The organism is Micromonospora sp. NPDC005205 (genome assembly GCF_040608275.1).
GTDB lineage: Bacteria > Actinomycetota > Actinomycetes > Mycobacteriales > Micromonosporaceae > Micromonospora.
Window position 1 is genome coordinate 355,747 of sequence record NZ_JBEXHV010000001.1, and the last position, 55,715, is coordinate 411,461.

The 55,715-nt window shown below is 71.2% G+C and carries 50 protein-coding genes (1 of these 50 running past the window's edge); 27 read left to right on the forward strand and 23 right to left on the reverse strand.

All coding sequences use genetic code 11. The features are described from left to right. The 10 genes from ABZU43_RS01695 to ABZU43_RS01740 all read left to right on the forward strand — a co-directional run. A protein-coding gene (locus ABZU43_RS01695) for a DUF4247 domain-containing protein (RefSeq protein WP_355004671.1) crosses the window boundary here: on the forward strand, nt 1-329 show its 3' portion. Its footprint begins 97 nt before the window's first position; the window shows 329 of its 426 coding nt (coding positions 98-426); its start codon lies off the left edge, out of view; its stop codon occupies nt 327-329. Between the two features lie 33 nt (nt 330-362). Further along, entirely contained in the window at nt 363-1,934 is a 1,572-nt protein-coding gene (locus ABZU43_RS01700) for a polyamine aminopropyltransferase (protein WP_355004672.1), read from the forward strand. 100 nt (nt 1,935-2,034) lie between these two features. Next, nucleotides 2,035-2,415 carry a hypothetical protein gene (locus ABZU43_RS01705; RefSeq protein WP_355004673.1) on the forward strand — a complete coding sequence of 127 codons (381 nt, stop codon included), beginning with the start codon at nt 2,035-2,037 and terminating at the stop codon, nt 2,413-2,415. Between the two features lie 69 nt (nt 2,416-2,484). Further along, the gene (locus ABZU43_RS01710) at nt 2,485-3,339 is read left to right on the forward strand and encodes a hypothetical protein (protein ID WP_355004674.1); all 855 of its coding nucleotides are present in this window, start codon (nt 2,485-2,487) and stop codon (nt 3,337-3,339) included. Between the two features lie 82 nt (nt 3,340-3,421). Beyond that, entirely contained in the window at nt 3,422-4,003 is a 582-nt protein-coding gene (locus ABZU43_RS01715; RefSeq protein WP_355004675.1) for a DUF4178 domain-containing protein, read from the forward strand. A gap of 101 nt (nt 4,004-4,104) precedes the next feature. Continuing rightward, nucleotides 4,105-4,899, forward strand: coding sequence for a hypothetical protein (locus tag ABZU43_RS01720; protein WP_355004676.1), 795 nt, complete (start codon nt 4,105-4,107; stop codon nt 4,897-4,899). Nucleotides 4,900-4,971: 72 nt separating this feature from the next. Then, a complete protein-coding gene (locus ABZU43_RS01725; RefSeq protein ID WP_355004677.1) occupies nt 4,972-5,628 on the forward strand; it encodes a hypothetical protein in 657 nt (218 codons plus the stop codon). Nucleotides 5,629-5,638: 10 nt separating this feature from the next. Further along, nucleotides 5,639-6,448 (forward strand): SDR family oxidoreductase, encoded by an 810-nt coding sequence (locus tag ABZU43_RS01730; protein ID WP_355004678.1) that lies wholly within the window; start codon nt 5,639-5,641, stop codon nt 6,446-6,448. Between the two features lie 169 nt (nt 6,449-6,617). Then, nucleotides 6,618-7,157: an orotate phosphoribosyltransferase gene (pyrE, locus tag ABZU43_RS01735; protein WP_355004679.1), complete on the forward strand. Its 540-nt coding sequence runs from the start codon at nt 6,618-6,620 to the stop codon at nt 7,155-7,157. A 57-nt stretch (nt 7,158-7,214) separates the two neighbouring features. Next, entirely contained in the window at nt 7,215-7,592 is a 378-nt protein-coding gene (locus tag ABZU43_RS01740) for a metalloregulator ArsR/SmtB family transcription factor (RefSeq protein WP_030332125.1), read from the forward strand. 164 nt (nt 7,593-7,756) lie between these two features. Here the strand turns inward: ABZU43_RS01740 and ABZU43_RS01745 are convergent, their stop codons facing one another. Further along, nucleotides 7,757-8,578: a DedA family protein gene (locus ABZU43_RS01745; protein ID WP_355004680.1), complete on the reverse strand. Its 822-nt coding sequence runs from the start codon at nt 8,576-8,578 to the stop codon at nt 7,757-7,759. A gap of 130 nt (nt 8,579-8,708) precedes the next feature. After that, complete coding sequence (locus ABZU43_RS01750) at nt 8,709-10,280, reverse strand: LPXTG cell wall anchor domain-containing protein (RefSeq protein ID WP_355004681.1); 1,572 nt, start codon at nt 10,278-10,280, stop codon at nt 8,709-8,711. Nucleotides 10,281-10,461: 181 nt separating this feature from the next. Here ABZU43_RS01750 and ABZU43_RS01755 point away from each other — a divergent pair, with 181 nt between their 5' ends. Then, entirely contained in the window at nt 10,462-10,941 is a 480-nt protein-coding gene (locus tag ABZU43_RS01755; RefSeq protein WP_196920494.1) for a SigE family RNA polymerase sigma factor, read from the forward strand. A gap of 2 nt (nt 10,942-10,943) precedes the next feature. Then, nucleotides 10,944-12,005, forward strand: a complete 1,062-nt coding sequence (locus ABZU43_RS01760) for an LCP family protein (protein WP_355004682.1) — start codon at nt 10,944-10,946, stop codon at nt 12,003-12,005. 73 nt (nt 12,006-12,078) lie between these two features. On the opposite strand, the gene ABZU43_RS01765 is transcribed toward ABZU43_RS01760, so the two are convergent. Then, the gene (locus tag ABZU43_RS01765; RefSeq protein WP_355004683.1) at nt 12,079-13,647 is read right to left on the reverse strand and encodes an LPXTG cell wall anchor domain-containing protein; all 1,569 of its coding nucleotides are present in this window, start codon (nt 13,645-13,647) and stop codon (nt 12,079-12,081) included. 145 nt (nt 13,648-13,792) lie between these two features. Further along, the gene (locus tag ABZU43_RS01770; RefSeq protein WP_355004684.1) at nt 13,793-14,005 is read right to left on the reverse strand and encodes a hypothetical protein; all 213 of its coding nucleotides are present in this window, start codon (nt 14,003-14,005) and stop codon (nt 13,793-13,795) included. Nucleotides 14,006-14,129: 124 nt separating this feature from the next. Between ABZU43_RS01770 and ABZU43_RS01775 the strand changes: the two genes are divergently transcribed. Next, nucleotides 14,130-14,513: a phage holin family protein gene (locus ABZU43_RS01775; protein ID WP_238677616.1), complete on the forward strand. Its 384-nt coding sequence runs from the start codon at nt 14,130-14,132 to the stop codon at nt 14,511-14,513. Nucleotides 14,514-14,648: 135 nt separating this feature from the next. Then, on the forward strand, nt 14,649-15,674 hold the full coding sequence (fbaA, locus tag ABZU43_RS01780) for a class II fructose-bisphosphate aldolase (RefSeq protein WP_355004685.1): 1,026 nt from the start codon (nt 14,649-14,651) through the stop codon (nt 15,672-15,674). A 51-nt stretch (nt 15,675-15,725) separates the two neighbouring features. Here the strand turns inward: fbaA and ABZU43_RS01785 are convergent, their stop codons facing one another. Continuing rightward, entirely contained in the window at nt 15,726-16,919 is a 1,194-nt protein-coding gene (locus ABZU43_RS01785; protein WP_355004686.1) for a hypothetical protein, read from the reverse strand. A gap of 249 nt (nt 16,920-17,168) precedes the next feature. On the opposite strand from ABZU43_RS01785, the gene ABZU43_RS01790 reads away from it, so the two are divergent. Further along, nucleotides 17,169-17,597: a DUF3151 domain-containing protein gene (locus ABZU43_RS01790; protein ID WP_355004687.1), complete on the forward strand. Its 429-nt coding sequence runs from the start codon at nt 17,169-17,171 to the stop codon at nt 17,595-17,597. A gap of 46 nt (nt 17,598-17,643) precedes the next feature. On the opposite strand, the gene ABZU43_RS01795 is transcribed toward ABZU43_RS01790, so the two are convergent. Together ABZU43_RS01795 and ABZU43_RS01800 are read right to left on the reverse strand one after the other, a co-directional pair. Further along, nucleotides 17,644-19,437 (reverse strand): chromosome partitioning protein, encoded by a 1,794-nt coding sequence (locus ABZU43_RS01795; protein ID WP_355005168.1) that lies wholly within the window; start codon nt 19,435-19,437, stop codon nt 17,644-17,646. 773 nt (nt 19,438-20,210) lie between these two features. Continuing rightward, nucleotides 20,211-21,296 carry a diacylglycerol kinase family protein gene (locus tag ABZU43_RS01800; protein ID WP_355004688.1) on the reverse strand — a complete coding sequence of 362 codons (1,086 nt, stop codon included), beginning with the start codon at nt 21,294-21,296 and terminating at the stop codon, nt 20,211-20,213. Between the two features lie 124 nt (nt 21,297-21,420). Between ABZU43_RS01800 and ABZU43_RS01805 the strand changes: the two genes are divergently transcribed. From ABZU43_RS01805 to purD, 3 genes are all read left to right on the forward strand, one after another. Then, on the forward strand, nt 21,421-22,710 hold the full coding sequence (locus tag ABZU43_RS01805; protein ID WP_355004689.1) for an adenylosuccinate synthase: 1,290 nt from the start codon (nt 21,421-21,423) through the stop codon (nt 22,708-22,710). 577 nt (nt 22,711-23,287) lie between these two features. Beyond that, nucleotides 23,288-23,851 (forward strand): hypothetical protein, encoded by a 564-nt coding sequence (locus ABZU43_RS01810; RefSeq protein ID WP_355005201.1) that lies wholly within the window; start codon nt 23,288-23,290, stop codon nt 23,849-23,851. 119 nt (nt 23,852-23,970) lie between these two features. After that, the gene (gene purD, locus ABZU43_RS01815; RefSeq protein WP_355004690.1) at nt 23,971-25,221 is read left to right on the forward strand and encodes a phosphoribosylamine--glycine ligase; all 1,251 of its coding nucleotides are present in this window, start codon (nt 23,971-23,973) and stop codon (nt 25,219-25,221) included. Nucleotides 25,222-25,273: 52 nt separating this feature from the next. Here the strand turns inward: purD and ABZU43_RS01820 are convergent, their stop codons facing one another. The 3 genes from ABZU43_RS01820 to ABZU43_RS01830 form a co-directional block, all read right to left on the reverse strand. Further along, nucleotides 25,274-26,836 carry an AMP-binding protein gene (locus ABZU43_RS01820; protein WP_355004691.1) on the reverse strand — a complete coding sequence of 521 codons (1,563 nt, stop codon included), beginning with the start codon at nt 26,834-26,836 and terminating at the stop codon, nt 25,274-25,276. 192 nt (nt 26,837-27,028) lie between these two features. Then, entirely contained in the window at nt 27,029-28,243 is a 1,215-nt protein-coding gene (locus ABZU43_RS01825) for an acyl-CoA dehydrogenase family protein (RefSeq protein WP_355004692.1), read from the reverse strand. Nucleotide 28,244: 1 nt separating this feature from the next. Beyond that, nucleotides 28,245-28,697: an SCP2 sterol-binding domain-containing protein gene (locus ABZU43_RS01830; RefSeq protein ID WP_355004693.1), complete on the reverse strand. Its 453-nt coding sequence runs from the start codon at nt 28,695-28,697 to the stop codon at nt 28,245-28,247. Between the two features lie 67 nt (nt 28,698-28,764). Here ABZU43_RS01830 and ABZU43_RS01835 point away from each other — a divergent pair, with 67 nt between their 5' ends. Beyond that, a complete protein-coding gene (locus tag ABZU43_RS01835; protein ID WP_355004694.1) occupies nt 28,765-29,403 on the forward strand; it encodes a TetR/AcrR family transcriptional regulator in 639 nt (212 codons plus the stop codon). On the opposite strand, the gene ABZU43_RS01840 is transcribed toward ABZU43_RS01835, so the two are convergent. After that, the gene (locus tag ABZU43_RS01840) at nt 29,378-30,046 is read right to left on the reverse strand and encodes a DedA family protein (protein ID WP_355005169.1); all 669 of its coding nucleotides are present in this window, start codon (nt 30,044-30,046) and stop codon (nt 29,378-29,380) included. The genes ABZU43_RS01835 and ABZU43_RS01840 overlap by 26 nt on opposite strands. A 167-nt stretch (nt 30,047-30,213) precedes the next feature. Between ABZU43_RS01840 and ABZU43_RS01845 the strand changes: the two genes are divergently transcribed. Together ABZU43_RS01845 and ABZU43_RS01850 are read left to right on the forward strand one after the other, a co-directional pair. After that, a complete protein-coding gene (locus ABZU43_RS01845) occupies nt 30,214-31,365 on the forward strand; it encodes a histidine kinase (RefSeq protein ID WP_355004695.1) in 1,152 nt (383 codons plus the stop codon). Beyond that, nucleotides 31,362-32,003, forward strand: coding sequence for a response regulator transcription factor (locus tag ABZU43_RS01850; RefSeq protein ID WP_355004696.1), 642 nt, complete (start codon nt 31,362-31,364; stop codon nt 32,001-32,003). The genes ABZU43_RS01845 and ABZU43_RS01850 overlap by 4 nt, the downstream gene beginning before the upstream one ends. Nucleotides 32,004-32,015: 12 nt before the next feature. On the opposite strand, the gene ABZU43_RS01855 is transcribed toward ABZU43_RS01850, so the two are convergent. From ABZU43_RS01855 to ABZU43_RS01885, 7 genes are all read right to left on the reverse strand, one after another. Further along, on the reverse strand, nt 32,016-32,636 hold the full coding sequence (locus tag ABZU43_RS01855; protein ID WP_355004697.1) for a DedA family protein: 621 nt from the start codon (nt 32,634-32,636) through the stop codon (nt 32,016-32,018). Nucleotides 32,637-32,708: 72 nt separating this feature from the next. Then, entirely contained in the window at nt 32,709-33,971 is a 1,263-nt protein-coding gene (locus tag ABZU43_RS01860; RefSeq protein ID WP_355004698.1) for an adenylosuccinate synthetase, read from the reverse strand. Further along, complete coding sequence (locus ABZU43_RS01865; protein WP_355004699.1) at nt 33,968-34,927, reverse strand: hypothetical protein; 960 nt, start codon at nt 34,925-34,927, stop codon at nt 33,968-33,970. Before ABZU43_RS01865 ends, ABZU43_RS01860 begins: the two co-directional genes overlap by 4 nt. Nucleotides 34,928-34,936: 9 nt before the next feature. Further along, nucleotides 34,937-35,905: a serine/threonine protein kinase gene (locus tag ABZU43_RS01870; RefSeq protein WP_355004700.1), complete on the reverse strand. Its 969-nt coding sequence runs from the start codon at nt 35,903-35,905 to the stop codon at nt 34,937-34,939. Further along, on the reverse strand, nt 35,902-36,654 hold the full coding sequence (locus tag ABZU43_RS01875; protein WP_355004701.1) for an NUDIX domain-containing protein: 753 nt from the start codon (nt 36,652-36,654) through the stop codon (nt 35,902-35,904). The genes ABZU43_RS01870 and ABZU43_RS01875 overlap by 4 nt, the downstream gene beginning before the upstream one ends. Nucleotides 36,655-36,761: 107 nt before the next feature. Further along, entirely contained in the window at nt 36,762-37,628 is an 867-nt protein-coding gene (locus ABZU43_RS01880; RefSeq protein ID WP_355004702.1) for a MaoC/PaaZ C-terminal domain-containing protein, read from the reverse strand. Beyond that, nucleotides 37,628-38,998, reverse strand: coding sequence for a 3-oxoacyl-ACP reductase (locus ABZU43_RS01885; RefSeq protein WP_355004703.1), 1,371 nt, complete (start codon nt 38,996-38,998; stop codon nt 37,628-37,630). The genes ABZU43_RS01880 and ABZU43_RS01885 overlap by 1 nt, the downstream gene beginning before the upstream one ends. A gap of 55 nt (nt 38,999-39,053) precedes the next feature. Here ABZU43_RS01885 and ABZU43_RS01890 point away from each other — a divergent pair, with 55 nt between their 5' ends. Then, on the forward strand, nt 39,054-40,346 hold the full coding sequence (locus ABZU43_RS01890; RefSeq protein ID WP_355004704.1) for an acetyl-CoA C-acetyltransferase: 1,293 nt from the start codon (nt 39,054-39,056) through the stop codon (nt 40,344-40,346). A 67-nt stretch (nt 40,347-40,413) separates the two neighbouring features. On the opposite strand, the gene ABZU43_RS01895 is transcribed toward ABZU43_RS01890, so the two are convergent. The 3 genes from ABZU43_RS01895 to ABZU43_RS01905 form a co-directional block, all read right to left on the reverse strand. Further along, entirely contained in the window at nt 40,414-42,741 is a 2,328-nt protein-coding gene (locus ABZU43_RS01895) for a PKD domain-containing protein (RefSeq protein ID WP_355004705.1), read from the reverse strand. Nucleotides 42,742-42,919: 178 nt separating this feature from the next. Continuing rightward, nucleotides 42,920-45,247 carry a PKD domain-containing protein gene (locus tag ABZU43_RS01900; RefSeq protein WP_355004706.1) on the reverse strand — a complete coding sequence of 776 codons (2,328 nt, stop codon included), beginning with the start codon at nt 45,245-45,247 and terminating at the stop codon, nt 42,920-42,922. A 171-nt stretch (nt 45,248-45,418) separates the two neighbouring features. After that, nucleotides 45,419-47,737, reverse strand: coding sequence for a right-handed parallel beta-helix repeat-containing protein (locus tag ABZU43_RS01905; RefSeq protein ID WP_355004707.1), 2,319 nt, complete (start codon nt 47,735-47,737; stop codon nt 45,419-45,421). Between the two features lie 175 nt (nt 47,738-47,912). On the opposite strand from ABZU43_RS01905, the gene purB reads away from it, so the two are divergent. Continuing rightward, a complete protein-coding gene (purB, locus tag ABZU43_RS01910; protein WP_238689259.1) occupies nt 47,913-49,337 on the forward strand; it encodes an adenylosuccinate lyase in 1,425 nt (474 codons plus the stop codon). Nucleotides 49,338-49,375: 38 nt separating this feature from the next. On the opposite strand, the gene ABZU43_RS01915 is transcribed toward purB, so the two are convergent. Both ABZU43_RS01915 and ABZU43_RS01920 read right to left on the reverse strand, forming a co-directional pair. Beyond that, entirely contained in the window at nt 49,376-49,939 is a 564-nt protein-coding gene (locus tag ABZU43_RS01915) for a YbjQ family protein (protein ID WP_355004708.1), read from the reverse strand. Nucleotides 49,940-49,963: 24 nt separating this feature from the next. After that, the gene (locus tag ABZU43_RS01920) at nt 49,964-50,647 is read right to left on the reverse strand and encodes a trypsin-like serine protease (protein ID WP_355004709.1); all 684 of its coding nucleotides are present in this window, start codon (nt 50,645-50,647) and stop codon (nt 49,964-49,966) included. A 358-nt stretch (nt 50,648-51,005) separates the two neighbouring features. Here ABZU43_RS01920 and purS point away from each other — a divergent pair, with 358 nt between their 5' ends. From purS to ABZU43_RS01940, 4 genes are read left to right on the forward strand one after another with little or no spacing between them, the layout of a single operon-like run. After that, nucleotides 51,006-51,269, forward strand: coding sequence for a phosphoribosylformylglycinamidine synthase subunit PurS (purS, locus tag ABZU43_RS01925; protein WP_355004710.1), 264 nt, complete (start codon nt 51,006-51,008; stop codon nt 51,267-51,269). After that, complete coding sequence (purQ, locus tag ABZU43_RS01930) at nt 51,266-51,949, forward strand: phosphoribosylformylglycinamidine synthase subunit PurQ (protein WP_091396055.1); 684 nt, start codon at nt 51,266-51,268, stop codon at nt 51,947-51,949. Before purS ends, purQ begins: the two co-directional genes overlap by 4 nt. Before the next feature lie 46 nt (nt 51,950-51,995). Then, nucleotides 51,996-54,665 carry a phosphoribosylformylglycinamidine synthase subunit PurL gene (gene purL, locus ABZU43_RS01935; RefSeq protein WP_355004711.1) on the forward strand — a complete coding sequence of 890 codons (2,670 nt, stop codon included), beginning with the start codon at nt 51,996-51,998 and terminating at the stop codon, nt 54,663-54,665. Between the two features lie 4 nt (nt 54,666-54,669). Continuing rightward, complete coding sequence (locus tag ABZU43_RS01940; protein WP_355005170.1) at nt 54,670-55,425, forward strand: 2-phosphosulfolactate phosphatase; 756 nt, start codon at nt 54,670-54,672, stop codon at nt 55,423-55,425. The last annotated feature ends 290 nt before the right edge of the window (nt 55,426-55,715 follow it).

The following is a 55,715-nucleotide window of genomic DNA, read 5'->3' on the forward strand; positions in this document are numbered from 1 at the left end:
GCGCCTACGTGCAGGAAAAGTATTCGCGAGCGGCCAGCCGGGACATCGGCCGGGAAGCGACCGCGTACACCTCGCCCAAGTCACCGACCGCTGTGGCCAAGGAACTGACCGACGCGTGGAATCCGTCCGACCGGTACGCCGACGGCAGCGGCGTCTACCTGCGCTACGACGACGACTCGGTGGTGATCCTGCCGATCGCGGCAGGCTCGGTGATCCTGCTCGAAGACATGGACACCGCTCACCCCCGCTACCACTCGACCGTCGGGTCGTACTGGGGTTGGGGACGCGGTAACAGCGTTCGGGGCGGCGGCCCCGGCACCGGCAAGTAGCCCGACGCCTGACCCCATCACCTGGAGCCCTCCGTGCAGAACCTCGTCACCGAGGCCCGGCCGCACTGGCGGCTGGCCCGCGCGGCGGTGCTGGTCGCGGTCTTCGTCTGCGCCGCCTGCGGGCTGGTCTACGAGCTGGCCCTTGTCGCGCTCGGCAGCTACCTGATCGGCGACACCGTCGGGCAGGCGTCGATCGTGCTCGGCGTGATGGTCTTCGCGATGGGCGTCGGCGCACTGGTCGCGAAGCCGTTGCAGCCCCGGGCCGCCGCAGCGTTCGCGGTGATCGAACTGACCCTGGCCCTGCTCGGTGGCCTGTCAGTGCTCGGCCTCTACGCCGCCTTCGCCTGGCTCGACCTGTACGGCCCGGCGCTGGTCGCCACCGCCTTCGTGCTGGGCCTGCTGATCGGCGCGGAGATTCCGCTGCTGATGGTGATGTTGCAGCGCATCCGCGAGCAGGCCGCCGGCAGTGCGGTGGCCGACCTGTTCGCCGCCGACTACGTCGGCGCGCTGCTCGGCGGGCTCGCCTTCCCGTTCCTGTTGATCCCCGTCTTCGGCCAGCTCAAGGGTGCCCTGGTGGTCGGCGCGGTGAACGCGGTGGCCGGTCTCGCCCTGGTCTGCACTGTGTTCCGGAGGGAGCTGAGCCGCCGCGCCCGGCTCGTCCTCGGCGCCGGCTCCGTCGTGGTCGCGCTCTGCCTGGGGTACGCCTGGGTGACCGCCGCCGACTTCGAGGTGACCGCCCGGCAGCAGCTCTACCGGGACCCCGTCGTGTACGCCGAACGCTCCCGTTACCAGGAGATCGTGCTGACCCGGTCGGTGCGGGAGGTCGGCCACGCCGACACCGACCTCCGGCTGTTCCTCAACGGCGATCTTCAGTTCAGCTCGGTGGACGAGTACCGCTACCACGAGGCGCTGGTGCATCCGGCGATGCGAGGTCCACGCGGCGACGTACTGGTTCTCGGTGCCGGCGACGGCCTCGCCGTCCGGGAGATCCTGCGGTACCCGGACGTCCGCCGGGTGACAGTTGTCGACCTCGACCCGGCGGTGGTGGCGCTGGCCAGCACCGTGCCGCAGCTGCGGGCGCTCAACGGCGGCTCGCTCGACGACCACCGCGTACGGGTGGTGAACACTGACGCGTTCGGCTGGCTGCGTAGCGCCGCCGAGCGCTTCGACGTGGTGGTCGCCGACCTGCCCGACCCGGACGAGACAGCCACGGCCAAGCTCTACACCGTCGAGTTCTACACGCTGATCAGGTCGGTGCTCGCCGAGCAGGGACGGCTGGTGGTGCAGTCCGGCTCGCCGTACTTCGCGCCCCGCTCCTACTGGTCCATCGACGCGTCGGTGCGGGAAGCCGGCTTCGCCACAGTGCCGTACCACGTCGACGTGCCGTCCTTCGGCGACTGGGGTTTCCTGCTCGCCACGGCGGGAACCGCCCCGCCGGTGCTGGAACTGCCGGCCGATGCTCCCCGGCTGCGTTTCCTCGACCCGGACGTGCTGCGGGCGGCGGCGGCCTTTCCCGCCGACCGCGCCCGCCTGGACGTGCCCCCCAGCACCCTCCTCCAACCGAGGGTCCTCGACTACGCCCGCACCGAGTGGCGCGGCTACTGACCCGCACCACCAGGCGGCCGTGTCAGGAGAGTGTCCGCTCATGGCGCAAACCTCGTGATCAATGGGGTGGAGTGGGGCCGGACGGGGAAAGGGTGGAGGCATGTTTGGAATGCGGAAGGCTTGGGAGCGCGAATTGGGCGCCGCCGTCGACGAGTTGGTGGCCGCTGAGACGCTCGCCTTTGGTGGGGTGGGGATCGCGGGCACCCTGTTGCCGGTGACCGAGGCGTACCACCGGGTCGAGGCCGCCCTCAGCGACCACCCCGATGAGGTACGCCGCCAGCTCGACCGGGTGCTGACCGACGGCACACCCGCCGGCCGCGCGTACGCGGCCACGCTGCTGGAGCGGATCGACCCGGAGACGGCCCGAGCGACGTGGACGTCGCTGCGGGACGATCCGAGCGAGTTGACCACCTTCGTCGGCTGCGTGATGGACCGGGAAACCCTCGGCACCTACGCCAGTCGGCGGCTCGCCGCAGCATGATCCATTCGCCGGTCGGCGCTGCCCGATCGGTTCTGCCGGTTGCTGACGACGCACCGTACGTTTCGAGCCATGAGCCCGCCCGCCACCGCGTCGCGTCCGCCCCGCCCGGCCACCGTGACCATCGCCTTCTGGCTGCAACTGGCCGTGGTGCTGGTGCTGCTCGGCCTGGCCGCGCTGACGGTGGCCGAGGCGGTGCGCTTCGATGGCCAGATCGACCGCGCGTTACGGCTGGTGCCGGACGCCGACCCGGACGAGGTGACCGGCGAGCGGCAGGGCAACGTCGTGATGACGCTGATCCTCGGCGTGCCGGCGGTGTTGCTCGCGGTCTGGTTTGCGGCCACCGCCGTCCCGATCCGGCGGGGCGCCAACGTCGCGCGGATCCTGGTGTTCGTGGCCAGCGGAGCGCAGTTGCTGGTCTGCTTCGGGCAGTGCTGTTCCGGAGGTTTTCTCGTGCCGCTGCTGACGATGCCGGAGATCGGCGACGAGCCGCCACCGGACTGGGACGAAGAGTGGGAGACCTCGACGTTCTACGACACGCTCTACGCCGGCACCGATCCCTGGGAGGACCTGCTCTTCCCCGCGGCAGGGCTGGGTGTGCTCACCGTTCTGGCCCTTTCCGCAGCCGTGTCACTGCTACTGGCGCTGCCGCCGGCGAACCGCTGGTTCGTGCCGCGTACCGCGAACGAGGCGCTGCCCGGGCCGGCCTGGGTGATGCCCGTCCCCACCTACGCCCCGACCGGTTACGGATACCCGACAGCTCCGCTCGTGCCGGGCTTCCTGTCGCCGAACCAGCCGCTCCCACCCGGCTACCTGATCTGCCCCGACCCGGCCGTGCACCTGCCGCCGGGAGCACCGGGCGTCTCACCAGGGCCGACGGGACCGCCGGTGCCGCCTCCGGAGGACGCACCCGACCACAATCGTTAGCTGAGCTGTCGGCCACAACACTGGTCTTCCGGGTGCCGACGGTTGTTACCGTCTGCGCCGACGTACCTGGGGAGGTGGTCGCGTGGACGCGCTGGTGACGTGCCTGGTGGCGGCTGTTGCCGTACTAGCGGTGGTCGTGGTCGTCGTGCGGGCCCGCCGACGGCCGACGGGCGGGCCTCCCGGCCAGCCGGCGGAGCCGCCGCACGGTGGCCCGCTCCGCCGGCTGGCTCCGGGTGACAGCGTGCGGATCCGCGAGCGGGAGTACGCGGTGAGTGCCACGATCCGCCTGGTCGAGGGCGACTGGAGTTGGGTGCAGCACCTCCTCGACGACGACTCCGGCACCCGCCACCGGCTCTCCGTGGAGGACGGCCCCGAACTCGAGCTGGTCTTCTGGACCCCGGAGCCGGGCGCCACCGTCACCCCGGGCGCCCCGACCATCGAACTCGGCAGGCGGCGCTACACCTGGGCCGAGACCGGACAGGCGCGTTACACCGCGACCGGAGAGACCGAGTTGCCGTCGACCGGGACGATGCGCTACCACGACTACCAGTCCGGTGGCACCGCGCGGCTGTCCTTCGAGGCGTACGGCGAAGAGGGTTGGCGGGTCGCCCGCGGTGACCTGCTCGACCCCGCCGACCTGACGATCCGCCCGCCCCGGGCCTGAGGCCCGCCGAGCCGGCCCGGGAGGACGCGCCGGGCTCGTCACGGCATGCCGAACTGGCCGGTTGTCGATACGGTGTGGGCGCGATCTAGGGAAGGAGAATCGTGGTCGATTCCCAGAGCACGCCGGCCCGTCAGCGGCCATCCATTGTGTCGATTTCCAGTTACCTGCTCTTCCTGTTCCTGGCGCTCCAGGTAATCAGTCTGATCATCACGCTCAGCACCTTCAGCAAGACGCGGGACGCGCTCCGCGAGGCGTACGCGGGCAGCGCCACCGACGGTGACCAGGTGGCCGACGTCTTCGCCGTCATCGGCATCGGCGGGAGCATCGTCCTGCTGCTGCTCGCGGTCGTGCTGGGCGTGCTGGCCCTGTTCAACAACCAGGGCCGCAACGGCGCCCGGATCACCACCTGGATCGTCGGCGGCATCATGGTCTGCTGCGTGGGCGGTGGTCTGCTCAGCAACGCGGCCGGCGGTTTCAACACCGGTGGCGGGACCACCGGCGACGCGCCGAGCCCGGAGGAGATCCAGCGCCGCCTGGAGGAGGCTCTGCCCTCCTGGGTCACGCCGGTCAGCCTCCTGCTCGGTGTGCTCAGCCTGATCGCGCTGATCACGGCGCTGGTCCTGCTGGCGCTGCCGAAGGCGAACCCGTTTTTCCGCAAGCCCACCGCGGGCTGGGAGCCGCCCACCCCGGGCGCCAGCTACCCGGGCCACCCGCAGGCGCCAGGTCAGCCCGGTTACCCGCAGGCGCCGGGTCAGCCCGGTTACCCGCAGGCATCCGGTGAGCCGGGTTATCCGTCGAGTGGGGAGCCGAGCTACCCGCCGCCACCAGCCGCGGACCGCCCGGACGACACGCCGCCCACGGATCGGCCCGGGTCAACCCCGCCGCCGAGCAACTGACGGCTCGATAAGCACGACGCCGACGATCCCTCCGAGTAGGTTGCAACCCGACGCCTACCGGAGGGATTCGTCGTGTCGTACCCGGAATCGGCACCGGCCCGCCGGCCCGCCGCCGCCCTGTCGGCCGCGACGGTGCTGTTGGTGATGGCGGTCGCCGCGCTCGCGTACGCGGTGGTCTCCCTGGTGGTGCTGGGCGGGACGGTCGACGGGTTCCGCTCCGCCGCCCGCGACACCTCGGCGAGCCCGGAGCAGATCGACGGCGTGGTGGCTCTGCTCCGCGCGTCGGCGGTGCTGACGGCGGTGGTGGCGGTGCTGTCCGCGCTGCTGCTCGCCGGCCTGGCCCTCGGTCTGCTGGCCGGTCGCAACGGCGTCCGGGTGGCGACCTGGGTGGTCAGCGGGCTCGGTCTGCTCGCCGCCTGTTGCAGTGTGGTGGTGGTCGTCGGCGAACGGGCAGCGCCACTGCGAATGGGCTCCGGCGACCAGTCCCTCGCCGAGTTGCTGGGCCTGGTCGGCGACGCGTACCCGTCCTGGTGGATCCCGCTCAACGCCGGGCTTTCCGTCGCACAGGCGCTCGGTTACCTTGTAGTAGCTATGCTGCTGGCGCTGCCGGCGGCGAACAGCTGGTTCGGCCGCCACCGCTCGACGGCGCCAACCGCGCCGCCCATGTTCCCGCCCGCCCCGCCCCAGCCCCCGTCGGCGCCGCATACGCCCCCGTACCCGCCCAGGTGAGGACCGTTCCGTGACGCTCGACCCCACGACTGCCGAGCGCCGAGCCCTGATCACCGGGGCCACCGCCGGCATCGGCGCGGCGTTCACGCGACGCCTGGCCGCCGACGGCTGGCACCTGGTGCTCGTTGCCCGTGACGCGGCGCGGCTGACCGAGCTGGCCACCGAGCTGGGTTCCACGTCCGGACGCGAGGTGGAGACGATCTCAGCGGATCTGTCCACCGACGACGGCTGCGCCATCGTGGAGCAGCGGCTCGCCGACGGCAGCCCGGTGCACCTGCTGGTCAACAATGCGGGGATCAGCCTGAACAAACCGTTCCTGCGCTCCACGGCGGAGGACGAGGCGCGACTGTTGCGACTCAACGTGCACGCGGTCATGCGGTTGACCCTGGCGGCGCTTCGACCGATGACTGAACGGCGAAATGGGGCAGTGATAAATGTCTCTTCGGTCGCCGGGTTCGGGACGGCGATGCCCGGATCGACATACTCCGCCAGCAAGGCGTGGGTCACCAACTTCAGTGAGTCCGTCGGCCAGTCAGCGCGGCCGTTCGGCGTTCAGGTGATGGCCCTCTGCCCCGGCTACACCCGCACAGAATTCCATCAGCGGGCCGGCATCAACATGTCCAAGACGCCGGAGTGGCTGTGGCTGCGGGCCGAGGATGTGGTGGACGAAGCCCTGCGTGACCTGCGCAAAGGCAAGATGGTCAGCATTCCGGCGTGGAAGTACAAGGTGGTCGTGGCAGGTATGCGACACGCGCCGCGGCGGCTGCTCCAGGCGGTCGCGCGGGACACCCGCGGCCGGATCGGTCGCGACGAGCACTGAGCCTCGACCGGCCCGCCGACCCCGAGCGAGTGGTGGGACGGCGTTGGCACGCCGCTGTCGGCCCAGTTGCTGAGCGTAGTCGAGCATCGCCAGTCATCGGTTCCCCTCGGGGCTGATCAGGGTGGACCCCACACACGGCGTTCAGAGTTGCGCAGTAACCTCTATCGCCATGGGGGACCACGACGACCTGCGTAAATTCATTACCGACCTGGCTGTGGTCCACGGCCGGGTCGTGCTCTCGTCGGGGCGCGAGGCAGACTGGTACGTGGATCTGCGGCGCGTCACGCTCCATCACCGGGCCGCTCCTCTGGTCGGCCGGGTGTTGCTCGACCTCACCGCCGACTGGGAGTTCGACGCCGTTGGGGGCCTCACCCTGGGCGCGGATCCAGTCGCGCTCTCGATGCTGCACGCCGCCGCTCCGACCGGCCGGGCCCTGGACGTCTTTGTGGTGCGCAAGGCGGGCAAGGCCCACGGTCTTCAGCGGCGGATCGAGGGACCGGAGGTGGCTGGCCGCCGTGTGTTGGCGGTGGAGGACACGTCCACGACTGGCGGAAGTGTTTTGACAGCTGTCGAGGCTCTTCGCGAGGCCGGGGCGGAAGTCGTGGGCGTGGTGGTTATTGTTGATCGAGGCGCCGGCGACGCGGTGCGAGCCGCCGGATTGCCGTACCGGGCGGCCTATACGTTGGCTGACCTCGGCCTTGTGGCGTAAAAGTCTGCCGATTCGGATCTGCTGATATGCAGGCGGATCGATGCTGCTGGTGGAAGGATGGAATACGTGGGAACTGCGTTGGCCGAAATGACTATGCCTCAGATCTCGCCGCTAAACGGCGAGCCGATCGAACGTGCCGATGCCGAGCGTCTCGCCGGGGTCCTCAAGGCCCTTGCTGATCCTGCTCGGTTGCGGCTGCTCAGCCTGATCCAGTCGGCCCCCGAGGGCGAGGCGTGCGTCTGTGACCTGACCGCGCCGCTCGGCCTCTCTCAGCCGACGGTCAGTCACCACCTGCGCATCCTCACCGAGGCTGGCTTGTTGCAGCGGGAGAAGCGCGGTGTCTGGGCGTACTACAGCCTGGTCCCGAGTGCGATCGCGACGATCGCCGACCTGCTGACCCCGCCGCGTAAGCGGGCCACCAAGAAGGCCCGCTGACGTAGGCACCATGCCGTCCCGAGCCGGGGCGGCGTCCGGTGGCGAGCCAGGGGTGGCGCCACCGGTGGTTGATACCTGCTCGGCCCCGGTCGCACCACCGGAGGCCGGGTTCGACATGCCGACGGCCGACCCCCTCACCAGGGGGCCGGCCGTCGTCGTACCGCTCAACGGTCCTGACCGTGCTCCGGGCGGTGACGGCCGTCCTGGTGCTGGTCGTGGTCGAACGCCTCGCGGGCCGCCTCCACAGCGCCCGCGGCACTGGCCGCCGCGACCACAGCGACCGCCTCGCCGCGCTTACGAGCCCGCCGGTCGCGCAGGAACTCGAAGAAGATCGGCAGCACCGAGATCACGATGATCAGGGCCACCACCGGCAGGATGTAGTGGTCGATCTTGTCGCCGATGGCCTGGTAGATCTGCTCGGCCAGCAGGTAGCCGATCAGCAGGATGCCGTCCACCCAGAGCACCGCGCCGACGATGTTCCAGAGCAGGAACTTCTTGGCCGGCATGCCGAGCGCGCCCGCGACCGGGTTGAGGAACGTCCGGACGATCGGAATGAAGCGCGCCAGCACGACGGCCTTCGCCGGGCCGAACTTCTCGAAGTAGTACTCGGCCTTCTCCACGTACTCCTTCTTGAAGAGCCGGGAGTTCGGCCGCTCGAACATCGGCCGGCCGTACCGCGCGCCGAGCCAGTGCCCCAGCTGTGCCCCGAGGATCGCGCAGATCGGCCCACCGATCAGCAGGCCGGCGAGGGAGAGGCGGGTGCCGTCACCGAAGATCGCGTCCGCCACCGGTGACGAGGCCACCCCGGCGAGGAACAGCAGCGAGTCACCCGGGAAGAAGAAGCCCACCAGCAGGCCGGTCTCGGCGAAGAGGATCACCCACACGCCGATCAGCCCGAAGGTCTGCAACAGATCCTTGGGATCGAGCGGGTTCAGGGCGACGCTCTCCACGAGAGCGCGGGTCTTCTCAGCTGTGTCCACGGCCACAAAGGGTACCGAAGCCCGGGGCCCCGGCCGCGCCGGACCGGCCCGTCACCACCCGCCCGCGCTGCGGGGGCCCAACGACGGTGCCCCGCCGACCGTGGTGGTCGACGGGGCACCGGTGGTACGGGGTGGATCAGGCGACGAAGCGGGTCCGGCGGCGCTTGGCCACCAGGTAGCCGCCGACGCCCGCGGCGAGCAGCAGCGCGCCGAGGCCGGCGATCAGCCCGGTGGACTGACCGGTGATCGGCAGCGAGCCGCCGTCACCGTCACCGTCATCGCCGCCGCCCTGGCCGCCGTCTCCGCCGCCGTTCACCAGGATCTGCGCGGTGTCGTTGGCGGGGTTCAGGTCCTTGATCTGCTTGTCTTCCTGCCCGGTGCTCAGCTTGACCTCACCGGTCTGGCCGCCGGCCTGGTCGATCCGTACCTGGAACTCGTAGTCGACCTTCTCGCCCTTCCTGATCGAGCCGAGCACGAAGCACTGGTAGACCCGCCCGCCGGGCTTGCCCGGCTCCCACCCGTCGTCCTCGGAGCTGAAGCAGTCCTCCGGAGCGCGGACGGCGGTGACGCCCTTCGGCAGCGTGACCGTGGTGCCGATCCAGGGCGACTCGCTGCCACCCGAGTTGACGGCCGCCGGCCCGTTGTTGACGTAGCCGACAGTGAGCGGGACGGTGGCGCCGACGTCGCCGGTCACCTCCGCGCCGCGCGCTGCCACATCGGCCCGCTGGTCGCCGGTCACCTGAAGGTCGACCCAGGTCGAGTTGTCCAACGGGTTGACGTCGGTCTGCCCGGAGCGCATGTTCATGACCGGCTCGAGCTTCAGCTCACCCTCGGTCCCGTTCGGCCCGATCTTGGCCGGCAGTTCGGCCTCGGACCTGTACTCGTCCCAGTCCGCAGGCGTGAACCAGATGGAGAACCCGCCGAAGCTGTTCGGCGCCCAGCTGTCGGCGGGCACCGTGAAGCCGAAGCTGTCGTCGAGGCGGAAGCTGGCGTTCTTGCCGATGGTCGCGTCCAAGCGGCAGGCGAATGCCCAGTCGTGCAGCGGGCCCTCGGTGTACTCGCAGTTCTCGTAGCGCTTCGACGGCTGAAGACCGTCCGCGCCGACGAAGAAGAGAACCGCGCCCTTCGCGGGCACCTCGCCCGAGTTCTTCACCTGGAACGGGGCCTTCAGCGTGGCACCGGGCGCGCCCTTGAGCTCCAGGAGCTCGTTGGTGGCGAGATCGACGCCCTCGCCGATCTCCACAGTCGAGCTGTAGGAGGCGGATCCGGACTTGCCGTCCGACGTGACAGTGAAACTCAGCTCGCCCTTCTGATCGGGCTTGGCGCCGGCCTTCGCGCGAACGACGAGGGAGACGAGGTTCAGGTACGAGCCGTCGTCGTCCTGGTCCTCGACCTTGCACGTCAGGATCGCACCGGACTCGGTGCAGTTCTCCCCGCTGCTCTCGACGCTGGCGAAACCGTCGATCTTGCTCCGGTCCACCTTGATCGTGTAGTCGTCGGGCTGCCGCTCCGTGGTGAGCGAGAAGAGGGTTACCCACTTCTCGGTGCCTCCAGGCGCGACGATCACGTTGTTGGCGTACAGGTCGAGATTGTCTACCGCTGCGGCGGGGGCTGCCGGTGCGGCGACGGCCGGGCTGGCGGAGGCGGCGACGAACGCGCCTGCTACGCCCAGTCCGGCGAGCCAACGCCGGGTGGAGTGGGTGAGCATGAGGGGGGTTCCTCCAGTTGGGGGATCAGGTCGAGCCTGCGGATCTTAAGGAATAGCTAAGGCTGACTGCAGCCCTCAAAGCCGCCCGCCGAGCAAGACGAACCAAAAGGTTGATGAGCGTCACCGCAATGTTCGGTCGGTCCGCTTCCGTCAAGTGAGGCAGGAGCCCCCGGGAGGTGCAGTGACGTACGAGGAGTTCGCGGACACGCGGCTGGCCCCGCTACTGCGGTACGCGGTGATGCTGACCGGCGAACCACACCAGGCCCAGGATCTGGTCCAGGAGACCATGGTCCGGGTCCAGCTCAACTGGCGTCGGGTCGCCAGAGCCGACTCGCCCGAGCGTTACGTACGCCGGATGCTCACCAACCAGTACGTCGACTGGCGGCGCGGCTCGTGGGTGCGCCGGGTGCTGCTGCGCGGGGAGCCCGACGCCTCGGTGCCGATGCCCACCGACCATGCCCAGTCCGCCGTGGACCGGGATCAGATCTGGTCCTGGTTGTCCCGGCTGCCGCGTCGGCAGCGGGCTGCTCTGGTGCTGCGCTACTACGAGGACCTGCCCGACGTCGAGATCGCCGACATTCTCGGCTGTGCCGTCGGGACCGTCCGCTCGTCCATTTCCCGGGCCCTGGCCACGCTCCGGGCCGAGTACGTGGAGGCGTGAACATGATCGAGGATGACCTGCGTGCCGCGTTCGCCCGGCACGAAACCTTGACCCCGTCGACCGGCCCGCTGCGGGTCGCGATCGACCGGCTCGCCGCCGTCCGCCGTCGCCGCCGGCAGCGGTTCCAGGCCGCTGGCGTCACGCTGGCCCTGCTCGGCGCGCTCGGAGTCGGGGTGCCGCAGTTGCGCCCCGACCGACCGGCTGCGGATCCGTTGATGTCCGGGCAACCGGCTGACGCGCGGTCCGAAGCGCTGAATGTCCTTCTGCTCGGCGTGGACGGTCTCGGCGACGAACCGCCGTACCGGTTGGCGGACTCCGTCCTGCTGGTGCACATCCCGGCGGACCGGAGCCGGCCGTACCTCATCTCGTTGCCCCGCGACCTGGAGGTGTCGATCCCCGGCCGGGGGATCGACAAGCTCAACAGCGCGTTCTGGAGCGGCGCCGGCGAGCCCCGGCCCGACCTGGACGCCGGCTACGACCTGACCCGCCGGGTGGTCGCCGACCTGACCGGGGTACGCGTCGACGCCGGCGCGGTGCTGACCTTCGCCGGGCTGCGCCGGATCACCGACGCTGTCGACGGGGTGGAGGTCTGCCTACCGAAGGAGGTTCGTTCCTGGCACACCCGCCGGGTCTTTCCGGCCGGCTGTCAGCGGCTCGACGGAGCTTCCTCCGTGGACCTGCTGCGGCAACGGCGGTACCTGCCCGATGGTGCGTTGGACCGGGACCGTAACGCCCAGCGCTACGTCGCCGGGTTGATCCGAGCGGCGGTCGCCAAGGACGTGCTGACCAGCCCGGTGCGGCTCACCGCACTGCTGTCGGCCCCCGGCACGGGTCTGGCGGTCGACGACGACGGCCTGCCACTGACCAGGCTGGTGGCCGTGCTGCCCAAGCTGAAGAGCGTCGACCCGGTGGGGCTCAGCCTCCCGGTCGGCCAGCCGGTGGATGACCGTACGCTGCTGCCGCTGGCCCCGGAGCAGGGCCCGGCGTTCCTCGCCGCGCTGCGCGAGGATCGGTTGGCGCAGTGGGTCGAGCAGCACCCGGAGCAGGTCAACCCCGTCCGCTGACGGACGAGGACACCACGACGACGCCCCGCCAGCCCGGTACGGGTCGGCGGGGCGTCGGTCGGGTCGGGGTGGGTCAGGCGGTGAAGCGGCTGCCGTGGCGTCGGGCGAGCAGGTAGCAGCCCGCACCGGTGACGAGCAGCAGGGCGCCGATGCCGGCGATCACTGTGGTGGGGGTGCCGGTGATGGGCAGCGAACCGCCGCCACCGCCGCCGCCATCGCCATCACCGTCATCGTCACCACCGCCGCTCTGGGCCGCGTTGACCACTATGGTCGCCTTGTCGTTGGCCGGTTTGATGTCGTCCTGGAAGCTGTCGCCCGGTGCGCACTCGCACGGTGCGTTGACCCGCACCGCACCCCGGGCGTTGGCGATGACCTTGTCGATGCGTAACCGGAACTTCATGATGTAGGTCTGTCCCGCCACCAGCAGCATCTCCGAGGCGCACTGGTACGTGCGAGTGCCCGGCCGCAACTGACAGGTGTCGGGGATCTCGACGGCGGTGGTGCCCGGTGGCAACTCGACGACGGTGTGGGTGGCGGCCTCGTAGTCCGCGTTCGTTCGGTCGAGCGTCGCCGGGCCGTTGTTCCGGAAGCCGACAGTGGCCGTGACGACGGTGCCAGCCGTGCCCTTGAGCGTGGCGCCGATCGCCGCGAGGTCGGTGCCGTTCGTGCCGGTGGCCTTGATGGTCCACCCGGTGTAGTCGTTGCCGGGGCCGACGTCGGTCTGGGCGGCCTGCCGCATCCTGCCGGGCGTCTCGGTCAGAGTCAGTTTCGGACCGCTGCCGGGGGTGGCCGTCCGGGCGCCGACGGCTGCCCGTACCCGGGTCAGGTCCTCGAAGTCGGCAACGGTCATGAATTGGGCGTAGCCGGACTGGTTGGTCGGCGCGTAGGTGTCAGTGGCGAGTTCGAGGTTCAGCGTGGCGACGAGCCTGGTGCCCACCGGAATGTCCTCGTCGAACTGGCAGGAGACCAGGTGGTCGTCGGCGTAGCGGCAGTTGCTGAACCGGTCCTTGGCGCGGATCGAGTAGCTGAAATCGAAGACCGCGACGAACCCGCTGACGGCCTTGTCGCCGGCGTTCGCCACGACCAGCGGCACGGTCAGCTTTCCACCCGGCTTCGAGGAGAAGTCGGTGAACGGCCCGCCGGCCAGGTCGACCCCCTCGCCGACCCGTACGCGGGAGGTGTAGCTGCCGCGCCGGCCGCCGGCGGCCTCGTAGCTGACCGCGACGTCCCCGGAGTCACCGAGCTGCGCACCCTCGGTGAGGGCAATGCGAACCTGCTTTGCCGCGTTGCGGTAGATCCCGCTGCCCAGCGGCGGCATCTCGTAGAGGGCGACATCGGCGGGCTCCGTGCAGACGAGAACGCCCGGCTCCGGCGCGGTGCACTTCTGGCCTTCGGCGGGGGTCACGGTGATCTCGGAGGCCAGGGAGCGATAGTCGTACCGCACGGAGACGTCCTTGAGGACCGTCGGCTCGTCGGCGTACAGGAACAGGGCCCGGGTGGTCGGCGTCGCGCCGACGGCCAGGGTGGTGTCCTGGAAGTAGGGCTCGATTGTGGCCGCAGCGACGGCGGGGGTTGCGGAGGCGGCGACCAGCGCGCCAGCCGCGCCGAGCCCGGTCAGCCAGCGGAGCGAGTGCTTGAGCATGGGGTCCTCCCGTGGGGGTACAGGTGGCGCTCGTCCAACCTAGGGACGCCCAGACCCTCCGGTAACCCCTTCCGGATCGATATTTGTCTAATGACCCGAACGGCTGAACACCCCTGTCGCAACGGGCAGCCGACCCGCGGCGGAATCAGCGGTAGTCGTCCTCGTCCCCGGTGACCACCCGGGCCTGCTCCATCGCGTCCCAGTCGTCGACCTCCAGGCCACGGTGCGGCTCACCGTCAACGTCGGTGGGGCCGGCGACAGTGGCCTGCTCGACCGCGTCCGCCGGGTCCGCCTCGGGGTCGCGTTCGTCGGGCGTGAGGTGGTCGCCGGGGGTGAAGTCCTCGTCGGGCTGACCCATCGTCCCTCCCGGGGGTCTCGGGGCACGGTTCCCACCCACCGTACGGGCTGGGCGGGCGCACCGCCCGGAGACGGAGTAGGCGGAATCAGCCCTCGGCGACGCGACCCGATGCCAGGATGGTCCCGTGGGCTTCCTCATCAGACTGGCGATCACCGCGGTCGCGTTGTGGATCACCACGCTGATAGTGCCCGGGGTCGACGTGCATGGTCGCTCGGGTGGCAACACCGTCCTCACCCTGATCGTGGTGGCGCTGATCTTCGGCGTGATCAACGCGGTGCTCAAGCCGGTGATCCGGGTCGTCGGTTGTGTGTTCTACCTGCTGACCCTGGGCCTGTTCGCGCTGGTGGTCAACGCGTTGCTGTTCCTGCTGACCGACCGGATCGCCAGCGGGCTCGACCTGCCGTTCCAGGTGGACGGATTCTGGCCGGCCTTCTGGGGAGCCATCGTGATGACGGTGGTGACCTGGTTGATCAGCGTCATCGTGCCGGACAACCTGGACCGCCGGTGAACGACCAGCACCGGGTCGGTTGTTCCGGCGCACCTCACCTACGGGATACTTCCGGGCGGAGGACAGCGCGGTCCGGCGCACAAATGAAGAACAGCGGCCAGCACGGCCGAGAGTGGTAAGTAAGGAGCACATCACATGCCCATCGCTTCCCCCGAGGCTTACGCGGAGATGCTGGACCGCGCCAAGGCTGGCCGGTTCGCGTACCCCGCGATCAACGTGACCTCCTCCCAGACGCTGAACGCGGCGCTCAAGGGCTTCGCCGACGCGGAGAGCGACGGCATCATCCAGGTCTCCACCGGTGGCGCCGAATACCTCTCCGGCCCCTCGATCAAGGACATGGTCACCGGCGCGGTGGCGTTCGCCGCGTACGCGCACGAGGTCGCCAAGAAGTACTCGGTGAACATCGCCCTGCACACCGACCACTGCCCGAAGGACAAGCTGGACGGGTTCGTGCGTCCGCTGATGGGCATCTCCCAGGAGCGGGTGAAGCGCGGCGAGGAGCCGCTGTACCAGTCGCACATGTGGGACGGCTCGGCAGTGCCGGTCGCGGAGAACCTCGAGATCGCCGCGCAGCTGCTCGACGAGGCCGCCAAGGCCAAGATCGTCCTTGAGATCGAGGTCGGTGTCGTCGGTGGCGAGGAGGACGGCGTCGAGAACGCCATCAACGACAAGCTCTACACCACCACCGATGACGGCCTGGCCATGGTCGAGGCGCTCGGCCTCGGCGAGAAGGGCCGCTACATGGCGGCGCTGACCTTCGGCAACGTGCACGGCGTCTACAAGCCGGGCAACGTCAAGCTGCGTCCGGAGATCCTCAAGCAGATCCAGGACGCCGTCGGCGCCAAGTACGGCAAGGACAAGCCGCTCAGCCTGGTCTTCCACGGCGGCTCGGGCTCCCTGCTGAGCGAGATCCGCGAGGCCCTGGACTACGGCGTGGTGAAGATGAACATCGACACCGACACCCAGTACGCCTTCACCCGCCCCGTCGTGGACCACATGCTCCGCAACTACGACGGCGTGCTGAAGATCGACGGCGAGGTCGGCAACAAGAAGCAGTACGACCCGCGCGCCTGGGGCAAGGCCGCCGAGGCCGGTCTGGCCGCCCGGGTCGTCGAGGCCTGCGAGCACCTTCGCTCGACCGGCACCACGATGACCAAGTAACGACGTCCCGCCCGACGGCCGGCTCCCCGCACTGGGAGTCGGCCGTCGTCGTCAGGTCGTCAGCAGGCGTACGGCCTCGCGAACGTCGTCGGTGAGGTGGATCGTCGACGACAGGTCACCGAACGGGGACGCCGCCAGCAGCGGACGCAACAACGCCTCCACCGGCAACTCCCCGGTCCAGTAGGCGCGGTCCAGGAAGATGTACGCCCCGCTGGCGCCGTCGGTGCCGTAGTAGGTCTTGGTGGCCGCCTGGAACACCTCCTGCACCGTGCCCGCCCGCCCCGGCGCGAAGACGATGCCGCCCCGGGCGAGGCGCAGGATGGTGTCCTCCCGGATCGCGTTCGAGAAGTACTTCGCGATCCGCCCGGCGAACAGGTTCGCCGGCTCGTGCCCGTACAGCCAGGTCGGAATGGCCAGACCACCCGCACGCGCCCAGCCCAGCTCGTCTCCACGTTGCCGGGGCACCCCCGCGTACCGCTGCCGGACCGTCAGCGCCGTGGCCGTGTACCGGTGGTGGTCGGTGAAGTCGGGGGCGGTGGCCAGCAGGTCGATCGCGGCCGTCACATCGGTCTCCGGCCGGTCCGCGAGGTAGGCGCCGAGGTTCGCGGCCTCCATGACACCCGGGCCGCCGCCGGTCACCACCAGCCGGTCGGCCCGCGCCAGCTCCCAACCCAGCACGGCCGCCATCCGGTACGCGGGACTGCCGCGCCGCACCGCGTGCCCGCCCATGATGCCCACCACCGACTGCGGCCCGAACGCGGTCAGCCAGACCCGGGTGGCGTCGGCCAGCGCGTTGTCCACGCCGTGATCGTGCAGCCGTTGACCCAGCGCCTCCTTGACGTCCGGCAACGCGCCGCCGTGCGCCCGGTAGTGGTCGTACACCCGGGTGTCGTACATCCCGGTGAACCCGCCCTCGGCGAACCCGGCGGCCAGGTCGTCCGGGGTGTAGAGGTGCGTCGGCTGGGTCGGGTACGGCAACCCGGAGAACGGCGGCACCACGTTCGCGCCCCGCCGGACCAGGTCGGCACCCACGTCCCGGGACGCGAACAGGCAACCGACGAAGAGGGTGCCGGCGACGTCGACGCCGGTCAGGTCGGGCACCGGCGCGAGGTCGAGCCGCAGGCCCTGAACGGTCAGCCCGGCCAGCCCACCGGTGGCCAGCTGCTGATCGAACTCGGCCCGGGTCTGGATCTCGCCGGCATGCAGGTGCGGCTCGATGACGTCCGCGGGAGGTGGGGTCGGCACCGGGCCATCCTGCCCCTCCGCCGGGGCCGGTCAAACCTCGGGCCGGGGGTGGAACAGACAGGAGCCCGATGGTCGTGGCCACCGGGCTCCTGCATTACCGGTTCCTGGGGAGGCTCCGGACCATTATTTGTAGTGGAAAACACCAGGCAGCGGCATAGGCCGCAGGCGTGACCAACTCCTCAGCCGTTCAGCGGGACACGTCGGCCGACCCGCTCGCGTGTCGCCCTGTCCAGCGGGTTGAATGGGGCGATGCAGAACCTTTTGCCAGAGCCACCGGCCACCCGCCTGCCCGCGAACGTCGAGGCCGACGCCGCCCTGGCCGCCGCCGACGAGGCCGGCACCGATGAGGCGTACGCCAACGTGGCGGCCGGCTTCCCGACCTACAGCGCGGCCTGGGCGGAGCTCGCGGCGCGGGCGTTCGCACAGGGCCAGGTGGTGACGGCGTACGCGTACGCCCGCACCGGTTACCACCGGGGCCTCGACCAGTTGCGTCGCAGTGGTTGGAAGGGGCACGGCCCGGTGCCGTGGTCACACGAGCCCAACCAGGGCTTCCTCCGCTGCCTCTACGTGCTGTCCCGTGCCGCCGACGAGATCGGCGAGGCCGACGAGGCGGCCCGCTGTGCCCAGTTCCTGCGCGACTGCGACCCGGAAGCGGCGGACGCGCTGGCGAGCAACTGACCCCTGCCCCGACGGCCGGCCCGAGACCGGGCCGGCCGTCGGCGGGTCACAGCCCTTCGGCGACCGCGGCGGCGATCTTCAGCCAGGCGTCCCGGGTGGCCGAGGAGAGCCCGCCGTACCGGATCGGCTCGCCGCTGTCGATGAGCCGCTCGTACGGGGCCAGCAGCACCGCCCGGGTGCGGGCCGCGAAGTGCTCCTGGATGGCCGGCAGGTCGATCTCCTTGCGGGACGGTGGCATCGACACCACGGTCACGGCCTGGCGGACCAGCCGTTGCCGGCCGCTCTGCTCCAGGTGGTCGAGCATCCGGGCGGCGGTCTCGGCGGAGTCGTTACGGGCCGACATGGTGACCACCAACTGGTCGGTGGCGTCCATCGACGCCTGCCAGTTCTGCGCCCGGACGTTGTTCCCGGTGTCCACGAAGATCAACTTGTAGAACCGGCTGACCACCTCTCGGATCTCGGCGAACGCGGCAGCCGTCAACATCTCGCCGCCGGTGGCCGACTCGTCCGAGGCCAGGACGTCGAACATCCCCTCGCCCTGCGAGCGGACGTACTGCGACAGGTCCCCGACCCGCCCGTGCGCACCCTGGAACTGCCCGAGGTCACGCAGCATGTCCCGCACCGTGCGGGAGTGGAAGTCCTGTTGGGCGCGCATCCCGAGCGTGCCCTGGGTCTCGTTGTTGTCCCAGGCCAGCACATAGCCGCCGCGCTTCTGACCGAACGTCATCGCGAGCAGCAGGATGGCCACCGTCTTACCGGCGCCGCCCTTCGGATTGACAACGGTCACCTGCCGCAGACCGCCGAAGTTGCGGCGCACCATCTCGATGTCCCGCTTGAGCTCCTGCTCGTGCCGCCCCGGAGAGAGCCGGAGCAGGCCCATCTTGTTGACCACCGCGCGTACGCCCATGGTCGCCACCGGATCGGCGGGTCGAACCTGACGGCGTCGGGCGAAATCCTCGGCGGTCGGTGCGGCTGTGGTGTCCGGTGTCCAGCTCGCGTCCGGGTACGCGGTCGCGTCCGGGTACGCGGGCGCCGGGACCCGGGTCACCCCGTCGGCCTCCTGGTACGGCTGCCCGGGCGTGCCGCCGGGCGAGCCCTGCTGCCAGGGCGGTGGGTGCCAGCCCGGCGAGGGCGGGAACGGCCCGGGCGGTGGGGTCGCCGGCACGGCCTGCCCAGGAGCGTGCTGCGGTGCGGCAAGGCCGTGCGGCGGGTTGCTGAACTGCGTCACGTCGGGCGGTGGCGGAATCTGCGCCGGGCCGGCCTGGCCGGGGATGAACGGCTGCCCGGGGTGTGCCTGCGCGGGACCGGCGTGCGGGACGACCGGAGGCGGCGGCGGAATCGGAGGTGTCGCGCCGGCCTCGTCCGGAGCGGGCGCGGTCGTTCCAGGCGGGCGCTGCGGCGGGTACGCCCACGGCGACTCGGCAATCGGCCGCGCCGGCCCGTCAGGGGACCCGTCCGCACCGGCCCCGCCGGCCTGTTGCACCGGCTGGCCTTGCTGTGGTGCCGGCCCGCCGGCCTGCGGCGCGGCCCCGTCGGGCTGAGGTGTCGGCCCGCCAGTCTGTGGTGTCGGCCCGCCAGCCTGGGGCATGGGCACACCAGGCTGTGGTGCCGACCTGGCCGCCGCGAAGGCTGCGGCCGAGGGTTCTGCCGACGCGGGGCCGGCGGCCGTCGGGCTGTCGGCGGCACGCGGGCCGTCGGTGGCGTTCGGGCTGGCAGCGGACGCGGTGGCCGCCGGAACGGGCGAGTCGGTGGCGGCGGTCGAGGTGGAGCGGCCGGCGGGTGCCGATGCGGCGGCGCGGTCGGCGGCGGCGGCGGTCGGGTGGTCCAGGGTGAACGGCAGGTTCAGGTCGACGCCGCCCGGGGTGACCGGCACGGCGGTCGGGCCCCGGTTACCGGGCTGTACCTGCGCCGAGTCGCCGGGCATCACCTGTGCCGCGTCGGGCGCCGCACTGCCCGCGTCGCTCCCGGCGGGACGGCCGTCGTGCGGCGCGGCGGTGGTGCTCGGTGTCGCGGCGGCGGCTGGGATGCCGGGGCCGGTTGGCCCGCCGTTGCTCCCCGGACCGGTTGGCCCGCCGTTGCCCCCGGGGCCGGTCGACGGCGGCGTCGGCCGGGCGGCGGTCGCTGGCGGAGCGGCCGGCGGTGACGCAGCGGCCGGGTCGGTCGGCGGCGGCCAACTCGGCTGCGCCGGCGCCCAACCAGACCCGACACCGGACGGACCGCTGGCCCCCCATCCCCCAGGTGCCGGGACGGCGCCGGAGAGCGACGGGTAGTCCGACGGCGAGGGCGGCGACTGGGCCGCAGCGCCGGGCTGGCCGGGAACCGGCGGTCGCCCGATCGGCGGCGCGGCCACCGGTGGCGTGACCGGATGTGTGACCGGCGACGGCCCACCCCGCTGCTCGGCGACCGCAGCCCACGGCGGCACCGCGCCCCGGTCGCCCGGATCTGGCGGCCAGAGTGGTTCGACGTCCCGCTCCGGCACCGGCTGCTGGCCGGGCACCTGCGCCCGGTCGGCGTTCTCGTCCATTACGGCCCTCCCCAGTCCTCCTGCGAGGATAGGCCCAATCGCCCAACAGGGCCGATCGGCTCAGGCAGGTCGGCCGGTCACGGCCGAGGTCAGATCGACCAGACCGCCCAGGCGCCCGGCTCGACCCACCAGGAACGCTTACGGGTCAGCTCGCTCTCGACGCCATCGTCGAGGTACGGCACCCTGCCCTCCCTGGGCAGCACCGACACCGCCCGCCCACGGGCCCGCCGAACTTCGAGGCGTACCCGCTTGCGCCCCCACGCCGAGCGGACGACCACCGGCACGGCCACAGCGACCTCGACCTGGCCGTCGGCCGGGTCCGGCGCGGTCAGCAGCGTCACGTCGTTGAGCGTCGCGTACCCGCCGGCGTTCCCCACCGCGCAGGCCAGCAGCGGTTCCGCACCGTCGGTGAGGATGGTGTCGTCGACCTCCACGCGGGCGCGCCAGTGCAGCGGCCGGCCGGCGTCGTCGGCTGCGCCGAGGAGCGCGCCGTCCAGGGTCACCGAGCCACCGTCGTTGCGGAGCAGATCCAACCGGCGCGGCGTGCCGTCCAGCACCGCAGCGGCCACCGCCGCCGGGTCACGGGGCAGCCCGAGCTGCGCGGCCAGGTCCCGGTGGGTGCCGCCACGGGCCGGGTCGAGCGGGAGTACGGCCACCGGCGGCAGGTCGGGCAGGGTCCGGTTGCCGGGCAGGTCCGCCGGGCGCTTGCTCGGCGCCGGGGCGTACCGCTTGACCAGCCGGCGCAGCACGGCGCGCAACTGCCCGTCGCTCGCCGTGGCGATGACCAGCCGGGTCTTGCTGTCCGGGTCCGGCCAGGTGAGGCCGTCCGGGCGGGCTGGGCCGTCGAACCGGGCCAGCACCGCGTCGATCTCGGCGTCGGAGCGGGCGGTGACCGTCTCCACCCGGGCGCCCCGGGCGTTCAGCGCGTCGGCGCACGCCAGCACCGGCACCCGTGGCCGCTCCGTCGCGCACTGCCCGGTGTCGGCCTGGTCGCTGCCGGCCTGGTCGGCGTTCACCTGGCCGGTGGCCTGATCGCTGGTGGCCTGGCCGGTGTCGGTTTGGCTCGTCGGGCCGGTGTCGGCCCCGGTCGCGCCGCCGCAGCAGGCCCCGCCGCTGCCGCAGCCCCCGGGAGCGTCCCGCTCCGAACCAAGGGTGAGCAGCACCACGTCGTACACGGAAGGAGCCTCCTGCCTCTCGACGCGACCCCTGCCGGCCACGCCGTCACTACTTGTTAACCTGACACCCCGGGCTCGCCGAGCGGTCGCCACCTGGCACCCGAGCCTTCTGGAGGCGGAAAAGATGCCAGCGATCGTGCTCATCGGCGCTCAGTGGGGCGACGAGGGCAAGGGCAAGGTTACCGACCTGCTGGGTGAGCGGGTCGACTACGTCGTGCGCTACTCCGGCGGCAACAACGCCGGGCACACGGTGATCACCCCGGACGGCCAGAAGTACGCGCTGCACCTGATGCCGTCCGGCGCGCTCTCACCGAACGCGATGATCGTCATCGGCAACGGTGTGGTGGTCGACCCGAAGGTGCTGCTCGCCGAGATCGACGGCCTGGCGGAGCGCGGCGTCGACGTGTCCCGCCTGCGGATCTCCGGTGACGCTCACCTGATCATGCCGCACCACCGGGCGCTGGACCGGGTCATCGAGCGCTACCTCGGCTCGTCCCGGATCGGCACCACCGGGCGCGGCATCGGCCCGGCGTACGGCGACAAGGTCGCCCGGATCGGCATCCGCCTCCAGGACCTGCTCGACCCGGGCATCCTGCGCAAGAAGCTGGAACTCGCGCTGCGCGAGAAGAACCAGATCCTGTTCAAGGTCTACAACCGCAAGGCGATCGACGTCGACGCGACAGTCGAGGAGTACCTGGCGTACGCGGAGCGGCTCAAGCCGTACATCGCGGAGACCCGGGCGATGCTCTGGGACGCCCTCGACCGGGGCGAGACGGTGCTGCTGGAAGGCGCCCAGGCCACCATGCTCGACATGGACCACGGCACCTACCCCTTCGTGACCTCGTCCAACCCCACCGCCGGTGGCGCCTGCGTGGGCGCGGGCATCCCGCCCACCGCGATCAACAAGGTCATCGCGGTGAGCAAGGCGTACACCACCCGAGTGGGTGCCGGGCCGTTCCCGACCGAGCTGTTCGACGCCAACGGCGACCACCTGCGCAAGATCGGCGCTGAGTACGGCACCACCACCGGGCGGGAGCGCCGGTGCGGCTGGTTCGACGCGGTCGTCGCCCGGTACGCCTGCCGCCTCAACGGCGTCACCGACCTGGTCATCACCAAGCTGGACGTGCTCACCGGCCTGCCCAAGGTGCCGATCTGCGTCGGCTACGAGATCAACGGCGTCCGGGTCGACGACATGCCGATGAGCCAGACGGACTTCCACCACGCAAAGCCCGTCTTCGAGGAACTCGACGGCTGGTGGGAGGACATCACCAAGGCCCGAACCATCGATGACCTCCCGGAGAACGCCCGCCGCTATATCGCGAGGGTCGAAGAACTCTGCAACACGAGGGTGAGCGTCGTAGGCGTAGGCCCAGGCCGAGAAGAAAACGTAGTCCTACACCCCCTCCTCCCCTAACAGCCCCCCCCTTCCCCCCCCCCTTCCCCCCCCTCCCCCCCCGGGCGGTGCCCGTGGCTATCCCGGTTGATCAAGAGGTTTGCGTCAGAATCCGGCCTGGATCTGACGCAAACCTCTTGATCGCCGAGGCGAGGGGCAGGGTTATCCACAGGGCTCCGTGGGTTGTCCACAGGGGCTTCGGTGGGATGGGGTGGGTGGGCAGGGTGCTGGTGTGGGATCACACCAGCTTCTTCGTGACGTCGCGGCCGGGCAGGACGGGATGGTCACCCTCGCTCAGGCGTTGCGTGCCGGCCTGACCAGGGATGAGGTCCGACAGCTCTGCCGGTCCGGCAGGTGGCAGCGGCTTCTGCGCGGCTGCTTCGTGCCGGACACGGAGGTGAGCGAATCGACTCGGCGGCGGGCGCACATCCGCGCTGCTGTCGTCAGCCTCGGGCCCGGCGCCTTCGCCGTGTTGGGCACTGCGCTGGAGTTGCACGGCATTGCAGGCCTCCGGCAGAGTGCGCAGGTCCACGTCTCGGTGCCAGTCGATCGACCGAGGCCTCAACGGATCCCAGTGCCGTGGCTATCCGTGCACCAGATGACGGTTGATCCCGGTGACATCGCCGAGGTTGCGGGCATTCGTGCGACCTCTCCGCTGCGCACTGTCTCGGACGTCGTTCTTCTGGTCGATCGCTACCCGGCGGTCTCGGTCCTCGACTCGGCGCTCAATCGACGCCGCATCGATCCGGCTCAACTGATGGTGATCCCGAGCCTCATCCGAGGGCGGCGGGGTGCGGTCGCCGCACGCGCCTACTTGTCGGAGGCGGACGGGCGGGCGCAGTCGCCGCTGGAGACGCGTAGCCGGCTGCGGTGCGTGGACGGCCGGGTCCCACCGGACACGCTGCAGTTGGAGGTACGCGACGACGATGGCTATCTGCTCGGCGTTGGCGACCTGGGCTGGCGCGGCCCGAGGGTCATCGCGGAGGCCGACGGCCGAGACGCCCATGCTGCGCCGGAGGCCGTCTTCGCCGACCGTCGTCGGCAGAATCGCCTGGTCAACGCGGGCTGGACCATCCTCCGCTTCACCTGGCAGGACACCTTGCACCCGGCATACATCCCGCACACCGTTCGGCAGGCGATCGCAGCCGCCCAGCGCAGGTGATCAAGAGGTTTGCGTCAGAATCCCTCCCCGATCTGACGCAAACCTCTTGATCAACGCCGGTTGGCCGGGGTGGGTTGGTGGGGGTGGGTGGGGGTGGTGGGGGCAGTAGGATCTCGGGCGTGCGGGTTCTTTTGGTGGGTGGCGGCGGGCGCGAGCACGCGCTTGCGCTCGGGCTGGTGGCGGATTCGCGGGTTTCTGCGGTTGTCGCGGCGCCGGGTAATCCGGGGATCGCCAGCGTGGCTGAGCTGCGAGCGGTCACTGCGACAGATCCGGCCGCGGTGGCGGCGTTGGCCGTGGAGGTGGCGGCTGACCTGGTGGTGGTCGGGCCCGAGGCTCCACTGGTCGCCGGGGTCGCCGATGCGGTACGCGCCAAAGGCATCGCTGTGTTCGGTCCATCCGGTGCGGCCGCGCAGCTGGAGGGCTCCAAGGCGTTCGCCAAGGACGTGATGACCGCCGCCGGCGTGCCGACCGCCCGCGCGTACGTCTGCGCGGACGAGGCGAGCACCGCCCGGGCGCTTGACGAGTTCGGCGCGCCGTACGTGGTGAAGGACGACGGGCTCGCCGCCGGCAAGGGCGTGGTGGTGACCGACGACCGGGCCGCCGCGTTGGCGCACGCCAACGAGTGCGGACGTGTCGTGGTCGAGGAGTTCCTCGACGGCCCGGAGGTCAGCCTCTTCGTGGTCACCGACGGCGAGGCGGCGCTGCCGTTGGTGCCGGCACAGGACTTCAAGCGGCTCGGCGACGGCGACACCGGGCCGAACACCGGCGGCATGGGGGCGTACGCGCCGCTGGCCTGGGCGCCGTCCGGTCTGGTCGACGACGTGATGCGCGACGTGGTCCACCCGACGCTCGCGGAGATGCGTCGCCGGGGTACCCCGTTCGCCGGCCTGCTCTACGTGGGGCTCGCGATCACCGCCGCCGGTCCTCGGGTGATCGAGTTCAACGCGCGCTTCGGCGACCCGGAGACGCAGGTGGTGCTCGCGCTGCTGGAGACCCCGCTGGGCGGGCTGCTGCACGCGGCGGCCACCGGCACGTTGGCCGAGCATCCGCCGCTGCGGTGGCGGGACGGCAGCGCCGTGACAGTGGTGCTCGCCTCGGCGGGTTATCCGGCCGCGCCGCGCACCGGCGACGTGATCACCGGTGCGGACCGTCCGGGCATCATCCACGCGGGCACCGCCCGCCGGGCCGACGACGGCGCGTTGCTCTCCGCCGGCGGCCGGGTCCTCTGCGGTACGGCCACCGGCGCCGATCTGGCCGCCGCGCGGGACGCCGCGTACGCGCTGGTGGACGGGGTGGAGCTGGCCGGGTCGCAGCACCGCACCGACATCGCCACCGGCGCGATCGAGGATCGGATCACGATTCCCGGCTGAACTCGGGCAACCCCCGGCAGTGGCATCCAGGCAACCGTCGGCAGCGCCGCCGTCAGCCGTAGTAGCGGCGCAGCTCTCGGGTGAGCACCTTGCCGGTGGCGTTGCGGGGTAGGTACTTCACGAGGATCACGTCCCGGGGGACGCTGAACCGGGCCAGGAAGTGCCGGACGTACTCGCGGACCGCCTCGGGGTCGAGGGTCTCGCCGGGGTGCAGGGCGAGGAACGCGGAGAGGCGCTGGCCGTACTCGGGGTCGGGCACGCCGATCACTGCCGCCTCGCGGACCTGTGGCAGTTGCGCGAGCAGGTCTTCCACCTCGGACGGGAAGACGTTCTCGCCGCCGGAGACGATCATGTCGTCGGCCCGGCCGTCGACGAAGAGCAGCCCGTCGGCGTTGAGCCGGCCGAGGTCGCCGGTGTCGAGCAGCCCGTCGTGGGTTTCCCGGCTGGCACCTGAGGTGTAGCCCTCGAAGAGCATCTCGTTGCCGACGAAGATCCGCCCGACCCGTCCGTCCGGCACGGGTTGGCCGTCGTCGTCGAGCAGCTCCAGTCGGGTGCCGTGCGGGGGACGACCAGCGGTGGTGGGTGCCTGACGCAGGTCCTGCGGGCCGGCGATGGAGGCCCAGGAGACCTCGGTGGACCCGTAGAGGTTGTAGAGGACATCTCCGTAGACGTCCATGAACTTCGGGGCCAGTCCGCCGGGCAGGGCGGAGCCGCTGACCGCGACGACAGTGAGCTGGGGGCGCGGGTCCGGCGGGGGCACCTCCAGCAGCCGTTGCACCATCACCGGTACGGCGAAGAGCGCGTCGCAGCGGTGCGCGGTCAGGGCGGCGAGCGTGGCGGCCGGGTCGAAGCGGCGGTGCAGCACGATGGTGGCCCGTAGTGCCAGGCAGACCTGGAGGGCTGCGAATCCCCAGGTGTGGAAGATCGGTGCGGCGATCATCACCCGGTTCCGGGTGTGCAGGGGGATGCGGTCGATGATGGACACCAGTGGGCCGAAGCCGCTGGGTGTCGGCCGCCGGGCGCCCTTGGGTGTGCCGGTGGTGCCGGAGGTGAGGACGATGATCCGGCCGTCGCGCTCGGGTGGTTGCAGGTCACCGGGCAGTGCCCCGGCCACCAGTTCCTCGCGGGCGCGTTCGTCTAGCCGGTGCAGCTCGGCGGGGAGGCCGAGGACCCGATCGGCGAACTCGTCGTCGTGCACGAGGAGCCGCAGTCGCTGCTCCTCGGCGACGGTGCCCAGCTGGGCGGCGCTGAGCCCGGTGTTGACCAGTACCGCGTCGACGCCGAGCAGGGTGGCGGCGACGATCGTCTCGATCAGTCCGCTGTGGTTGCGGCAGAGCACGCCGATCCGGTCGCCGGCCTGTACGCCGAGCCCGGCCCGCATCGAGCGGGCCATCCGTTCGGCCCGGTCGAGCAGGTCGTGGTAGGTCAGCTCGACGCCGTCCTCGTCGATGACGGCGGGCCGGCCCGGGTCCCGGGCGGCTGCCTGGCGTAGCTCGCCTGCCAGGCTCCACCCCCACGTGCGCAACGCGTTGAGCTGCGAGGCGACCCGGATCGGGCTGCCGGGGGTGAGCAGCCCGCGACGGGTCAGCGTGGTGACGACGAACGGCAGGTCCATGCCGCAGACCTCCTCGGGGTGGTGCGCGGACGGCGGCGGCCCGCCCGTCCATCAGGGCTTCTTTCCTTGATCATGCACTGGGCGCGGCTGAAGGCCCAGTTCGCGTCGGCGTGGGGTGACAAAGACGGCACAGATCGTGGAGTCCGGGCCGCCGTCGGCCCGCCCGTCGAGGAGGGGCTGGGCCGACGGCGGTCAGCGGATCTGCATCCCGGAGATCGCCCGGGAGATGACCAGTCGTTGGATTTCCGAGGTGCCCTCGAAGATGGTGTAGATCTTGGCGTCCCGGTACCAGCGCTCGACCGGGTGGTCACGCAGGAAGCCGGCTCCGCCGAGCAGTTGCACTGCCTTCTCGGTGACCGACACGGCCACCTCGCCGGCCTTGAGCTTGGACATCGATCCTTCGCCCGCTGTGAACGGGCGGTTGTTGCGGCCCATCCACGAGGCCCGCCAGACCAGCAGCCGCGCCGCGTCGATCTCCATCCGCATGTCGGCCAACGCGAACGCGACCGCCTGGTTCTCGATGATCGGGCGCCCGAACTGGACGCGGTCCTTCGCGTAGTCGAGGGAGTATTCGTATGCGGCCCGGGCCACGCCGAGCGCCTGGGCGCCGACTGTGGGTCGGGACAGCTCGAACGTGCGCATCGCTGCCTGCCCGGTGGACCGCTGACCGGAGCGGGCGCGGTCGAGGCGTTGCAGCAGGGCGTCTCGTCCGCCGAGGAGGCAGCGGCCGGGTACGCGTACCCCGTCGAGGAAGACGTCGGCGGTGTGTGACGCGCGGAGGCCGAGTTTGCGCAGCTTGCGGGTGGCGGCCAGGCCGGGGGTGCCGGGCGGTACGACGAACGCCGCCTGACCCCGGGAGCCGAGCGCGGGGTCGACGGAGGCGGTGACCACGTGCACTCCGGCGATGCCGCCGTTCGTGGCGTACGCCTTCTGGCCGGTGAGCACCCACTCGTCGGTGGCCTCGTCGTAGACGGCCCGGGTGCGCATCGCGCCGACGTCGGAGCCGGCTTCCGGCTCACTGGTGCAGAAGGCGGCGACGGTCGGTGAGTCGACGTCGCCGAAGCACTGCGGCACCCACTCGACCATCTGGTCCGGGGTGCCGGCGCCGTAGATGGCGGCGACGGCCAGCGAGGTGCCGAAGATGCTCATGCCGATGCCGGCGTCACCCCAGAAGAGTTCCTCGCTGGCGATCGGAAGGGAGAGCCCGGTCGGGTCGGCCCAGCAGGTGGCGAGGAACTCGAAGCCGTAGAGGCCGACCTTGGCGGCTTCCTGGATCACCGGCCACGGGGTGTCCTCGCGTTCGTCCCACTCGGCGGCGGCCGGGCGCACGACCTCGGCGGCGAAGCCGTGCACCCAGTCGCGTAGATCCCGCTGTTCCTCGTTCAGGTCGAGCGAGAACTCAGCCATGTCAGGCCTTGGGGATGTCGAACAGGTTGGCGATGTTGGCGGCGAGGCCGAGGTCGCCCTTCGCCTTCAACTTGCCGGTCATGAACATCATCACCGGGTTGGCACCACCGGAGACGATCTTCAGGAACTCGACCGGGCCCATGGTGAGGCTCAGCTTCGGGTCGTGCTGCGGGGTCGAGTTCACGACGCAGGTGCCGTCGGCGATGGCCACCTCGTAGGTGTCGCTGCCGCCGTCGGGGCGACCGGTGATGATCCAGTGGATGACCGCGTTGGTGGAGCCGGCCCGGTCCGCGCGGAACAGCGACGGCATCCGGCCGAACACCTCGCCCAGGACCTTGTCGCGCATGTCGCCGGACATCACCTGGGCGATCTTGTCGTCCGGGGTGGACTTGACCAGCTGGGCGAACTCCTTGGGGCCCACGTTGGCGAAGGTGGCCGGGTCGAAGTCAGTCATCAGGTGCGCCTTCCGGAAGATTGGCTACTCGCGCGTAACCCTACGCACGAGTAGGTATGCTCGCAAGGTGTCCAGCGTCCCCGCCTTCAAGCGCCTGCCTCGCGCCGTCCGCGAGCAGCAGATGCTCGACGCGGCCGTCAAGGTCTTCTCCCGACGTGGCTTCCACGCCGCCAGCATGGACGAGATCGCCGAGGACGCCGGCATCTCCAAACCCATGGTGTACGCGTACCTCGGCACCAAGGAGGAACTCTTCGTCGCCTGCCTGCACCGGGAGGGCACCCGGATGATGCAGGCCATCGCCGGGGCGGCGGCCCCCGACCTGCCGGCCGACGAGCGGCTCTGGCGCGGGCTGAGGGCGTTCTTCGGCTTCGTCGGCGCGTACCGGGACGGCTGGGCGGTGCTCTACCGGCAGGCCCGGGGCGAACAGCCGTTCGCTGGCGAGTTGGCCACCATGCGGGCCCGGCTGGTCGAGGTGGTCGCCGGAATGCTCGACCACGCGCTGCGCGCCGAGGGCCGCGAGATCGCCGCCATCGACCTGGAGGTCGTCGCGTACGCCCTGGTCGGCGCGACCGAGTCGTTGGCCGACTGGCTCGCGGACCACCCGGACGCCGACCCGGAGAAGACGGCCACCCGGATGATGAACGTCGCCTGGCTCGGCGCCGCCCAACTGCTGCACGGCGTCACCTGGCGTCCGCCGGCCGTCTGACGGCCCCGGCGGGAAGGGCGTCGGTGCCCGGCTCGCCGGCCCGCGCCGTACGGCGGCGGTTGCGGAGCCAACGGACCACCTCGACGACCACCGTCACCGTCAGGGCGAGGCCCAGACCGAGCAGGAGACCACGCAGCGGGTCCTGCTCGAAGGCGAGCCCGCCGACGTATCCGACCAGCGCGGAGTAGAGCCCCCACGAGCTGGCGGCCAGCGCGTCGAAGGCCAGGAACCGTCGCCGGGGGTAGCGCACGGCACCCATGGTGAGGGTGACGGCGGTCCGGCCGCCGGGGATGTAGCGGGCCACGGTGAGGATCAGGCCGCCCCGGGTGGCGATCCCCCGACGGGCCCGGTCGATGGCGGCCCGGCGTCGACCGTCGGGCGGCAGCCGGTCGAGCAGCCGGGTGCCGCCACCCCGCCCGATGGCGTACGAGATGTGGTCCCCGACCAGCGCCCCGGCGGCGGCCACCAGGATCACCGCCGGCAGGTACGGCGCTCCGGAGGCCGCGAACACCCCCGCGGTGATCACCGCCGTCTCGCTCGGCACCACCGGGAAGAAGCCGTCGAGCACGGCGATCGCGAAGATCGCCAGGTACACCCAGGGCGAGGACATCGTGTCGTGCAGCAGGTCGAGCAGATCCATGATCCTGATGCTGGTCGGGGCGGCGGCCTCCGACATCGGCCAGTGGTCAGGTGGGCGGCACTACTTAGGTAGCGGCCGGCCCGGACTGTGCATCGGGGTCATCCCCCACCTCACCCGGGTACGGCGCTGCGGGGCGGCCCGATGCGTCGGCTGGGCCCTAGGCTCGCTGCGTGGCCTCCAACGCCGTCGCCCTCCGGCGGGTCGTCCATCGGTACGCCCCGCCGCTGCTCGCCGCCCTGGTCGCCGCGGCCGTGTGGGCCAGCGCGACCGGTGACATCGGGGTCCGCTCGCCGCTGCCGAGCGTGGTCGTGCTGCTGATCGCACTGGGCTCGGCGTGGGCCGCCGGCACGGTCCGGACCCGCCGCTGGCCGTTGTTCCTGGCCGCGGCGGTCGGCTGGCTGGTGCTCGCCGCGGCGGCGGCCGGGGTGCTGGCCTCGTACCAGGCGGGTCTGCGGTTGCGAGGTCGCCAACTCGCCGGCTACCTCGCCGGTGCGGCGGGGGTGCTGACCGGCGGGGTGCTGGTTGGGCTGGCGGTGGGTGGCGTACGCCGGATCACCACCGCCAGCACCGGCAACGTGCTGCTGCTCGCCGCCGGCCTGGTGGGGCTTCCGTTGATCTTCGGCCTGTGGGTGCGGGCCCGTCAGGACACGCTCGCCGCTCTGCGGGACCGGGCCGAGCGGCTGGAACGCGAGCAGGAGGCCCGCGCCGACCGGGTCCGTGCCGAGGAGCGGACCCGGATCGCCCGGGAGATGCACGACGTGGTGGCACACCGGGTCTCGTTGATGGTGGTGCATGCCGGGGCGCTGGAGGTGACCGCCGCGGACCCGGCCACCGTCGAGGCCGCCGCGCTGATCCGGACGACCGGCCGGAAGGCGCTCACCGACCTGCGCGAGGTGCTCGGTGTGCTGCGCCAGGCCGACCCGGCCGTGACACCGGAGCGAGGGCTCGACACGTTGGACGAGTTGATCGGGGAGTCCCGTGCCGCCGGGCTGCGGGTGTCCCGGCAGGACGAGGGTGTGCCGAGGGCACTTCCGGCGACGCTGGGGCGTACCGCGTACCGGGTGGTCCGTGAGGCGCTGACCAACGTTCGCAAGCACGCGGCCGACGCCGAGACGACCGTCTGCCTGCGCTACCTGCCCGACGGGCTGGAGGTGCTGGTCCGAAACGGCCCGTCCGAGGGCGGGTCGGCGTTGCCGGGTGCCGGGCAGGGGCTGCTCGGGCTGCGCGAGCGGGTGGAGCTGCTCGGCGGCCGGTTGGAGGCAGCTCCCGTGGACGGCGGCTTCCTGGTCCGGGCCCTGATCCCGCTGGTGGGTGCGGCGTGATCCGGGTCGTGGTGGTCGACGACGAGCAGTTGGTTCGGGCCGGGCTGCGGCTGATCCTTGAGGCGGCGGAGGACATCACTGTCGTCGGTGAGGCAGCGGACGGTGCCGGCGCGCTGGAGCAGGCCCGGCGGTTACGCCCCGACGTGGTGCTGCTCGACGTGCGGATGCCGGGCGTCGACGGGCTGACCGTGGCGCCCGACGTGGTCGCCGTCGGCCCAAAGGTGATCATGTTGACCACCTTCGACCTCGACGAGTACGTGCACCGCGCGCTTCGAGCCGGCGCGGTCGGTTTCCTGCTCAAGGACACCCCGCCCCGCGAGCTGGCCGCCGCCGTTCGTACGGTGGCCGCCGGTAACGCGATGCTCGCCCCGACGGTGACCAGGCGCCTGATCAGCTCGTTCGCCGAGCGTGGTCCGGCCCGCCGGGACGCGGCCCGTGAGCGGCTCGCACCGCTGACCGAGCGGGAGCTGGCGATCGTCCGGGAGGTGGCGCGCGGGCACGGCAACGCGGAGATCGCCCGGCGGCTGACGATGAGCGAGGCCACAGTCAAGGCACACGTCAGCCGGGCGCTGGCGAAACTCCACGCGGGCAACCGGGTGCAGCTGGCCATCCTGGTGTACGACGCCGACCTGCTGTGACGGGTGCGCCCGTCAGCGTCGGGCGGCGGCGCGACGGTGTGCTCGACGGCGCAACCACCGGATCCCCTCCAGCCCGAACGTGACCACCACCGAGAGCCCCACCCCGACCAGCACGCCCTTCACCGGGTCACGTTCGAAGGCCAGCCCGCCGAAGTAGCCGAGCAGCCCGCAGTACAGCGCCCAGGTGATCGTCGCGATGCTGTCGTACAGCAGGAATGACCGGCGGGGATAGCCCACCGCGCCCATGGTGAGGGTGACGGCGGTCCGCCCGCCCGGCACGTACCGGCTGGTGGTCAGGATCATCCCGCCGCGTCTGTCCACCGCCCGCCGGGCCCACTCGGAGCTGGCCCGCCGGCGGCTGCCGTCGGGCAGGCCGGCCAGCCGGCGGGCACCTCCGCCCTTTCCGATGGCGTACGAGATGTGGTCGCCGACCAGCGCGCCCACGGCGGCGCTGACGATCACCAGGGTCAGGCTGGGGTGCCCGCCGCTCGCCGAGAGCACCCCGGCGGTGATCACCGCCGCCTCGCCCGGCACCGCGGGGAAGAACGCGTCGACCGCGGTGAGCCCGAGAATGACCAGGTAGACCCACGGCGACGTGACCGTCCCACGGAGGAGGTCGAGGAGGGCGTCCATTCCCCCATGCTTGCCGGGCGCGACCTGCCCGGTGGGCGAGTCGCCGGATCACAGGCATTCGGCCCCGAGTTGTCAGTTGGCGCGGACCAGGGCCGGTGGGGCCAGCAGTGGGCCGCACGGGATCTTGTCGTCGGCGGTGGGGCCGTGCGAGGTCAGCACCACCGGTGTGCCCAGCTCCGCGCGGACCGCCTCGGCCCAGTCCGCCGGTGGCTCGTCGTACACCGGGCGGGAGCGCAGCAGGCGGGCGGTGAGCGCGGCCTGCCGGTCCAGGTCACCGGCCGGGCCCGGGGTGAGCCGGTCGGTGGTGTCGTAGCGGCGGCAGATCCGCAGGTCGGGGCCGGTCAGGTCGAGGTGGGTCAGGGCCAGGCCGTCGACGCCGCCGGCCGCGGCGAGGGCGTACCGGTGGGCGACCGCGTCGAAGTGGCCGAACCGGAACCGGCCCTGCCACGGGTTCGTGGCGTTGTGCGCGTCGGCGAACGGCAGAGCCGGGTCCTCGGTCACCAACGGGCCGTGCCCGTGCCGGGTGGTGACGACGCGGAGCACCCCGATCCGGGTCACGTCGCCGGGTCGGCCCGCCTCGGCGAGCAGGCTGTCGACGTTGGCGAACGTCGTGGTGCTCCAGGTGGTGTACGGGTGGAAGCCGTGCCACTCGTCGAGCAGCACCCCCTGCGCGCCCTCGAAGACGCAGGTCCCGGTGCTCAGCGCCTCGGCGAGCCAACTGCCGTCGACGATGGCGACCCGGTCGGCGAACCCGGCGTACGCGGGCAGGCAGTCCTCGATCGGTGGCGCCTCCAGCGGGCCCAGCTCGGCGGTCAGCCGGTCCCGCAGGATGGTCAGCCTGCGGCGCAGCAGTGCCGGGTGGTGACAGTCGGCGACCCGGGGCGCGTCGTCGGGGTGGGCGAGACCGTACGCCACGGCCTCGCCCACCCCCAGCCCGCAGGAGCCGTGCCGGTCGGCTCCCCGGGCGATCTCGCGGGCCCGGTTGGCGGCCCGGTGGTACGGGGTGGCGAGCAGTGCTTCCCCGTCGACGGTCAGCCGGTCGAGCGCATCGGGCACCCCGACAGTGGCGAGGTGGTCGGCCTCGGCGGCCATCGCCAGCGGGTCCACCACCACGTGCCGGGACAGGTGCGTACGCACACCGGGATGGAAGGTGCCGGCGCCGAACTGCGCGAACGTGTGGTGCCGCCCGTCGCGCAGCACGACGTTGTGTGCCGCCTGCGCGCCCCCGTTGAAGCGGACCACCGTGTGCACCCGACGGGTGGCGCAGAGCCAGTCCACAACTGTGCCCTTGCCGGCGTCGCCGTAGCCGAGGTCGACCACCGCCACGTGGTTCACAGCCGGGTCACCCCGCTGGCCGTGTCGGTGAACGTCGGAAGCGTCGACACCTCGGCCCGCCGTCCCCGGCCGAGGCGGGCCAGCGCCTTCGACACGGTCCCGGTGGCGCCGGAGCCGGCGCGGTCCAGGTCACGCAGGCCCTCGTCCAGGTCGATGGCCTGCTCGCCGAGGCCGATGGTGAGCGCGATGGTCTCGCAGACCGCGTCGAGGTCGTCGAGCACGACGGCGTTCTGCCCGAGCAGGTCCCGCCAGAAGTCGAGCACCGTGGCGTTGCCGGAGTAGTGGCTGCCGGTGGGGAGCAGGTAGTAGGTGTCCCAGCGGCGGGACACCTCGTCGACGACCTGCCGCAGCGGCACGTCCTCGGAGAGGTCGTCCCCGATCAGGCCGGCCACCTCCCGGGCCTTCACCCGCTGGTACGCCAGCTCGTCGCCGATGATGAACAGGTAGCCGCGTCGGCCGCGCTTCTCCCAGTTGTCGGTGACCGTGTGCCGGGCCATGAAGTACATGGCCAGCTCGTACGACTCGCTCATCTGTCCGCCGCCACCGCCCTCCAGCACGATCCGGCCGAGGTCGTCGTCCATCCGGTTGTCCGACTCGAACTGGCCCACCTGCAACGGCACCCGGTCGCAGGTGGCGTCGCCGATGGCACCGAACATGATCTGCGGGTCGCTGGCGTAGCCCTGCCGTTGCAGCAGCCCGAGCAGTTGCGGCAGCTTGGTCTGCAGGACCCGTGGCACCGTGCGCATCGAGCCGGTCACGTCGAAGAGCACCGCGACGGGGGTCGACCGGGGGTGCTCGGCGGAGTCGCGGCTCTCGCGGGTCGCGTCCCTGGGGTCGAGCGCGGGGTGCACTGTGCGCGCCCCGCTGTCGCTGTAGGAGAAGGCGCTCCTGCCGGTGGACCGGCGGTAGCGGTCGGCTGCGTCGTACACGTCGGTGGACCAGATTCCACTGCCCATGACAGCTCCTTAGGGGGTGAGGGTGAAGGGTCGGAAGGTGCGTGGCCCGTAGAGCCGGTCCAGCACCTGGTCGAGTTCGCGCAGCAGGCGCCAGGCGTCGTCGGGCCGGGCGCCCAGAGACCGTTGCCGGCAGCCCTGCGCGAAGGTGTGCAGCTCGCGGGGCGCGCGCGGGCCCATCAGCCAGCTCATGCAGTGGCTGGCCATCGCGATGTCGGTGCCCGGCCCGCACGGCTGCTTCTTGAGGACTTCCTCCGGGTCCCAGCCGTGGCCGGGGACCACCGCCGGGATGGTGCTGCCGACAGCCGCGGAAAAGCACCAGTCGATCAGCACCACGCCGTGGGCGTCCGGCTCGATCAGCACGTGTCGGGGCACTACCGCGCCGTGCACCACGCCCGCCCTGTGGGCCAGGCCGAGCACGACCAGCAGTCGCCGCCACATCCAGGCCACATCCCTGGCGTCCAGCCCGTCGGGGTACGCGCGCCGCACCTCGTCGAGGTCGTGCAGGCCGGGTGCGGTGGCGAGCACGTTGATCCGCCGTTCCGCGCCGGTGCTGGCGTCGCGGTGCCGGAACTCGTCGACCAGCCGGGGCACGTACGGCAGGTAGCGGGGGTCGCCGCGCTCGGCGATGGTGCGCAGGGCGTGCGCCTCGCGGGCCATCAGGTCGTTGTCGGTGGGCCGTCGGGGGAGCTTCAGCAGCCGGTCGTCGCCGACGTCGTAGAGGTCGGCGAGGTCACCCGAGTGGGCCGGCGCGCCGAGCCGGTAGTCGCCGAGGACCGTGCTCTGCCGTGCCTGCCACCGGGTGGTGACGTGGATGAACGCGTCGGTGGCTTCGGCGCGTACCGCCGGGTCGGTCGGCAGGCGGTCGGGGTGCAGGGCCGCGACCAGCTCGCGGTAGCGGCGGGCCGGCTGGTCGGCGCCGAACAGGTCCGCGTCGGTGCGGGCGGCCGTGACCAGGTGGATTGCCTCGGTGGCCCTCACCGCACCGTCTCCTCGCGGGCGGGGCGCAGCAGCGCCGGGTGCAGCAGGCGGGCGTCGCCGGCCCGGTAGAGGCGGGCGCGCGGGCCGCCCCGGGCACCACCGCGCTCGGTGCTGGCGCCGGTGCTCTCCACGAAGCCCGGCACGGAGAGCACCTTGCGGTGGAAGTTGCCGGCGTGCAGCGGGTGCCCCCAGACCGTCTCGTAGACGGCGCGCAGTTCGCTGATCGTGAACTCGGCGGCGAGGAAGCGGGTGGCGAGCGGGGTGTACTCCAACTTGGAGCGGGCCCGTTCCAACGCGTCGTCGATGATCCGGCCGTGGTCGAAGGCGAGCTGCCGGCTGGTCAAGGCGGTCACCGGCAGCCAGATCGCCTCGTCGGCGTCGCTGCCGGCGGCCGGGTCCGGCAGGTCGGGGGCGAACGCGAGGTGGGCGATCGAGACGACCCGCATGCGCGGGTCGCGGTCGGGAGCGCCGTAGCTGCCCAACTGCTCCAGGTGTACGCGGCGCAGCTCCTCGCCGCCGAGCCCGGTCTCCTCGGCCAGCTCCCGTCCGGCGCCAGTGGTCAGGTCCTCGTCGGGGCGGACGAAGCCCCCGGGCAGCGCCCAGTGCCCGGCGAAGGGTGCCTCGCCGCGCCGGATCAGCAGCAGGTGCAGTGCGCCGTCGCGGATGGTCAGCGCCACCACGTCGACGGTCACGGCGACCGACGGATAGGCCCGGGGGTCGTACGCGGCCAGGAACTCCTGCTCGTTCATCACGTCTCTCTCAGTTTGAGAACATCTCTCTCTGAGAACAACCTAACGCAGAAGTGCACGCCTGCCAAGGGCAGGACCAACTCAGCGCACGGTGCGGTGCGGTGCGCTCAGCGCACGAAGCCCGTCAGGTGGGGTCGGCCCCGCGAGTCGTGCAGGGCGAACCCGCCATCCGGCAGGAGCGCGAAGCTCACAGTGCTCGGCAGCGGCACGGGCAGCTTGAAGGCGACCTCGACGGTGTACGCGTCCGGCAGCCGGGCCTCCAGCGCGGCCAGGCAGCGCGCCTTGCTCCACATGCCGTGCACGATCGGCCGGCGGAAGCCGAACAGCCGCGCACCGAGTCGGGAGGTGTGGATCGGGTTGTGGTCGCCGGAGACCCGCGCGTACTCCGTACCGACGCGCGGTTCCACCCGCCAGCGGGCGGTGGCCGTCGGCGCGGCGGGCCGCTCGCCGGGCTCACGTCCGCCCGGCTCGCGCTCCCGACCGAGGTACGTCGAGACGCCGCGCCACACCTCCGCCCCGTCGACGGAGCCGACCAGCACCACGTCCACCTGCCGCCCCCGGTCGTGGGGGCGCAGGTTCTCCGCATACGTGGTGAAGTCGAGGGTCTCGTCGGCGGTGATCGGGCGGTGCGTGGTGATCCGGTTGCCGACGTGCACCAGGCCGATCAGCGGGAGGGGGAAGTCCGACGCGGTCATCAGGCGCAGGGCCAGTGGAAAGCCCATGACGTGCGGAAACGTCGCGGGTAGCCGATCGGTCAGGCGAAACCCGCAGACCCGGTCGTAGTCGGCCAGCCGCGCCCGGTCGACGCTCACCCCGCCCACCGTCAACTCGACAGCCGGCAGGTCGGGCCCGCGCCGCCCACCGCCCAGGCCCGGTAGCGCACCGAGCAACGCCCGTCGGTGCAGCGCCCCGGCCGCCGGCATCCGGGGCAGCTCGATCCCCGTGCGGCTGCCCGGCTCCGGCCCCGCGCCCATCACGCCCCCAGCAGGCTCTGGCCGCAGACCCGGACCACGTTTCCGCTGACCGCGCCGCTGGCCGGCCAGGCCAGCCAGCTGATCGTCTCGGCCACGTCCACCGGCAACCCGCCCTGGGCCAGGCTGTTCATCCGCCGCCCCGCCTCGCGGACCACCAGCGGGATGCGTGCGGTCAGCCGGGTCTCGATGAAGCCGGGGGCCACCGCGTTGACGCTGATCCCGTGCTGCCGCAGGGCCGGCGCGAGTGAGTCGACCAGCCCGATCACGCCGGCCTTGCTGGTGGCGTAGTTCGTCTGCCCCCGGTTGCCGGCGATCCCGGCGATCGACGAGACCGAGATGATCCGCCCGCCGGCCGGGATCAGCTCCCGCGCCAGCAGTACGTCGTTGATCCGTTCCTGGCTGGAGAGGTTGACGTCGATCACCTGGTCCCACCGGTCGGCGTCCATCCGGCCGAGCGTCTTGTCCCGGGTGATGCCGGCGTTGTGCACCACCACGTCGACCCGGCCGTGCCGGCCGGCCAGGTGCTCGGCGAGTCGGGTCGGCGCGTCCGGCGCGGTCAGGTCGAGCTGGACGGCGGTGCCGCCGATGTCGTTGGCCACCGCGGCGAGCGCGTCACCGGCGGCCGGGACGTCCAGGGCCACCACCTTCGCGCCGTCGCGGGCGAGCACCGTCGCCAGCGCCGCGCCGATGCCCCGTGCGGCGCCGGTGACCAGCACGACCTGCCCGTCCAGCGGGCGGTCCCAGTCGGCGGGGACGCTCGCCGCGCCGGGGCCGACCCGGATGACCTGCCCCGACACGTACGCGGACCGGCCAGACAGCAGGAACCGGAGAGTCGATTCGAGGCTCGTGATGGTGCCAGCCGAGTGGACCGGGTCGTCCGACGCGTCACCGCTCACGTAGACGAGCTGCGCGGTGGTACCCCGGCCGAACTCCTTGCCGATGCTGCGGACCAGCCCTTCGAGGGCGCGTTGGGCGGTCGCCTCGCGGGGTGTCGGGCACTCCTGTGGTGAGGTGCCCAGCACGATCACCCGACCGCTGGGCAGCACGGCCCGGGCCTGCGGGTGAAAGAAGTCGTAGAGCTGGCGCAGGTCGGTCGAGTCGATGAGCCCGGTGGCGTCGAAGAGCAGTGCCCCGTACCGCTGCGGGTTGGCCCCGGCAGGGTCGGCCAGCTCGACCCCGGCGCTGGTGAGGATCTTGGCAACCGGTTCGGCGAGCCGGCCGCCGGTGGCCGCGCCGAGCAGGGCCGGGCCGGCCAGCAGCGGGTCGCCGGGGTGGTGCCGGCGCAGTCGGGGCGGGTCGGGCAGCCCGAGGCGCTTGACCAGCGCGCGGCCGGCGGCCGATTGGACGAAGCTCGCGTACCTGTCGGTCATAGGCGTAGCCTACTGGCGAGTAGGGTTTGAGCAACACATGTCGAGGAGGCGGATCGTGCAGAGCATCCGGCGGGTCGCGGTCATCGGGGGCAACCGCATCCCCTTCGCCCGCTCCAATTCCCGCTACGCGGACGCGTCGAACGCGGACCTGCTCGGCGCGGCGCTCGACGGCCTGATCGCCCGCCACGGGCTGGCCGGGCAGCGCATCGGCGAGGTGGTCACCGGGGCGGTGCTCAAGCACTCCCGCGACTTCAACCTCACCCGTGAGGTGGTCCTCGGCTCCCGACTCGACCCCCACACCCCGGCCTACGACATCCAGCAGGCCTGCGGCACCGGCCTGGAGGCGACCATCCTGGTCGCCAACAAGATCGCCCTCGGTCAGCTCGACGTGGGCATCGCCGGCGGTGTCGACACCACCTCCGACGCCCCGCTCGCCGTCAACGAGGAGATGCGCCGCACGCTGCTCAAGCTCAACTCGGCCCGTACGCTGGGCGAACGGCTCAAGATCGCGGCGAAGCTGCGCCCGTCCCAGCCGTTCAAGCCGGAGATCCCGCGCAACGCCGAGCCGCGTACCGGCCTGTCCATGGGCGACCACGCCGCCCGGACCGCAGTGCGCTGGCAGATCGACCGGCGCTCCCAGGACGAGTTGGCGCTGCGCTCACACCAGCGCCTTGCCGCCGCGTACGACAGGGGTTTCTTCGACGACCTGATGACGCCGTACCTGGGGCTCACCCGGGATGCGAACCTGCGCCCGGACAGCGGCCTGGAGAAGCTCGCCTCGCTGAAGCCGGTCTTCGGCACCCGTGGCCCGGACGCCGAGCACGCCACCATGACGGCCGGCAACTCGTCACCCCTCACCGACGGCGCGTCCACCGTGCTGCTGGCCAGCGAGGAGTGGGCGGCGGCGCACCACCTGCCCGTGCTCGCCTGGTTCAGCTGGTCGGAGACGGCGGCGGTGGACTTCGTGCACGGCGACGAGGGGTTGCTGATGGCACCCGCGTACGCGGTGCCCCGGATGCTGGCCCGCGCCGGGCTGACGTTGCAGGACTTCGACTACTACGAGATCCACGAGGCGTTCGCGTCGCAGGTGCTGGCCACCCTCGCCGCCTGGGAGTCGCCGGAGTTCGCCAAGGACCGGCTCGGCCTGGACGCGCCGCTCGGCGCTGTCGACACCGACCGGCTCAACGTCAACGGTTCGTCGCTGGCCGCCGGGCATCCGTTCGCCGCCACCGGCGGGCGCATCGTGGCGACCCTGGCGAAGCTGCTGGCCGAGCGGGGCAGCGGGCGTGGGCTGATCTCCATCTGCGCCGCCGGTGGTCAGGGCGTGACCGCCATCCTGGAGCGCTGAACGGCGCGTGCACGGCGACGCCCGCCGGACCCGAGGGTCCCGGCGGGCGTCGATCGTGCGGTGGGGCTCAGCCGAGGGTGAACTTCTCCCAGGTGCTGATGGTTGGGCCGTTGGCGATCAGCGGCTTGGATCCTGCGCCGTCGGCGCTGACGTACTTGCTGTTGACAGCGGCCTTGAAGCTGACTGTGCCGTCGCTGCTGCGGACCATTGTGAACCGCTCCCAGGTGCTGGCGGTCGCCGCGCCCGCGATCAGCGGCTTGGCGCCTGCGCCGTCGGCGGACACGAAGCGGCTGTTGATGTGGGCGAAGAGGGTGACCTGCCCGTTGCCGAGATCCACCACGTCGAACCGCTCCCAGAGGCTGACCGCCGGGCCGTTGGCGATTAGTGGCTTGCTGCCCGCGCCGTCGGCGCTGACGTAGCGGCCGTTGACCCGCGCCTTCAACGTCCGGTTGGCGTCGGTGGCCTTGACCTGGTGGAACTTCTCCCAGGTGCCGATCGTCGGTCGGGTGGCGGCGAGCGGCACGGCGCCGCTGGGATCGGCGGTGACGTACAGGCCGTTGTCGGCCTTGAGGCTGACGCTGCCGTCGCTGTTCCGGTTGATGTTGAACCGCTCCGGAGCGTCCACGACCTGGCTCATGGCGTGCAGCGAGTCCGGGCCGCCGCTGTAGGTCCGGCTGACGTACCGCCCCGTGACGTAAGAGAAGAGTGCGACCTGGCCACCGCCTGCGTCGGTGAGGTCGAACTGCGTGGCGAGGCCGAACTCGGGCCTGCTCGGCACGAGACCGGTAGGCGTGCCGTACCCGTCGACGTAGCGGCGGTTGGCGAGAGCGAGGAGACCCACCGTCGCGGTCCGTCGCAGGACGCTGACCCGCTGGGTGCTGGTGCTCGTTTGGCCGTCGGTTCCGGTCACCTCGACGCTGAGGCTGTAGGTGCCCGGTTTGGCGTACGTGTGCGAGGCCACCGGCGTGCTCTGGGTGACCCCGGACCCGTCACCGAACTCGAACCGGTAGGACTTGATCGGATGGAAGCCTGGCTTCGACGCGGAGGCGTCCAGCTTCACCGAGAGCGCTCCGAGATCGATGCTGACGCCGAACGAAGCCGCCGGCGGCCTGATGGTCTCCACCGCGCCACGGTCGGCGTAGGTGGTCGGGCCGGCACCGGTGTTCGCCACGGCCGGGTCGTCCATGCGCGGGGTGCCGATGCGGTCGAGTGCCGGGAACCCGGGGGCCGCGGAGTTCGCCGAGTCGATGTCGTCTCGTGGTTGTCCGGTCTCCCGGTCGTGTGCGGCCTGCCCGGAGGCGGCCCGGAAACCGGCGAGGCTCATCCGGGTGTTCAAGGCGTAAATCTGCGGGGAGTCGCTGTAGTAGTGGTGGGCGTTGTTGTAGTCGACCTTGGTCTTTCCGACGGCCCCGCCGTAGACCCCGATCTCGACACCGTCGAGAAAGGCCGGGTCACAGTAGCCCTGGCTGAAGAAGCCGTTCGTGGTGAGCACGTTGTTCTGCACGGAAACGCTGGACGAAGTTCCGTCGACCCGGATCCCGTCGCGGCAGCGGTTGCGGATCGTGTTGTTGGTGATCGCCGTGTTGGCGGCACCGTTGTTGTGCACGCCGTGGCCGGGGCCACCGTCGATCTGGTTGTTGGCCACCACAGTGTCGACCGCGCCCACCCCGATGGCGACTGCCGCTGCGGTGAAACCGCTGACCTTGCTGTCGAGGATGCTGACTCTCGGCCCGTCGACCCGAACGCCGACGCCGTCGGAGGGTGTCCGGTACCCGGCGCTGCTCAATACGTTCACGGATCTGACCAGCACGTCGCTGCTCGCGGCGTCGATGATGATTCCAGCGTTCAGGGTCGGCCCGCTGGCGTTGATCTGCTTCAAGGTCGACCTGGTGACACCGGCCAACCGGACCGCGGGCGCGGTCGAGGAGGTGTCCATCGCGAAGTTGCCGCCCTGGATGGTGATCCGCGAGGAGTTGCGCAGGTCGAGGCCGGGCAGCACGCTTGTCGACCCAATGGTGCGCAGATTCTTGAGTACGACATCGTGCTGGCCGTCGATCACGAAGCCGGCGGTCGCGCCGATCAGAGTTGCCACGCCACTGGCGAAGAAGGTGACCGGTTGCTCGGGCGTGCCGGACGTGGGGATCGTGACGCGTTCCCGGTAGTTGCCGCTGCCGACGTCCACCGACTGGCCGGCCGTGACCACCGCAGCCGCGGCACCGATGGTGCAGAACGGCTGCGTCAACGTGCCCGGGAACTGGTCGGAGCAGCCGGTGGCGGGGTTCTGCCGGACGTAGAGCGTCGTCGGACCGTCCGCCTGGGCCGGCAGGATGGTGGCCACCAGGGCACCACCGGTCAGCACGACGGTCGCGAGACCGGAAAGGAAGGATTTGCCCATGCTTTGCCTCGGGGATGAGGAGGAGCCGGCGATCGCCGGGAGTCAGATAAAGGTGATCATGCATCACCGGCCGATTGAGGCGCTGACCGCAGTGACAAAACGGCCACTCCGCCGGTGTGTGCAAGGCGACGCCCGCCGGACTTGAGGGTTCCGGCGGGCGTCGACAGTGCGGTAGGGCTCAGCCGAGGGTGAACCTCTCCCAGGAGCTGATGACCGGGCCATTGGCGATCAGTGGCTTGCTGCCCGCGCCGTCCGCGCTGACGTACTTGTTGTTGACAGCGGCCTTGAAGCTGACGGTGCCGTCACTGCTGCGGACCATTGTGAACCGCTCCCAGGTGCTGGCCGTCGGTGCGTTCGCGATCAGCGGCTTGGCGCCAGCGCCGTCGGCGGACACGAAGTGGTTGTTGACCCGGGCGAGAAGGCCGACCTGTCCGTTGCCGAGATCCACCACGTCGAACCGCTCCCAGGTGCTGGCGGTCGCCGCGCTCGCGATCAACGGCTTGGTCCCCGCGCCGTCGGCGCTGACGAAACGACCGTTGACCTGCGCCTTCAGTGACCGGTTCGCGTCCGGTACGACGACCAGGAGGAACTTCTCCCAGGTGCCGATGGAGGGTCGGCTGGCGCTCAGCGGAATGGCGCCGCCGACGTCCGCGGTCACGTACTGGCTGGTGATGGGGGTCTGGAGGCTGACGGTGCCGTCGGCGTTGCGTACCAGCGTGAACGTCTCGCGTACGTTCACGACGGCGCTGTCCGCGGTCAACGTGGCGAGGTCGGACTGGGCGACGGCGACGTAGCGACCGGCCGCCCGGGAGAAGAGGGCGACCTTGCCGTTGCCGGCGTCCGCCAGGTCGAACTGCGCGATCGCGTTCGGTTCGGCCTGGTTCGGTCGAAGCCCGCGGCCTTTCTCGTAGCTCACGTAGCGGCGGTTGGACAGGGCGCGCAGACCCACCGTTCCGGTCGGCCGCAGCATACTGATCGGCCTGTTGTGAGCCGCCGACCGACCGTCGGTGCCGGTGACGGTGACGGTGACGAGGTAGTTGCCCGGGTTCGCGTAGGTGTGCGAGGAGATCGGGCTGGACTGGGTGACGAGGCTGCCGTCGCCGAACGAGAACTTGTAGGACGCGATCGGGTTGGGGCCGGGGGTGGAGGCGGACGCGTCAACTCTCACCGAGCGCGCCTGGATGTTCAGGGCGACGTCGAACGACACAACCGGGGCGCGGACGCCCTCCACGGTTCCACGGTCGGCGTAGGGGACCGGGCCGGCGCCGGTGTCCGGCACGGTCGGGTCGTCGATACGCGGCGAGCCGGCGCGGTCGAGGGTCGGGTAACCGGGGGCGGCCGAGTTCGCCGAGTCGATGTCGTCCCGGGCCTGTCCCGTCTCGCGGTCGTGCGCGGCCTGGCCGGAGGCGGCCCGGAACGCGGCGAGGCCCATCCGGGTGTTCCAGGCGTAGATCTCCGGGGAGTCGTTGTAGGAGTGGTAGGCGTTGTTGTAGTCGACCACCGTCTTCCCGACGGCATCGCCGTAGACGCCGATCTCGACACCGTTGATGAACGACGGCTCGCAGTAGGCCTGGTAGAAGAAGCCGTTCGTGATCAGCACGTTGTTCTGTACGGAAACGCCGGACGAGGCCCCGTCGACGCGGATGCCGTCGCGGCAGCGGTCCCTGACGGTGTTGTTGGTGATCGCCGTGCCGGTGGCCCCGTTGTTGTGCACGCCGTGGCCGCCGCCCCGGGAAATCAGGTTGTTGGCCACCACGGTGCCGGCCGCGGCAGGCCCGAGCGCGAGCGCCGCGCTGGTGAAGCCGTCGATGCGGCCACCGACGTACGAGTTGCCCGGTCCGTCGATCCGGACGCCGACCGTGTCACCGGGAAGGTTTTCGTTGGGATAGCCCTCCACTGTCGTTCCTTGGATGTCCACGTCACTGCTCGCGGCGTCCATGGTGATGCCGGCGCTTGCGGTCAACCCACTGACGGTGATCTTCGAGAGGCTCGAGGAGGTCACGCCGGCGAACCGGATCACCGGTGACGTCGCGGGCTTGTCCAGGGCGTAGGTGCCGCCCCGGATGGTGAGGCCCGAGGAGTTGCGCGAATCCAGGGCCGGCACGTCGCCCGACCCGACGACGCGGAGGTTCTGGAGCACCACATCGTGCTGGCCGTCGATCACGAAGCCGGCCGTCGCACCGACCAGGGTGGCCGCGGAACTGGAGGTGGTGACGAAAGTTACCGGCTGCTCCGGCGTGCCGGACGTGCCGATCGTGACGCGCTCCGGGTAGTTGCCGCCGCCGATGTCGACGGTCTGCCCGCCGGTGACGATCGCTGCTGCGGCTCCGATGGTGCAGAACGGCTGGGCCAAGGTGCCCGGGAACTGGTCCGAGCAGTTGGCGGGGGGATTCTGCCGGACGTAGAGCGTCGTCGGAGCGGCCGCCTGGGCGGGCAGCGCGGTGCCCACCAGGGTGCCGCTGGTCAGTAAGGCGGTCGCGAGACCGGCGAAGAAGGATTTACGCATGCTGGCCTCGAAAAGGAGGAGGATCCGGCGACGCCGGGAGTCAGATAGGGCGATTCTGCTTGATCGACAAGTGGGGTGCTGACCTGGGTGACAAAACGGCCACCCGTCACTCGTACGCGACGACGCCCGCCAGACCGTGCGGCCTGGCGGGCGTCGAGGTGGTGATTCGGCTCAGCCGAGGGTGAACTTCTCCCAGGTGCTGATGGCCGGGCCGTTGGCGATCAGCGGCTTGGTGCCCGCGCCGTCGGCGCTGACGTACTTGCTGTTGATGCCGGCCTTGAAGCTGACCGTGCCGTCGCTGTTGCGGACCATGGTGAACCGTTCCCAGGTGCTGATGGCCGGGCCGTTGGCGATCAGCGGCTTGGTGCCCGCGCCGTCGGCGGAGACGAAGCGGCTGTTGGCGCGGGCGAAGAGGGCGATCTGACCGCTACCGAGGTCGGCGATGTCGAACCGCTCCCAACTGCCGACGGTCGCCGCGCTCGCGATCAGCGGCTTCACACCGGCACCGTCGGCCATCACGAAGCGGCCGTTCACGCTGGCCTTCAGCGACCTGTTCGCGTCCGCGACCGGAACCTGAGCGAACTTCTCCGAGGCGCTGATGGTGGACCGGCTGGCGCTCATCGAGACGGTGCCGCTGGCGTCGGCGGTGACGTACAGGTTGTTGCTGGCCTTGAGGCTGACGGTGCCGTCACTGTTGCGGACGACAGTGAACTTCTCCGGCGTGCCGACCACCTGGCCCGCGGCGTTCAGGGACTCGTTGGCCGACTGCGTCACGTAGCGGCCGTTGGACCGCGCGACGAGGGCCACCTGGCCGTTGCCGGCGTCCCCCAGGTCGTACTGCGCGGCGGCGGTCAACCCGGCCTGGTTCGGCAGGAGAGCCGACGTGGACGTGGCCACGTAGCGACGGTTCGACATCGCGAGCAGGCCCACGGAAGCGGTCCGCCGCAGCACGCTGACCTGCTCGGTGCTGCTGCCGGACAGGCCGTCGGTTCCGATGGGGCTGACGGTGACGTTGTAGGTGCCCGGCTTGGCGTACTTGTGCGTGGCGATCGGACTGGTGTGGCGGGTGGAGATTCCGTCGCCCCAGCTGACGTCGTAATCACGGATCGGGACGAAGCCCGGCGTCGAGGCGGAGGCGTCCACCCTGACCGTGCTCGTGGCGAGGTCCACTGTGGCGTCGAAGGAGGACACCGGGTGTTTGATGGACTCGGCAGCGCCACGGTCGGCGTACGCGATCGGGCCGGTGCCGGTGTTCGCCACTGCCGGATCGTCCCGGCGTGGCTTGCCCTCGGTGTCGAGATCCTGGTAGCCGGGCGCCGTCGAGTTCGCCGAGTCGACATTTTCCCGGACATCCGAGGTGTACCGGTCGTGTGCGGCCTGCCCGGAGACGGTGCGGAACTGGGCGAGGCCCATCCTGGTTCCGTTCCACGAGTAGCCGGTCCCGGACGTGGACTGGTGCCAGGTGTTGTTGTAATCGATCACCGTGCTGCTCAGCGCGGCGTCGTGGACCGCGATCTCAGCGCCCTCGGGAGCCTGCGGGTCGCAGTAGCCCTGGTTGAAGGCGGCGTTGTTGCGGAGCACGCTGTTCTGCACCGAGACCTGCGACGATGCGCCGTCGACCCGGATGCCGCCCAGGCAGCGGTCCTGGATCTCGTTGTTGGCGATGGCAGTGCCCACGGCGCCGCGGTTGTGGATGCCGTATCCGATCCCGCCCTTGATCCGGTTGTTGGCGATCACCGTCCCGGCGGCGGCAGGGCCCACCGAGATGGCAGCTCCGGAGAAGCCGGCGACATCGCCGTCGATGATCGTGCTGCGCGGCCCCTCGACTCGAATGCCCACGCCGCTATCGGCGGCGACGTGGTTCGGGGCGGTCGACACCAGCGTGTTGCTAACGCGCACGTCGCTGGTGGAGGCATCCATCGTCAATCCGTCGGCGAGCGCCGCTCCGGTGGCGATGAGGCCATCCAGCCATGTCCACGTCGCATTGGCGAGTCGGATGGCGGGCGCGGTGGCGACGTTCGCCATGGTGAATCTGCCACCCGCGACCACTACGTTCGAGGCGTTCCGCAGATCGAGGGCGGGCACGTCGGCAGACCCACTGACATTGATTTCCTGGATATAGATGTCGTGCTGGCCGTCGACGACCAGCCCCGCGTTCGGACCGACGAGCGTCACCGGGGTACGAGAATTCCGGGCCTTGAAGGCGATCCCTGCCTCTGGTGTGCCAGAGCTGGTGATGGTGACGCGCTCGGCGTAGGTGCCGCCGTCGATCCAGACCTCCCCGGGGGCGGTCACCACGGCGGCTGCGGCACCGATCGTGCAGAACGGCGTGTCGTCGGAGCCGGGCCCCTGGTCGGAGCAGTTCGCGTCGGCCTGATTGACGTGCAGAAGCATCACAGGGTCGTCTGCCTGGGCGGGTGCGCCGGTGGCCAGAAGGGTGCCGCCGGTCACCGCGATCGCGGTGAGGCCGGCGAGGGATCTTCTACGCATGCATGCCTCTGTCGTGAAGGTGGGATTCGGCTTCGCCGGAGATCAGATGGAGACCATGATCCGATACCGGCTGGTAGCTGTGCCGCCCCGGGCGACAAAACGGCCACTCGGCCCCAGCGGCACCCGCCCTGGCCTGCCGGCCGCACGGGCCGCCGGGTAGGAGAGAATGAGGCACGTGACGACGATCCCCAACGTGCTGGCCAACCGGTACGCCTCGCCCGAACTGGTCGCCCTCTGGTCCCCGGAGGAGAAGGTCCGGATGGAGCGGCGGCTCTGGCTCGCCGTTCTCCGCGCTCAGCGAGACCTGGGAGTGCCGGTGCCGGACGGCGTTGTCGAGGCGTACGAGCGGGTGCTCGACCAGGTCGACCTCGCCTCGATCGCCGAGCGGGAGCGGGTCACCCGGCACGACGTGAAGGCCCGGATCGAGGAGTTCAGCGCGCTCGCCGGGCACGAGCACGTGCACAAGGGGATGACCTCCCGGGACCTCACCGAGAACGTCGAGCAGCTCCAGGTGCGCGCCTCACTGGAGCTGATCCGTGACCGGGTGGTCGCCACCCTGGCCCGGTTGGCCTGGCTGGCCCACGAGCACTCCGAGCTGGTGATGACCGGCCGGTCGCACAACGTGGCGGCGCAGGCCACCACGTTGGGCAAGCGCTTCGCGTCGGCGGCCGAGGAACTGCTGATCGCGTACGAACGGCTGGAGGAGCTGATCGCCCGCTACCCGCTGCGGGGGATCAAGGGACCGGTCGGCACTGCCGCCGACCAGCTCGACCTCTTCGACGGTGACGCCGACAAGGTGGCCGAGTTGGAGCGGCGGGTCGCCGAGCACCTGGGCTTCTCCCGGGTGCTGGACAGCGTCGGGCAGGTCTATCCGCGCTCGCTCGACTTCGACGTGCTGGCCGCGCTGGCCCAGACGGCAGCCGCGCCGTCCTCGCTGGCCACCACGATCCGGTTGATGGTCGGCCAGGAGCTGGCGACCGAGGGCTTCAAGCCGGGTCAGGTGGGTTCCAGCGCGATGCCGCACAAGATGAACACCCGTTCCTCGGAGCGGGTGAACGGCTTCGCCGTGATCATCCGGGGTTACCTGTCGATGGTCGGCGAGCTGGCCGGTGACCAGTGGAACGAGGGGGACGTGTCCTGCTCGGTGGTCCGCCGGGTGGCGCTGCCGGACGCGTTCTTCGCCGCCGACGGGCTGTTCCAGACGTTCCTCACAGTGCTCGACGAGTTCGGGTCGTACCCGGCAGTGATCAACCGGGAGCTGGAGCGGTTCCTGCCGTTCCTGGCCACCACGAAGATCCTGGTCGCGGCGGTCCGGCGAGGCGTCGGCCGGGAGGTCGCCCACGAGGTGATCAAGGAGCACGCGGTGGCGGTGGCCCTGGCGATGCGCGAGAAGGGCTCGCCGGAGAACGACCTCTTCGACCGCCTGGCAGCGGACGGCCGACTCGGCCTGTCCCGCGCTGACATCGACACCCTGGTCGCCGACCGCAACGCCTTCGTGGGCGCCGCCCAGGCCCAGGTGGCAGCGGTGACGAGCCGCATCACCACTGTGGTGACGGCCCACCCGAACGCCGCCACCTACAGCCCACCCCCCATCCTCTAGCTCTAACCCCACCCGGTGGGGTCGGTGGGTGGGCGGGGTCATTCGCCGGTTGGGGTTTCTGCTGCGGTGCGGAGGTTGGGGGCGCTGGCGGGTTCGGCGATGCCGCCGAGGGATTCGGCGAAGGCCGGGTCGGTGGCGGTCTCCGCCGCGACCGCCGGCTGGTCGGCCGGCATGACCTCGGGCATCTTGGGTACGGCGACCACTGCCGTCCCGTAAGCGCAGATCTCCATCCACATCTCGCCGCAGTCCCGGCTGTCGAACCGCATGCCGATCACCGCGTTCGCGCCGATCCGGAGGGCCTCCTCGCCGAGGCGGGTCACCGAGTCGGTGCGCCACCGGGTCAGGTTGTCCGGGGCCATCGGGTCGTACGCGCCACCGCGCAGGTTCTTCACACCCTCGCGGTACGGGTTGCGCGTCCTGGCCATCGATGACACCACCTCACCGAGAATCTGGCGGATCTCGTAGCCGGGCAGTTGCTCTGTCGTCACGACCAGCACGGTTCCGATGCTGTCAGGAGTGGCGCGACGCGATCGGGTGCATTGTTCACCTGATCGGATGCTGCAAAACGACGCGGCGCGGACGGCCGGCACGTGGCCGACCATCCGCGCCGAGCGGGGCGCTAACCGTCAGACACCGGCCACCGAGGTGATCCAGGCCCGGTTGTACGCGACGCTGCCGTAGTTCTGGATGCTCGACCCGTCGGCGGTGGAGGCGACGCCGACCTGCTGACCGTTGTAGAACTGCGGGCCGCCGGAGTCACCGCGCCAGGCGTTGCCGTTGATCCGGGTGCTGCGGATCGCCTGGCCGCCGTACGCGTCGGTGGCGCCGTTGCTGGTCACCCGGACGGTGGCGGTCTTGAGCTGGGTGGACGCCGAGCAGCCGCTGTAGCAGGTCATGCCCCAGCCGTAGATCGAGTTCGTCGAGTTGATCGGCGGGTTGCTGCTGGCCAGGCTGACCGCGGAGGTGCTGACGGTGCTGGAGAGCCGCATGAGCGCGAGGTCGTTGCGGGTGTAGGTGGCGCTGACCGTGCGGGTGACCCCGCCGGAGGTGCGGTTCACGCTTCCGACGCGCACCGACATGGTGCCGCTGATGCAGTGCCGGGCGGTGAGCACCCACTGCGCGGCGATGACGCTGCCGGAGCAGGTGAACGAGCCGTTGCTGAGCACCGCGGCGGCCCAGGGGGCGGACGAGACGGTGCCGCCGCCGATGATGGGTTGCGGGCCGGCGGGAGCGGCGGACGCGGCGGACGTGACGCCGAGGGCGCCGACCAGCGCGGTGCTGAGTACGGCGAGCAGGGGGCGGATGCGCATCGGGTGGACTCCTTGGACGGGGCGGGCCCGGGGTCGCCGGGCGCGGGCGGTGCCGGACGGCGGGGGTTCCCGTCGCCGGCAGATCGACCTACATCGATGTAGAGTAGGGTGCGACGCGATCGTTATCAAGCAGGTCATCGAGGTTGCCCAATGTAACGATTCGGCCACCCGCCGCGCCGTGTATGTCCTGCTAGGGCCACCTGTAGCGCCTGACGTGTCACCCTGAGCGTCAGTAATGTCGATCACTGCCTGAACCGCACCCGGCCGGTGCGTCCGCGGCGATATCTGCCAGGTACGCTGGCTGCGCTCGCCCATTTGTGGGTCGGCACCCAACTGCGTACACAGTCAGGAGTGCCCAGTGCCTCGCGTCGTCGTCGACGTCATGCTCAAGCCCGAGATCCTTGATCCGCAGGGCCAGGCCGTCGCAAACGCGCTGCCCCGGCTCGGCGTCGGTGACGTCGCCTCGGTTCGGATCGGCAGGCGCATCGAGATCGAGTTCACCGGTGAACCGGACCTGGACCGCGCCCGGGAGATTGCCGACAAGCTGCTCGCCAACCCGGTCATCGAGGACTTCACCGTCCGCGTGGTCGAGGCCGACGAGACCGCGGACACCCGCTCGTGACCGCCCGGGTCGGTGTGGTCACCTTCCCCGGCTCGCTGGACGACGGGGACGCGGCCCGGGCCGTCCGGATCGCCGGCGCTGAGCCGGTCCGGCTCTGGCACGGCGATCCGGAACTGCACGGTGTCGACGCGGTCGTCCTGCCCGGCGGTTTCTCCTACGGGGACTACCTGCGGTGCGGCGCCATCGCCCGGTTCGCCCCGGTGATGGAGACGATCGTGGACGCCGCCCGGGGTGGCCTGCCGGTGCTCGGCATCTGCAACGGCTTCCAGATCCTCTGCGAGGCGCACCTGCTGCCCGGCGCGCTCACCCGCAACCAGCACCTGCACTTCCGCAACCGGGACCAGGTCCTGCGCATCGAATCGGCCGGGACGGCGTGGACCAACGCGTTCCAGCCCGGCCAGGAGGTGCTCATCCCGGTCAAGAACGGCGAGGGCTGCTACGTCGCGGACACCGCGACGCTGGACCAGCTCGAAGCCGAAGGTCGGGTGGTCGCCCGCTACGTCGGCGGCAACCCCAACGGGTCCCAGCGGGACATCGCCGCGATCACCAACGCCGCCGGCAACGTGGTCGGCATCATGCCGCACCCCGAGCACGCGGTGGAGGCGCTCACCGGCCCTTCGCTGGACGGCCTCGGCTTCTTCACGTCGGTCCTCAAGCACCTGGTCGGGGCGCCGGCATGAGTGCGAGGAGCGGGTTCGGCGGGCACGAGCGCAGCGAGGAGAGGTCATGACCACCCATCCGGATCCGGTACGGGACACGCCGGAGGCGTACTCCGCCCCGGCGCAGCCGTCCCAGCCGAGCCCCGCGCAGCCGGCCGCACCGGCGACCGCTCCCGCCCAGCCGGCCGCCGCCGTCTGGACCGAGGGCGTGGACACCGTTCCGCGCGCCGGTGGCACCCCGGGCGAGCTTCAGCCGTACACCGAGCTGGGCCTGCGCGACGACGAGTACGACCGGATCCGGCAGATCCTCGGTCGCCGGCCCACGCAGTCCGAGCTGGCGATGTATTCGATCATGTGGAGCGAGCACTGCTCCTACAAGTCGAGCAAGGTGCACCTGCGCCAGTTCGGCGAGAAGGCCCCGCACAGCGACCGGCTGCTCGCCGGCATCGGTGAGAACGCCGGTGTCGTGCAGATCTCGGACGAGCTGGCGGTGACCTTCAAGGTCGAGTCGCACAACCACCCGAGCTTCGTCGAGCCGTACCAGGGCGCGGCGACCGGCGTCGGCGGCATCGTCCGGGACATCCTCGCCATGGGCGCCCGCCCGGTCGCGGTGATGGACCCGCTGCGCTTCGGTGCCGCGGACCACCCGGACACCGCCCGGGTGCTCACCGGCGTGGTCGCCGGAGTGGGCGGCTACGGCAACTGCCTGGGCCTGCCCAACATCGGTGGCGAGCTGGTCTTCGACCCCTCCTACCAGGGCAACCCGTTGCTCAACGCGCTCTGCCTGGGCGTGCTGCCGGTCAACCGGCTGCAGAACAAGGCCGCCGCCGGGCCGGGCAACGTTGTCGTCCTGATGGGCGCCAAGACCGGCCGTGACGGCATCGGCGGCGTGTCGGTGCTGGCCAGCGCCACCTTCGACGAGGGCAGCGAGGCGCGCCGACCCGCCGTGCAGGTCGGCGACCCGTTCACCGAGAAGCTGCTGATCGAGGCGTGCCTCGAGCTGTACGACGGCCAACTTGTCGTCGGCATCCAGGACCTCGGCGGCGCCGGCCTGACCTGCGCGCTCACCGAGACCGCCGCCGCTGCCGGCACCGGCATGCGGGTCTGGTTGGAGCGGGTGCCGCTGCGCGAGCCCTCGATGGACCCGCACGAGATCCTGGCCAGCGAGTCGCAGGAGCGGATGCTGCTGGTCGTCGAGCCGGACAAGCTCGACGCGGTGCTCAAGACCTGCGAGAAGTGGGGTGTTCTCGCCACCGCGATCGGTGAGGTCACCGCACCCGAGCCGGACGGCCGCCCGGGTCGCCTGCTGATCACCTGGCAGGACCACCTGGTCGTCGACGTGCCGCCGGGTTCGCTGGTGGACGACGGCCCGGTCTACGCCCGCCCGATGCGCGAGCCGGCCGACCTGATCCTGCTCCAGGCCGACCGGGCCGAGACGCTGCCCCGCCCGGCCGACCCGGACGCGCTGCGGGAGACCGTGCTGCGCATGATCGCGTCGCCGAACCTGGCCGACAAGACCTGGGTCACCGAGCAGTACGACCGCTACGTGCTGGGCAACACGGTGCTCGCGCAGCCGGAGGACGGCGGCGTGATCCGGATCGACGAGCGGACCGGCCTCGGTGTGGCGCTGTCGGTCGACGGCAACGGCCGGTACACCCGACTGGACCCGTACAACGGCACCAAGCTGGCCCTGGCCGAGGCGTACCGGAACGTCGCGGTGACCGGCGCGAAGCCGATCGCCGTGACCAACTGCCTCAACTTCGGCTCCCCGGAGGACCCGGGCGTGATGTGGCAGTTCGCCGAGGCCGTGCGCGGCCTGGCGGACGGCTGCCTGGAGCTGGGCATCCCGGTGACCGGCGGCAACGTCAGCTTCTACAACCAGACCGGCGCGGCGGCCATCCACCCGACCCCGGTTGTCGGCGTGCTGGGCGTGCTGGACAACGTCGCCGACCGGGTGCCGATGGGCTTCGTGCCGCGCGCCGCTGGCGACCACGACCAGCTCTACCTGCTCGGCGAGACGAACGTGGAGCTGTCCGGCTCGGAGTGGGCCTGGGTGACGCACGAGCACCTCGGTGGTATTCCGCCGCAGGTCGACCTTCTCCGCGAGAAGGCGCTCGCCGAGCTGCTGGCCGAGGCAGCCCGCGTCGGTCACCTGGCCTCCGCGCACGACCTCTCCGACGGTGGTCTCGCCCAGAGCCTGGTCGAGTCCTGCCTGCGTCGCGGCGTCGGTGCCCGGGTCGCGGTGCCGGAGCAGTTCGCCGAGGGCTCGATGCCGTTCGTCTACCTGTTCAGCGAGTCCGCCACGCGGGCGCTGGTCTCGGTGCCGCGCGGCCACGACAAAGCGTTCGCGGCGCTCTGCGCCGAGCGGGGCGTGCCGTTCGAGCTGATCGGCGTCACCGACCCGTCCGGTGGGGCGCTCGAGGTGCACGGCCAGTTCCGGATCGGCCTGGACGAGCTGCGTACCGCGCACACCGAGACGTTGCCGCGCCTCTTCGGGGGTTCGGCGTCCGTCGAGGTGCCCGCGCCGGCTGCCGGCGTGGCGGGTGCGGTCGAGGCCGTCCCGTTGCCGGGCGAGCCGGCCGAGCCGGTCGACGCGGCCGAGGTGGTCTCCGAGCCGATCGCATCCTCGGGTCCGTCTCCGGAGACCGGCGCGGTCGAGCCGATCGGGTCAGAGCAGCCGGGCGAGGTGTCCGAGCCTGACTCCGGTGTCACCGAGCCGTCGCCTGACGAGCGCTGAGGCGTTGACGGCCGCCGTCTACGGCCAGCCCGGATCGGGTGCCCGGTTCGACTGGGGGCTGACCGGGGCGGCCGAACTCGGCCGGGTCTGTGCGGCGCTGGTGGTGGTGGACGTTCTCTCGTTCACCACCGCCGTGGAGGTGGCGGTCGCCCGGGGGATGCGGGTGCACCCGTTCCCCTGGGGTGAGCAGGCGGCCGAGTACGCCGTCCGGGTCGGTGCGACCGCTGCGGTCGGGCGACGGCAGACGACCACGGAACATCCGTGGTCGCTCTCGCCCGCCGCGCTGAGCAGCGCACCGGTGGTGGCGGACCTCGTGCTGCCCTCCCCGAACGGCTCGGCCATCAGCGCCGCCGCCAGCGCCACCGGCCTGCCGGTGGTCGCGGCGTGCCTGCGCAACGCGCGCGCCGTCGGGCACTGGCTGCGCCGCCAGGGGTACGGCACGCTGGACGCCCCGATCGGCGTGATCGCCTCGGGGGAACGGTGGCCGGACGGGTCGCTGCGACCGTCGGTGGAGGACCAACTCGGTGCCGCCTCGGTGCTGGACGCCCTCTCCGGTGTGCCCGGTGGGCTCTCGGTGGAGGCGGCCATGGCGCTCGCCGCGCTGGCGAGCACTCCGGATCTGCCCGCTGCGGTGCGCGGCAGCGTCTCCGGACGGGAGTTGACCGAGAGCGGCTTCGCCGCGGACGTGGACGTCGCCGTCCGGATCGGCGTGTCGGACGTCGTGCCGGTGCTCCACCAGGGTGTCTTCTCCGCCGCCTGACCGCGCCTGACTGCGCCTGACCGCGCCTGACCGCATCTGACTGCGCCTGACCGCGCCGCGCGCTCCCTGTGATCAACTCGGCTTTCCGGAAGTCGCGGTGTCCAGGTCTCCGGGATGGCCCGACTTCACCGATCGCGAGTGGGTCTTGCAGCGAAAACGGCCACCCGGATCTCCGGGTGGCCGTTTTCATGTGCTGTGGTGGGGTCAGTCGTCCAGCCAGTCGAGGCGGCGACCGCCGCGCTCGGTCGGCGGCGGGGTGTCCGGTCGGTTCCGCCCGGCGGGCTGGCCGA

Coding starts and splice junctions, on each gene's coding strand:
- ABZU43_RS01920 (WP_355004709.1), bottom strand. CDS start 50,647: ATGCGCATCCGCCCCCTGCTCGCCGTACTCAGCACCGCGCTGGTCGGC.
- ABZU43_RS01865 (WP_355004699.1), bottom strand. CDS start 34,927: ATGGGCAGTGGAATCTGGTCCACCGACGTGTACGACGCAGCCGACCGC.
- ABZU43_RS01875 (WP_355004701.1), bottom strand. CDS start 36,654: ATGAACGAGCAGGAGTTCCTGGCCGCGTACGACCCCCGGGCCTATCCG.
- ABZU43_RS01790 (WP_355004687.1), top strand. CDS start 17,169: ATGCAGAACCTTTTGCCAGAGCCACCGGCCACCCGCCTGCCCGCGAAC.
- ABZU43_RS01770 (WP_355004684.1), bottom strand. CDS start 14,005: ATGGGTCAGCCCGACGAGGACTTCACCCCCGGCGACCACCTCACGCCC.
- ABZU43_RS01880 (WP_355004702.1), bottom strand. CDS start 37,628: ATGGGCGCGGGGCCGGAGCCGGGCAGCCGCACGGGGATCGAGCTGCCC.
- fbaA (WP_355004685.1), top strand. CDS start 14,649: ATGCCCATCGCTTCCCCCGAGGCTTACGCGGAGATGCTGGACCGCGCC.
- ABZU43_RS01750 (WP_355004681.1), bottom strand. CDS start 10,280: ATGCTCACCCACTCCACCCGGCGTTGGCTCGCCGGACTGGGCGTAGCA.
- ABZU43_RS01810 (WP_355005201.1), top strand. CDS start 23,288: ATGACGGTTGATCCCGGTGACATCGCCGAGGTTGCGGGCATTCGTGCG.
- ABZU43_RS01900 (WP_355004706.1), bottom strand. CDS start 45,247: ATGCGTAAATCCTTCTTCGCCGGTCTCGCGACCGCCTTACTGACCAGC.
- ABZU43_RS01710 (WP_355004674.1), top strand. CDS start 2,485: ATGAGCCCGCCCGCCACCGCGTCGCGTCCGCCCCGCCCGGCCACCGTG.
- ABZU43_RS01915 (WP_355004708.1), bottom strand. CDS start 49,939: ATGGTCGGCCACGTGCCGGCCGTCCGCGCCGCGTCGTTTTGCAGCATC.
- ABZU43_RS01705 (WP_355004673.1), top strand. CDS start 2,035: ATGTTTGGAATGCGGAAGGCTTGGGAGCGCGAATTGGGCGCCGCCGTC.
- ABZU43_RS01855 (WP_355004697.1), bottom strand. CDS start 32,636: ATGGACGCCCTCCTCGACCTCCTCCGTGGGACGGTCACGTCGCCGTGG.
- ABZU43_RS01760 (WP_355004682.1), top strand. CDS start 10,944: ATGATCGAGGATGACCTGCGTGCCGCGTTCGCCCGGCACGAAACCTTG.
- ABZU43_RS01740 (WP_030332125.1), top strand. CDS start 7,215: ATGGAATACGTGGGAACTGCGTTGGCCGAAATGACTATGCCTCAGATC.
- ABZU43_RS01895 (WP_355004705.1), bottom strand. CDS start 42,741: ATGGGCAAATCCTTCCTTTCCGGTCTCGCGACCGTCGTGCTGACCGGT.
- ABZU43_RS01830 (WP_355004693.1), bottom strand. CDS start 28,697: ATGACTGACTTCGACCCGGCCACCTTCGCCAACGTGGGCCCCAAGGAG.
- pyrE (WP_355004679.1), top strand. CDS start 6,618: ATGGGGGACCACGACGACCTGCGTAAATTCATTACCGACCTGGCTGTG.
- ABZU43_RS01805 (WP_355004689.1), top strand. CDS start 21,421: ATGCCAGCGATCGTGCTCATCGGCGCTCAGTGGGGCGACGAGGGCAAG.
- ABZU43_RS01905 (WP_355004707.1), bottom strand. CDS start 47,737: ATGCGTAGAAGATCCCTCGCCGGCCTCACCGCGATCGCGGTGACCGGC.
- ABZU43_RS01765 (WP_355004683.1), bottom strand. CDS start 13,647: ATGCTCAAGCACTCGCTCCGCTGGCTGACCGGGCTCGGCGCGGCTGGC.
- ABZU43_RS01820 (WP_355004691.1), bottom strand. CDS start 26,836: ATGGACCTGCCGTTCGTCGTCACCACGCTGACCCGTCGCGGGCTGCTC.
- ABZU43_RS01825 (WP_355004692.1), bottom strand. CDS start 28,243: ATGGCTGAGTTCTCGCTCGACCTGAACGAGGAACAGCGGGATCTACGC.
- purL (WP_355004711.1), top strand. CDS start 51,996: ATGACCACCCATCCGGATCCGGTACGGGACACGCCGGAGGCGTACTCC.
- ABZU43_RS01885 (WP_355004703.1), bottom strand. CDS start 38,998: ATGACCGACAGGTACGCGAGCTTCGTCCAATCGGCCGCCGGCCGCGCG.